This is a genomic window from uncultured Clostridium sp. (genome assembly GCF_910588715.1).
Classification (GTDB): Bacteria; Bacillota; Clostridia; order Clostridiales; family Clostridiaceae; genus Clostridium.
In genome coordinates, this window is the sequence record NZ_CAJURG010000001.1 from 828,761 (window position 1) to 878,073 (window position 49,313).

A 49,313-nucleotide genomic window follows, 5' to 3' on the forward strand; every position below is an offset into this window, starting at 1 on the left:
TTAATGAGCCTATTACTGAATAGCTTGTTCCTGCTCCACTTCTTACATTTAGTGCTCCATTTACCTTTACTGTCCCACTTTTTATAGTACTACCTGAATTTGATCCTCCAGCATTTGTCCCAGAATTTGAACTTCCCCCAGTACCATTATTTAGAACAATATTATTTTGTAAATAATCCATTATTCCATTAACAATACCTTCGGCAACCTTATCTTGATAACTACTTGAACTTAATTTATTAGCTTCAGTTGGATTTGATATAAATCCACATTCAACTAAGCTTGAAGGCATATTCGACGTTCTAATTACTGCATAATTAGCACTCTTAACACCTCTATTACTTGCATTGGTTGATGCTATTAAATCATTTTGGATTTCACTAGCAAGCTCTTTTCCATCTTGTCTTGTCGGATGATAGTAAGTTTCTATTCCATTTCCACTAGAATTTGTTGCAGAGTTTTGATGTATAGAAACAAACACATCAGAACCCCAGTTGTTTGACATTACAGTTCTTTCAGTTAATGATAGATATGTATCATCATATCTACTCATCTTAACTTGTACACCCTTTGACTTCAATTTAGCTTCTATTTTTTTAGATACTTGTAGGTTTATCTCATCTTCAAGTACTCCATTTTGTACTGCTCCATTATCATATCCACCATGTCCTGGATCTATAAATACTTTATAATAATCTCTATTAACTTTTTTATTTACACTTCTTGAATAAGCAGCTGTGGATACTTTATTTTCCATGATACATACTTCTAAAATATATACCGTATCGTCTATTTCTTGAGATATAAATGTACTTCCAGTAGCTTTTCCTACTAATCTTCCATTAATCACTTCTGCTACATTTTTATTATAAATAGTCAAGCCTTCATTCATTGGTAAGTTTATAGCTTCACCAACAGTTAAAACTAAACCATCTTCCATTATAACTTCTTCATCTTTATATTTTTCTAATAATTTAATTAAATCTCTTTCTGATACGCTATAAAATTCTTCAGCTTCTGATATTTTAGAAGGAATCACTAACATTCCCGACAGTACCAACAGACTTAATATTTTTAACTTATTAATAAAAATCACCTTTCTTTCTCTTAATCTATAAAATAGATTTCAACTTTAAGTTTTTAAAAAGACTTTACTTAAGCTATAAATATAATTACTTTAAATTAAAAATAATAAACTTATTATTTAATTTAAAATAATCGTTCTATATTACATTATACATAATTTTACTGCAAAACAAACCAAAATTTTACGAAAATTTTGGGATAATATGTATTTATTTTAAATAAAACACTTTATTTTATATCTTTTATTACCTTTACTAATCCATTTTTTAACCCTATTACTGTTTTATTATTTTTAATATATCCATTTATAATATCAATTGCTTCTTTTGATATTACCTCTCCTGCACAAATTAATGGTATTCCAGGTGGATAAGGAATTATTGCTTCTTTTGAAATTTTAGATTCACTTTCATATATATTTACATACTCAAATTCCATATTAAATGCTTCATATAGCTCCAACACTTTTTTAGGAATTAATCCACAATAATTTTGATAGTCTGTATCAACTAATAATTCTAAGTTTAAGCTTTTCAATGAATTATATATTTTTTCAAAATCCTTTTCTAAATTAAAAGGAGACAAAATTAAAACTACACCACCTGAAAAACTCATTTCACACTGTATATTTAAGCTTCTTAAATAATTTAATAATTTATGTCCACTATATCCTTTTTTTAATATTAATATGTATCTACTTAAATCTAGGTCATAACCCCTTGGCAAATCTTCTTTACTTAAAACTCTTACTTTATTTAAATTATTAATTTTTATACTCCATTTAATAGCTAAATCAATTAACTTATCATAGTCCTCTTTTCCATAATTCTCTAAATAATATCTAGCATAATCTAATGATGACATTATTAAATATGATGGTGATGTAGTCATAAATGCTTTTAAATAAAAATCAACATTAGTATCATTATTAATTAAGAGATATGAACCTTGAGTTAAACTTGGCAAAGTTTTATGCGCACTTAAAACTATATAATCTGCATATTTAACTATAGATTTAGGTAATTTTTCTGTTATTCCATAATGGGCTCCATGAGCTCCATCTATAATTATTTTTAATCCTCTATCTTTTAAATCTTTTAAAGTTTCAACTATATCATATCCAATTCCAAAATAATTTGGATAAGTTAATATTATTCCTTTTGCATTTTTACATTTATTTATTGCTTTATATATTTCCTTTTCTGTTGGTGGTAAAAATAACCCTTTATCTTCATAAACCACAGGTTCTATATATTTAACTTTTAGCTTTCTTAAAATAATTCCATTATAAACTGATTTATGACAATTTCTCTCTACCAAAATTTCATCATCCTCATTGAAGGCATCAAAAATAGAAGCTAAGTTTCCAGCAGTACTACCATTAACAACAAAATATGCTTTTCTAACATCATAGGTTTTTGCTAATAATTCTTGTGCTTCTTTTATTATGCCTTCTGGAGCATGAAGGTTGTCTAGAGGGTCTACTTCTGTAATATCTAAAAACCCCATATTATTTACAAATTCTCTTCCAACATCGTCTCTTAAAAATCCAATACCACTTTTATTTCCTGGCATTGAAAGTATTAAGTTGTTTTCTTTTTTATACTTTAAAACTTCATCTAATAACGGTACTTTTTTACTCATTTATTCCTCTTCTTAAAAAATTGATTTAATTATTTATTGTTTATTACTTGAACTACCATATTTTTTAATACCTTATTAGCAGTATTAATAATATAATCTAAAGGTATTTTATCTAAGTTTTCAGTTTCATCAATATATAACATTCCATCTCCAAACATAGTGTCATATGTGGCTATTCCCATTGCTAATCTTACACTTTGCTCATTTGAAAATAATCTTTTTAATTTAAAGCTCTTTATTAAATCTTTAATATCACTCTCTTTTAATACATTTTTATATTCATCAATATTTTTTATAAGTTCTTTTACTATTTGTATAGACTTTTCTAAATTTTCCGGTGCAGTACTATAAATAATTTTATAAACCTTTATATGTTCCTCGTTTGAAATCCTTGTTAATACATCATATACCAAAGAATTTTTTGTCCTTAATGTATCAAATAAAATAGAGTTTACTCCTTCTCCAAAATACTGATTAAAAATTCTTAATGCTTTTACTTCCCATTGATTTAAATTATCTATAGGGAATATAATTTGAACCTTAGAACTATTAATATCTAATTTACTATTTATAAATATTCCACCCTCAATTTCACCATTTATCTCTTCTTTTTCAGGTAGCTTTTCACTTCTCCAATCTATAAAGCTTTCTTCCACCATATTTTTTACTTCTTCAAAGTCTAAATTCGAAATTATAGTAATAGTTGCATTATTAGCACAATAATAATCATTAAAAAAGTTTATCGCATCATCTATTGTCATATTATTTAATGATTCTTCAGTACCTATGATAGGATATTTAATTCTCCTATTTTCCATACAATTATAATAGAGCTTATCTTCTGTATATTGTTCGATATCCTCATCCCATTCTTTAAGTTCTTGTTTTATAACTTCCATTTCTTCTTTAAAAACTTCTTCAGTAAAAACTGGATTTAAAAGAATATCTGAAAACAAATCTAACCCCTGTTTTAAATCTTCACTTAGTAAACTTCCATAAAATACAACATAAGGATAATTAGTCATAGCATTTTGAAAAGCAAATATGTTGCTTAACTCTGTATTTATTTCTTTTTCAGATTTAGTTTCTGTTCCTTTATAAACCATATGTTCAGTTATATGAGCAACTCCTAATTGCTTTCCATCACGAATTGCTCCTGCATCTAATGAAATACATATTGAATTTAATTCATTACTTGTCTTTTTATAAATAAGCTTTAATCCATTATCAAAAATAAAATCTTTCATTAAATTATCACCTCTTATAGTTAATATCTAAAAAATTATTAATATACTTAAAAGTTTAACTACTTTTTCTTCATATATTCTTATTTTTACAATTTATCCTTCTTAACATAAAAAACAATAATAATATTTTTAATTATTTTACTTAATACGTTTTACTGATATACAAAAAAACAACAAGAACTAAGATATTATCTTGTTCTTGCTATTTTAATATATTTATTCAGCTTTAAGTGCTATTGCGCATTCAATTCTCTTCTTTTGCATTTTACATCCTATTTCATAAGGAATATTCATATCTCCATTAAATGCAAAGTTATTTGATTGACATCCCCCACTACAGTAAAATCTTGCCCAACATTCTCTACACTTTGGTTTGTTGTATATGTGAGCTTTCTTAAACTTTTTACCTAATTCAGCATCATAAGTATCATCATAAATACTTCCTAGCTTAAATTCTTCCTTACCTACGAATTGATGACATGGGTAAACCTCTCCTTGTGGAGTTATTGCAACATATTCAAAACCTGCACCACATCCTGAAATTCTCTTATAAACACATGGTCCACCATTTAAGTCAATATTAAAATGATAGAAGTTGAATTCATCTCCATCTTTCTTTCTTCTAACCATTTCATCATATAACTTATCATAGTTTTCAAATATTTCTGGTAAGTGTTCTTCTTTAAGTTCTAAGAAATGTCCCTTTTCTAAAACTACCGGCTCAATTGAAATTTCTCTAAATCCTTCATTTACCATTGCCTTAACATCTTCAAAGAAATCAGTATTAGCTCCTGTAAATGTTCCTCTTACATAATAATGTTTAGATTTATCTCTCTTTTCAATCATTCTCTTAATATTTGGAAGTATATCATCATAAGAACCACTTCCATCTACTTTAATTCTTACATTGTCATTAACTTCTTTTCTACCATCTAAAGAAAGAATTATATTTCCCATTTCTTTATCCATAAAATCCATCATTTCTTCTGTTAAAAGAGTAGCATTAGTAGTCATAGTAAATCTAATGTTTTTCTTCCAAGCCTTTTCATTTTCTCTAGCGTAGGCAATTATTTCTTTAACCTTGTCCATAATCATTGTTGGTTCTCCACCAAATAGGTCAATTTCAATATTTCTTCTTGGACCACTTCTTTTAACAACATAATCTATTGCTTTTTTAGCAGTTTCAACAGACATTACTCCCTTATGCCCATTATATTCTCCTTCGTCTGCAAAACAATATTTACATCTTAAGTTACATCCATGAATTATATTCAAACATACTGCCTTAATATAATCTCTATCATCCATTGAAGAATGTGCTATATCTTCGTATTGATCTCTTGAATATAAAATATCTTCATCAATAAGCTCTAACAACTCTTCATAAGCTTCTTTTATAGTTTCCTCACCATATTTAGCTCCAAATTCTTTTATAAGCTCTTCTTTATCTCTTAGTTCATTGTCATCTACTAAATCATAAACTAATTCATCTACAATATGTACAGCTCCTGTATTAACGTCTAAAACAAAGAAATTATCTCCTTGTTTAAATTTGTGTATTAAAGCCATTTTTACTTTCCTCCTAAAATTATTTTTCCATATATCTTGAAACATATCTTATTTATTCCTAATGTCAATTTGATAAGTTAACTTCTACTAATATATAAAGTTAAGCAGCAACTTTTTTTAAGTTACTGCTTGTCTTTAATTAGTTTTCACACTCTAAGTTAGCAACTGTGCAAGAAGTTTTGCAAGCTGATTGGCATGAGTTTGCACATTCCTTACATCCTGGCTTACATAAGCTGTTTTTGATGTTTGTTTTGTTAATAGTTTTTATGTGTTTCATGTCGAATCCTCCCTATTTCAAATGTAACATTGGTAATTATAGCATAGTTTGTCATGGTAATAAAGTATTTATTTACTAACAATTTATGCTGAATATTTCCAATAAAATATATATTAAAAATATATTTCTATTATTACTTATAATTAGAATTTCTTAAAAAAATTCAGCATTACATCTTTTAGTAAATGCTGAATATATTTTAAAATTCTATAAGGAAGTTTCTCTTTTTATTTCTTTTATCATATCATTTTCTGAAACTGTTTTATCATCATATGGATTATAAATATTATTTAAATGTACTGTGTAATATACATTCTTACTCTTTTTTTCTTTTTTATTATTTGTATCTCCTTCAGTAAAATTCTTAGCTTTTTTATTCATATTATTTTTAAAACAAACTCCGGCTACAACACCTGCTACTGCCGATACTACACCAAATATTAATTTTTTATTATTTTTCATACTCATATTCTCCACCTCACTATTATAAAAAATTATATTAACATTAATTACTTTAGTCAATTTAAAAAATCAATTATTCTTTTATATTAACAAGAATTTATAAACTAAAGCCACCTATAATTATTACCATTATTTTCAAAAATAATACATTTATTATTTTAATTATAAAAAGAGCATTTAAAGTAAATTATTTTAAACTTTAAACACTCTTTTATATTATTATCTATTCACTAACTCCACTTTTTTCTAAACTTTCTGTAAAACCATGAGTCAATTTATTTATTGGTTTTTTAAGGAATAAAGAAATAAGTATAAATATTGCTCCATATATTAAAAGAACTACTATATCCTTAGTTAATACATTTTGAACAACTCCACCAATTGCTTCTCTTGCAAAAGAAATAGCATAAGTAAATGGTAAAAACGGATTAATCACTTGGAAAAACTTTGGTGTTAATTGAATAGGGAACGTTCCTCCTGAACCACCAATTTGTATTACTAATAACACAATTCCTAAAACCTTACCTATGTTTCCAAAAACAGAGCATAGTGAGTATAAAATTAATGTGAATATAACACTTGTAAATATACTACCTAATACAAATAATAATGGATTTACACAATATATTTTTAATATATATAAATCTCCTAAGGCTACTATTATAGCTTGAATTATTGCTATACTCATAAATAATAACATTTTACCAAAGTATTGAGATATAGCAGAATATTCTCCCTTAGCTTCAACTCTTAACATAGAAGCTAATAATAATAATCCTACCCATAATGATAATACTGTATAAAATGGTGTCATTCCTGTACCATAGTTACCCATTGGGAATAACTTATTTTCAACTATATTTACTGGATCAGATAAAAAGTCACTTCTTGTTTGTACATCTGTTTTTAATAAATCAACTATTTCTTGTAAGTCCTCACTATTATTAATGCCTCCAACTTTGCTAACTAATTCATTAATCATATTTTCAGCTTCTGGAAGCTTTTCTTTAACAAATTCAATTCCATCGATACCTTTATCTGCACCAGCATAAACAGTATTTAATAATTCTGAAACTTGTGGAAGCTTTTCTCCTGCTGAACTTAATACAGATGCTGCATTATCAGCTGTATTATATGCTTCATCAAATATGCTATTTATCTTTGATACTATATTTGCATCAAAATTATCATATAAATTTCCTGATATAGTGCTAATATCATTTGAGAAAGTTAAAACATTGTTTAATAAATTTAAATCTGGTTTTTGACCATTTGCTAGATTATCTTTTACTGTATTTAAAGCAGTTATAGCTGAACTAACCTTATCATTTATAGCTTGTAAGTTAGCAATTGTATCATCAAACTTTCCAGGATTAAATTTATTCATAGTTTGAAGGATTCCTATTAATGAATCTGCACTTTTATTTATACTATTTAACTTATTAAGTAAACTATCAATCATTTCAGGAGCATTTTCTGCACCAGCATTTATTACATTTATTAATGCACCTGTATATTTAGAAATATCTATTGATATTTCATTTAATATTTTAATATCATTTTTAATTACAGGTGATATATTATTTAAACTTGTCTTTGAAGAAGATAAAAATTCTTTAACATCACCACTTAAAGTTTGTGCGTTTTCAATAGTTTCCTTTATCTTAGGAATATCTTCTTGCACTTCACTTACTAATGTTTTTAATTGTTCTGCACCACTTCCTGCTAAATCAACTGTTTCATTAATATTTCCAAAACGTCCTTGAAGTTCTACTAATGAATTATAAATTGTACCAATCTTAGGTATTTGGTTTTCAAGTTCTATTCCAATTTCCTTTCCTAAACCAAATATTGATTCACTTACAGTGGAAACTACAGCTTTACTTACATTTTCTTGAATTGCACTTGCTCCCTTATCTGTAAGCTTAGGAGCTATAGCATTAATCTTTTCATTTACTGTATAAATAATATTTCCTTTTTGAATATCTTCAGTAACAATGGATGTTAGGTTTTTAGAGAAATCTTCAGGAATAGTAATCATTGCATAATACTTTCCTTCTTCAACCATTTGTGTTGCTTCCTCTTCACTAACAAACTGCCACCCCATTTGATGATTGTCCTTTAATTCTTCTACAACATCATTTCCTAAATTAATTTCTTTGTCATTAAGTGTTGTTCCTAAATCTTTATTTACAACTCCAATTTTTATTCCACTTGTTGCTGATTGCGCATATGGATCCCATGATGCCTTTATATTAAACCAAGCATATAAAGATGGTAAAATACACAATGCCATAATAACAATAATTGCTCCATAATTTTTAAAGATATTCTTTAAATCTCTTTTAAAAATTTCAAATGCACCTTTCATATTCTTTTTCTCCTTTGATTTTTAATTCATAATAAAATCTATTTTAACACTTCGGTACTGAAATTCAAGTTTTAGTTTCCTGCTATTTTTTTGAACTTTTATTTATAAATAATTATTTTTCTCTAAATTTAAACGTTTTTCCTTATATAAATAAAAATTATTAATATTTTTTATTTAATTATTTATAATTTTAAGTTTAATCTTTTATTCTTGTTTTTTACCTTTTTCAAATTAATATACTTTTAATTTAAATAATAATTAAATCTTTTTTATTTGTTTATAAGAAACTTAAATTTATACAAAATTCTATACTAAAATTATTTTTAGTGTATACTAATATAGATATAAAAAATACCAAGGAGAAAAAATAAAAATGTCATTTAATGAACTTAATTTAAATCCAAATATAATAGAAGGTTTAAAGCTTCAAGGAATTACTTACCCTACAGAAATTCAAAGTCTAACTATAAAAGAAGCATTAGAAAACTTAGATATTATTGCTGAAGCACATACTGGTAGTGGAAAAACTTTATCTTACATATGCCCTATTATTCAAAAAATAAATATTGAAAAAAAAGAAATGCAAGCCATTATTCTTGCTCCAACTCATGAATTAGTTATGCAAATAGATGCACAAATTAAACTGCTTGCAAAAAATTCAAATATGAATGTAACTTCACTTACTATAATGGGTGAATCTAATATTGAAAAACAAATCAAAAAACTTAAAGAAATAAAGCCTCATATAATAGTAGGTTCAGCTGGAAGAGTTCTTGATTTAATTAAAAAGAAAAAAATAACTGCTCATACTATAAAAACTATAGTTATAGACGAAGCTGATAGTTTACTTGCTAAAAATAAATCTATAATAATAAAAAATATAATTAAAGCTACAATGAGAGATAGACAACTTATGTTTTTCTCTGCAAGCATGAATGATTCAGCATTAGAAATTTCTAAATCATTAGTTAAAGAAGTTCACATAGTAAAATCAGAAGCTAAATCTGTTTTAAATCCAAACATTTCTCATATGTATATTACTTGTGAATTTAGAGATAGATTTGAAACTTTAAGAAAATTATTAGCTGCTGAATCTCCACAAAGAGCCATTATATTTATTAATAATAGTACAGAACTTCAAAATATTAATGAAAAATTAGATTACCATAAAGTTAAATCTACAGCCATATTTGGTAATGCATCAAAAGAGCAAAGACAAAGATCAATAGAAGCTTTTAGAAGTGGTAAATTTAATGTATTAGTTTCTTCTGATGTATCGGCTAGGGGGTTAGACATTCCTGAAGTAACTCATATTATAAGCATGGATTTCCCTGAAAATCCTGATGAATATTTACATAGAGCTGGAAGAACAGCTCGTGGAAATCTATTTGGATGTTCAATTTGCATAGGTACAAGACGTGATTTAGATGCTATAAAATCCTATCAAAAAGCTTTTAAAATAAAATTTAAAGAAATGAAATTATATGGTGGAAACTTAATTCCTATGAATAATAAATAAAATATAAATACCTTTAATTTTTATACATTCAATTAAGTAAGTATAAAAGTTAAAGGTATTATTCTTATTTCCCTATATTATCTTTACTTGATTTTAAATTCTCTATAGCTTTGCTAGAATCATCATTATTTGTAACTTCTTTAGAAACTTCACCATTAATTTCAGCTATACCCTCTTCAGCTTCATCTAATGTCTGTTTTACATCTTTAAATTTACTCATTAAAGTATCATATCCACCACATAAAATTAACTCTACTATTAATGAATTTAAGAATGATATATAAACATACTCTACAGTTATAGCAGCTTTTCCAACTATAATTTGAACAATAACAAGATGAATAACTGCTAAGATAAAAGTATACAATTTTGTAGGTATTTTATTAATAAGTGGAAAATTTTTAGTTGTAAATACTATTAATTCTACAGCAGCTAATGTTCCTATAAATGATGAAAGAAAATTTTCAGTTATAAAGTTAGTTATCTCCATATAACTTCTCTCCTACTACAAATATTCCTATTATCAATAAATGCAATTATGTTGAGAAGTGACACTTTTATTTATAAAACTATTTAAAAATTACCATTTAAAATCATTATATGTTGTATTTTCTGGAATACCTGACACAGTTTCATTTCTATCTAACTTATCAATTTTTATCATATCTTCTTCTGATAACTCAAAATTAAATATATCGATATTATCAGCTATTCTTCCATAATGTGATGACTTGGGTATTGGAATAATTCCCTTTTGTATATGCCATCTTAAAGCTATTTGAGCAATAGTTTTATTATATTTTTCAGCTAAATCAATCATAAGTGGCACTTCTAATAGCTGACCTTTCATAATTGGACTCCATCCTATAACTTGTATTTTATAATTATTACAATAATTTACTATTTCCTTTTGAGAAAAACATGGATGGACTTCTATTTGATTAACCATAGGCATTATTTTAGCTGTCTTTCTTAATTCTTCTAGATGACCTATTTTAAAATTACATACTCCAATAGCTCTAACTTTTCCTAACTCATAAAGACTTTCAAAGGCTCTCCAAGTTTCTTTATTAAGTTTTGTTGGCCAATGTATCAATAATAAATCTAAATAATCAATATCTAATTTTTTCATAGATTTTTCAAAGGAATCTATAGCTTTATCATATCCATGACTATCATTCCAGACCTTTGTAGCTAAAAATATATTTTCCCTTTTAATTTTACTTTCTTTAATTGCCTTTCCTATCCACTCTTCATTCCCATAAAAAGATGCTGTATCTATAAATCTATACCCTACCTTTAGTGCATATTTAATAGTATCTATAGTTTCATTTTCATCTTTTAATTTATAGGTTCCAAACCCAATCTTTGGTATATCAATACCATTTAATAAACTCTTATAGCTATTCATAAAACCTTTCTCCATTTAACTAATATTTAAGATATTATTTTTAATAATCTATTACCACTATAATATTTATTAATTAAAAGATTATTTAATGCTTTTTATTCAAATCCCTAATATTCTTATTAGTTAAATTATAAATTCTAATTTAGTTAATTGACTTTTCTCATTTAATACAATAAATAATAAAATTATTTTAAATATAAATCATATCTTCAAAATAAATATAATTTATATCATCTATATATTCTTTTATATCAAAGATAAAGCTATTTTCTAAAAATAATTTTTTTACAAATTCTCTAGCTTTATATTCCTCATTATAAGCTTCTAATTCTCTAGTTTTCTTAGAACTTGGTAAATTTTTTTCTATAGTATTTTCTATTATTTTTTTACTAGGATATATAGATGTTACAAAATTTATAAATCTTTTTTTATCAGGTGCAATTTTATTTAAATAGCAATCTATTCTATAACACTCATTAATTTTCTTATAAAATTTAATTATTTTATATATGCTAATAAGCCACTTATTTTCTTCAAACCTAGAAGTTTCCCTAAACTCTTTAATTATTATTTCTTTTCTTTCATCATCTAAATTATTATTTTGAAAATCTTTTATTTGCTTATCCCACCATCTAATAATAAACTCTTTTTCTAATAAAATATCCTTACCTTCACATTTTGATATTAAACTTTCTTTGGTATAAATTACAGCATAATATTTTTCATTTAAAAGCTTATAATAACTTATTTCTCTTTCATAGGAACTAATAATTAACTCCTCATACTTTTTATAATTTTCCTTATACTTATATATATTAATATCCCATATAAATCCTATAGAATTAAGTTTACTTATAAATTCTTCATTTAATATATTCCTTTTATAAAGAGTCCTTTGAAGACTAATCCAACTATATAACCTTAAATATTCATCGTTCTTTGGTACATTTAAATGACCATTAATTTCTTTAAACTTTAGTAAACTTTCAAAAGATTCCTCCCAATTATAAGTTATTTTTCTTTCAATATTTTTTAACTCTAAAATAACCTCTTCATGCTCTTCATAAAGACAAAGACGAATATCCTCATCCTGTAACCCTATTTGTCTTCTATAAACATTATTAAAAAGCTTTGCTTCTTCTAAATTTTTTCTAAAGTTAACAAGCTCTAAATTATCTATATTATCTACAAAATCAAATACTATTGGGTTTTCATCTACTGAATCTGTTGTAAGACAGCGTCCTAATTGCTGATAATATATACTTGGAGATTTAGTATTTCTAAGCATAACTATTCCTGTTATATTTCTAATGTGTATTCCTTCATTTAATTTACTTATAGCAAAAAGTAACTTTAATTCATTATCATTATTTTCACTTTCAAATTTAGCTAAATTTTCTTTACTCCTTTTATTAATTGAAGTTATTACAAAAGACTTTATATTAAATTTATTATCTAATGCACTATTAAACCACTTATTAACTTCATCTTTCATTTTTATTAAATGCTTATTATTTTCACAAAAAATTATGAACTTTAACTTTTTACTCTTTGGCAAGTGCTTTTTTATTATATTTTCAATCTTACTTTCTCTTTCCCACTTGCCTTTATATACATTAAGCTCCTCTATATACTTTCTTTTATCTTCTAAAGATATATTTAAACTTTTCATCAGTCTAAGCTTTTTCTCAATTTCTTTATCTAAATCATACATTGCAGAAACATAAATAGGCATAGGTAGAATTTTTCTAACTATTGCTTCAGAAAGACTTATTGGAGTAGTTGAACTACCATAAAACAATTCATTAATCATATCCCTATTATTATCTAAAAATCTAATTGGAGTTGCAGAAAGACCTATGATTTTAGAATTATTGTTTTTATTTAATACATATTTAACAGCTTTTCCCCAATTTAAAGCTCCAGCCCTATGCATCTCATCTAAAATAATTAAATCTATATTTAATTCTTCTAACTTTCCTTTTGAATATAAAGCAAAAAATTTACTATAAGTATAAAACTTACAATTAGTTATACTCCAAGGAGCTAATTTTTTTAATCCATCTAATATTTCATTAGTAGGTGCTAAAACAATAGATTTTTTATATCTATAATCAAATAAAATTTGAAGTATAATAAAACTTTTTCCTGTTCCTGTTGCATTAGGTACTGCTACTCTATTTTTATTTTCCAAAACTGCTTTAACTTCTTTATATGTGTACCTATTATGTGGTCTTAAATCTGGTAATAATATTCCATCACTACTCTTTTCCTTATAGTTATTTATAAGTTCCTCTATAAATTCAAAGTCTTCTAAAGACATACTTGTTTTATTAAACATATTTACATTTTCTACATATCCATTTAAAGAAATTATCATAAAATATTTGCAATTATACTTTTTACTACTTTGATTTTCAAACTTTAATAGCTCTGTAATAATATCTGCATTACCTAAAGGCCTTATAGTATTTTTGGCCTGTATTATCCAGACAGATTTATTAGGATTATTTTCCCTAGATAATATTATGTCTGCACCACCATCATGGGAACCCCCACTTATAGTTGCTATATACCCATTTCCTTCAAATAAAAATCCTAAATATTCCTCAAAAACCTTTCCCTTTATAAGCTTTTCTATAGAATTAAGCTCTTTCTTTATAAAATGAACATTTTTTTCATATGTTAATTTCTTTAATAAATTTAATATATCTTTTCTATTCTCCATTTATATATCTTGCTCCCACTTTTTTAGCACATATAAATTATAATTTTTAATTACTTGAATTTATATATCATCATCTTCTAACTCATAAACCCTTACATAATCTATCTTAAATTCTGCATTTTCAAAATTGGTAGATTCATCTGGATTTCCTGGCCAAATTCCTCCAACTGCTAAATTAAATTGAATATAAAATGTTTGATTAAAAGGTGCTGGATATTCTATTTTCCCCTCACCTTCTTGCTTTGTATACCATTTATTTACTTTATGATATAAATTTCCATCTATATAATAACGTATTTCATCAGGCTCCCATTCAATCGAAAATATGTGATAATCATCTGCAAATGTACCCTTATCTAAAGTGTAACTTCCTTGTTGCTGCTTATGTGGATTTCCATAATGTATTGATCCATATGCCTTTTCCGGTTCATGACCTAATATCTCCATAATATCTATTTCTCCACACCTAGGCCAAGAGCCATACAAACTTTCACTTGTTGGCATCATCCAAAAAGCAGGCCATAATCCCTGCCCCTTTGGAACCTTTACCCTAGCTTCAAATTTTCCATATTTATAGTCTCGTTTATTTTGCGTTGTTACCTTTCCTGATGTATATCTAATTCCACTCTCTGTTTCTTCTTTAATAGCTTTTATTACAAGAGTACCATCCTTTACATAAATATTATTTGTAGAGTCTGTATACTCTTGTAATTCATTATTTACCCATCCTGGCTCATGTGTTTCATAATTCCAGCTTTCTAAATTTAATGAATCACCCTCAAAATTATCCTCCCAAACCAATTTCCAATTTTTTTTGCTTTTTCTTTCAGCATATCCCTTTCCAAGCATAATTACACTAATTGTTGTTGTAGCCAATAAAGTTCCCACTATAAAATTTAAAAGTTTTTTATTCATTCTTTTCTCCTACTTATATTAATACATTAAAGTTTATTATTGAATAATTTATATTTTAATATATATTCCTATATTTTTCCTCATGTAAATTTCAATTCTTAATATTTATTTAAACATTATTGTTTCTCAAAAAGACGTCTTAAATTAATATTTAAGACGTCTTTTATATTATAAAAGTTTCACTGAACACTTTTTTATTTTCCCTTTTCTATTAGTTCTTCTATCATTTTCTTTGGTCTAAAACCAATCATTTTATTCAAAAATTGACCATTCTTTAACAATACTAATGTAGGTATTGATTGTATTTGATAATAGCTTGCTAAAAATCTTGAATCATCAATGTTAACCTTAATGATTCTTACATCTTTATTTTCTTTATTTATTTCTTCTAATATTGGTGTAAGCATCTTACATGGTCCACACCAATCTGCATAAAAATCAATCAATACTAATCCATCATTTATCTCATTAACAAATTCTGATTCTTTAATAACCTTCATAGTAGTTCTCTCCTAATTATTAATTTCTAAAACAATTCTTAAGAATTACTTTTCTTTCTTTACTAAAATTATATTCATTTAACTATTTATTGTTTCTAGTTAAATTAACTAAATGTGACTTTATCACATATAATATATGTTTTTAATAAATTAAGGCTTTAAGTTAAAAATATATTTATTAACTTAAAGCCTTAATTATTTCTATATTTAAAATATTTCTATCCTACTTTAGATACTTCCTTATCAATACTCTTTCTACTTCTTATAGATGCTACAGGACTAACATTCTTAGTAAAAGCTGTATTTAAAATTTCATCCGTTACGCTTCTGTATTCCTTTGTGCTCTTACTTTTTGGATCATACATAGAAACTGGTAGTCCACTTGTTTGACTTTTTACTATTACGCTGCTTTGATGAATTTCTGTTTCAAATACTCTATATGAATAAGATTCTTTTATCTCTTTTCTAAAATTTTCACTAAGCTTTGTTCTTGAATCCACTCTTGTTAATAATATACCTTCAACCTTTAATTTTTTATTAAATGTCTTTTGAGTTAACTTTATTGTTCTTGATAAATTTTTAAGACCTTGCATATTAAATAAAGATGGCTCCATTGGTATAATTACACTATCACTTGCAACTAATGCATTAATAGTAGTTATAGATTGCGTTGGTGGGCAATCTATTAATATAAAGTCATAATCATCTTTTAAATTTTCTTCTTCTATTAATCTATTTAATATTCTCTTACAATTTCTCATTTTTATTAAAGCTAAGTCAGCATTGCTAACTTCAGAATTATTAGGAATAATATCTAAGCCATCTAACGTTGAGCATTTTTTTATTGATTTTCTTAAAGATTTTTTTCCTCTAAGACAATTAATTAATGACTCATTATCTGGCTTAAACCCTACACTAGTTGTTAAATTTGCTTGATAATCATTATCTATTATCAAAACCCTATAACCTGAATTAACTAACTCCGCTGCTATATTTACTACTGTTGTAGTTTTAGCACATCCACCCTTGTGATTACAAACACTAATAACTTTCATAAATTTTCTCCCCTAACCCTTAAATAATTAAGTTTTGTTTTTTTATTTTTTATCATAGTTTCTCAATCTATAACATTTATAAAAACTTATTAATTTATGTTATACTTTATTTTATCACTTTTGTAATAATTTTACAATTATATATTAAAAAAGTATTGTTAATTCTAACTTTAAACAATAATTTTTTATTAATGTTTATTATACTTTTAATTTATTCTTTAATTATATTTTCTTAAATTATGTTATTGAGTTCATAAAGTATTAAATCTTAAAATTTATTATAACTAATAATTTTTTTCATTGATTTATTATTTATTAGTATAAAACCAAGCATAGTTGCTAATATTAGCTTAATAATATCAACTAAAATAAAGGGAAGAACACTTACTAAAAAAGAATTATAAAAGGTTGTTCCTGTTACTAATGAAAATTGAAAAATACCTATTAAATAATTAGGAATTGAAGATAATATAATTCCTAAAAAAATTAAAGCTTTATTATTTATTTTTTCACAAATTAAACCTATAATAAAACTCATAATTGGAAATGATAAAATGAATCCACCTGTTGCTCCTAATATTTTTCCAACCCCTCCTGAAAATCCCGAAAATACTGGTAATCCGATTGTTCCCATTAATAAATAAACTAATATAGATACAAATCCCCTTTTACTTCCTAAAATAATTCCTGCTAAGCAAACTGCAAAAGTTTGTAAAGTAAATGGTACTCCTCCAGGCATTGGTATTGTAATTTGTGAAAGTATTGCTGTTATTGTTGCAAATATACCACAATATACAATATTTAAAGTTTTACTTCTCATAATTTTCTCTCCTATATTATTGTTTTGATTTACAAATATTTTATAACACAAGCTTTATTCAGTCAATTTTTTATTTTTTCCTGTATTGTAATCAAATTTGACTTATGTAAAAATAAATATTATATATTAATATTAAAAATTTAACTAAAGAAGAGGTGCTAATAATGAAAAATTTAAAAATTTATTTTACATCTGATCTTCATGGATATGTCTATCCAACAGATTATATAGAAAGAAATGAAAAAAATATTGGTTTACTTAATATAATCAATCAATTTAATAAAGATGGAAATACATTAATAATTGACGGAGGAGATACTATTCAAGGTTCAGCCTTTACAAATTATTTAAGTAATTCTAAGTTTTCAATCCACCCAATATCAACTATTATAAATGCTGGAGGATATGATTTTATTACTCTTGGTAATCATGATTTTAATTATGGCAAAGAATATTTAAAAAAGTATTTAAATAACTTAAATGCTATTTGTCTTTGTGCTAATGTTATAGATAAAACTAATGAATTACCAATAATACCTTATAAAATAAAAACAATGGAAAATGGATTAAAGGTTGGATTAATTGGATTTACTACTGATTTTATTAATAGATGGGAACGTCCTGAAAATATAAAGAATATTGATATTAATGATACTTTTGAATCTGTAAAAAAATATTATGAGACTGTAAAAAATAATTGCGATATACTTATAGGTATTTATCATGGTGGATTTGAATATGACTTAGAATCTCATAAACAATTAAGCTCTACAAAAGAAAATATAGCATATAAAATTTGCAAAGAATTTGACTTCGATGTACTTCTTACTGGTCACCAACATTTACCTATTTCTAATAAAGAAATTCATGGAACACATGTAGCTCAAACTCCTCAAAATGGTAAAAGCTTTTTAGAATTAAATCTTACTATAGATGATGATAAATCAATTAAAATTAATTCATCATTAAAAAATATAGAATTAAATCCTAATAAAGAAATGTATAATAAATTTTTACCACTTGAAAATAAAGTTCAAGAATGGTTAGATACACCTGTTGGTATTTTAGATACAGCATTAGAGCCTACAACTCATTTAGATATGGCTTTAAAAGGTTCAAATTTAGCTAATTTTATAAATCAAATTCAATTAGAATGTAGTAATGCGGATATATCATGTACAGCTTTTGCAAATATAATAAAAGGATTTAGCAAAAATGTTACTGTAAGAGATATTTTATCTACCTATCCATATCCAAATACCTTAGTTGTTCTTGAAGTTAATAGAAAAATATTAAAATTAGGTTTAGAAAGAGCTGCTAGTTACTTTGAAAATATTGATGGCAATATAACAATATCTGAAAGATTTTTAAAACCTAAAGTTGAACATTATAATTATGATTATTTTTCAAATATTAATTATACTTTTGATTTAAATGAAAATGTTGGAAATAGAGTTACTTCTATTAAATATAAAGGCGAAGAATTATCTGATAATAAAACCTTAAGCTTAGTTATGAATAACTATAGAGCAAGTGGAGCTGGTGGTTATGAATGTTATGAGAACTGCATGGTTCTTAATGAAATTTTGATTGAAATGCCAGAAATAATTATTAACTACTTTAAAAACAACCCAAATGTAATTGTAGATACATCTAGATACTATGAGATTTTAAAATAGCAAAAAAACAAACTGATTAAACTCAGTTTGTTTTTTTATTTTTATCTTATTTCCTTTAAATCCTTATACATTTCTATCATTTCTTCAACTAATGATTTTATAGTTTCAGCAGCCATCATTTGATCTTCTGCATGCATAACAATTAAAGAAAACTCTACTTTTTCTCCTGATGCTTCCTTTTGTATTAAATCAGCATGTGCATGGTGTCCCTTAATAAGAAACTGTGATGCTTCATCTAATTTTAATTTTCCTTCTTCATAGTTTCCATTTCTTACATCCCTTAATGCTTCAATAGCTAAAGATTTAGCCATTCCAACATTACTTATTATTTCAAATGCTATCAATTCTAATCCATTCATATTTATTACCTCTAATTCATTAAATTGCGTTTATTTCTAAGTCATTAGTTTCTTCTTCGTTTTTTAATTCTGCTTTACTTGCAGCCATTACAAACGGTGCATATATAAATACACTAACTGCTAAACAAACTAATCCTACTATTAATGCTCCAATATTCCCCCCAGTACCTAAAAACGGTGCTAAAGGTCCTGGTGTTGTCCAAGGCACTCCATATGCTATAGGTGGAATTATCTTGAAAACTACTATAGCTAAATATCCAATCATTATATTTACTATTGGAGTTAAAATAAATGGTATCATGTATATTGGATTTAACACTATAGGCAATCCAAATATAACCATCTCATTTATATTAAATAAACCTGGCGCAAATGAAAGCTTTGCTATACTTTTTTGTTCCTTTGCTTTACTGAATATAAATATTGCAATTATTAATCCAAGTGTTGCTCCTGATCCACCATATGCTCCAAAAGCATCATATAATCCATTAAATGTTACTGGATAAGGTGCTCCCCATGAAGTACCATTTGCCACAGCATGTAATATATTTGCATTTGATGCCTCTGCAAACATTGTATCACGAACAGCTGCAATAGTATTTGGACCATGAATTCCCATAACCCAAAGACTTTGAGATATTAATGTTAAAGTTAATACTGAACCAACATTTTGTCCTAATTTTGTTAATGGAGTTTGAATTACATTATAAACTAATTCATGTAATCCACCTGGTGCAACTTTTTTAATAAAGAAGTTTAGTATAGAAAATGAAACAGTAATTATTATTATTGGTAATAATAACTTAAATGTTCTAGCTACTGCTGGTGGAACTTGATCTGGCATTTTTATCTCTAATCTCTTAGATTTTGATAATATTGCCATAAATTCTCCAACTAATAAACCTACGATTATAGCTACAAATAATCCTTGTGCTCCCATAAATCTTATACTTAAATGATTTACACCATCTATATTCACATAGTCTGAGTAAATTATAAAGTAAACTGATATTGCTGTTAATCCAGATAATAAATCATCTGATTTAAGATGTTTTGCCAAATTTCTAGCAATTAAAAATACAATCATTATTGCTAAAATATCCGCTGAACCTTTTAATACAGGAGTAAATATAGCTTGACATTCACCTATGTTAGGAAAAATTTTATCTAACATCAATAATTTACAAACAAACCCATCAGGTGATAATAAAACAAAATTAAGTAAAACCATTAAAGACCCAGCCATAGTTAATGGGAATGTTAATATAAACGAATCTCTTACTGCACAAATATGTCTTTGTGAGTTTAACTTACTAGCTAGTGGAACTAATAACCTTTCTATTTGAGACTGAAATTTCTCCATAAAACTCATAAATTTCTTACCCCATGTTTTCTACTTTATTTTAGTTAAAGTGCTTTTTAATATTGTTTTTCCATCCATTATTCCATATGATCTCATATCTATTACTTCTACTGGAATTCTTCCATTAGCTAATTTTTCTACTACTGGTTTTTGGAAACGTACTTGTGGCCCTAAAAGAACAATATCTACCTCATCAATTCTAGTTGAACATTCAGATACTGGTAAAGCTTCTATAAAAACCTCTTCACCCATTTCCTTTGCTGCATTATTCATTTTGTTAACTAATAAACTTGTTGACATCCCCGCTGAACAAACTAATAATATTTTTTTCATTTTAATCTCTCCCTTTATAATCAATTTTTATTTTATACTTTTTAAAATTTATAAATTTTCACCATTACTACTTATTACATCTTTATACCAATAGAAACTTTTTTTCTTAAATCTTCTTAAATCCTTTTCATCATTTTCATCTCTATCTATATATACAAAACCATATCTCTTTTGATATCCATTAAGCCAACTTAATAAATCGGTAAATGACCAAGTACAATATCCTATAAGCTCAACACCATCTGTTATTGCTTCTTTACATGCTACTATGTGCTCTTTTAAATATTTAATTCTATAATCATCATTTACTGTATTATCTTCTAATTTATCAAATTCACCAAGTCCATTTTCTGTTATTAATATAGGTAATCCATATCTGCTAGTTAATCTTCTTAAACCAGTTCTAAGTCCAGTTGCATCTATGTTCCAGTCCCAATTAGTTGTTTCTAAACTTGGATTTTTTACATTTTTATAAACTCCTGGTATTCCACTTTCCTTTGTAGTTCCTTTTTTACCAGTAGTGTTCATTCCTTCTGAAGCTCCAACACCATCTAATGGATTCATTGCAACAGTTGATGTTTGATAGTAGTTAATTCCTATAAAATCTGGTTTTGCTCTGCTTAATAATTCAAGGTCACCATCTTCTATAAGTGGAGCTATTCCTAATTTTTCATAATATTTTAATGCAAATGTAGGATATACTCCCTTACAATAAACATCAAGCCACCAATTACAGTTTAAATCTTCAGAATTTTCTGCTGCTAAAATATCTTGTGGATTACAACTATAAGAATAGTTAGGTGAAAAAGCAAAGCTTGGACCAATCATTCCATTTGAAACATATTTTCTAAAAGACTCAATAACTTTTGCATTTGCCAAATTTGCAATATGGTTTGCTTGTAACATTCTTTTATGATCTTTAACACCTGGTGGATGCAATGCTGTTAAATATCCTAATGTTAAAAATACATTTTGTTCATTTAACGATACCCAATACTTAACCTTTTTACCAAATCTCTTAAATAAAGTTACACAGTAATTATTGAAATCATTTATTATTTCTCTTGATTCCCATCCACCATATAATTCTTGTAAGTGTTGTGGTAAATCCCAGTGATATAATGTAACTATTGGAGTTATATTATTTTCAATTAATTCATCAATTAAATTTTCATAAAACTTAAGTCCTTCTTCATTTACCTTTCCTCTACCATTAGGAAATATACGAGTCCATGCAATTGAAAATCTATATGCCTTTAATCCCATTTCTGCCATCAAAGCAACATCTTCTTTATATCTGTTATAATGATCTACAGCAACATCTCCATTAGTATTTTTATAAGTTGTCCCTTCTTTTTTAGTGTATATATCCCAAACACTTTTTCCTTTTCCATCTTGATCCCACGCACCTTCTACTTGATAAGCTGCTGATGCTGACCCCCATAAAAAGTCATTTCGGAATTTGTCTAATTTTTCATATATCATTTTTTCATCTCCCCTTCCTGTTATATCCATAGTATAACCTATCCTTTTTCTTAAAGGAATGGTTTACATAACTAAAAAAACATGTTTCTTTTTTTTAAATTTAGTACAAAAATGTAACAAGATGTTTTATTTTATATAATTAGTTTAATTAAACTAAATACTCATTATATAACTTCTTTCCTACCCTTTCTATCATATAAAGCACAGGAATTTGTGTAGTTATATCACTATAATTTGCTTTTATCTGCTGAACATAATACGGTAAATTTAAATTAGACATTCTTGCTATAGTACAATTTTCAATATTAGTTATACTAGCTATTGTACATCCTTCTTCCTTAAATCTATTAATATTTTCAATTGTCGCCTGTGTTTCTCCAGAAACAGATAATGCTATCACTAAGCAATTATCATTACATTTAAAGTTCTTTGGAAAAAATGGATCATCAATATGAACTGTAAATTTTCCAATTGCAGAAAAATATCTTGCTGCATATTTGCATAATACACCAGATGAACCTATACCAAGAAAAATAATCGTACTAGCATCTTTAACTAGATCACATAACTTTTCAAGTCTTTTATCTAAATCGCTACTTTCAATATTCTTTAAGAAATTTATTATCTCAGAAGTATCATCACTTATCTTTTTTATATTATTTTCTTCTATATACATTTTGAATTTTAACTTAAATTCCGAAAACCCCTCACAGTTTAACTTTTTACAAAATCTAAAAATAGTTGTTGTAGATACATGTGCTTCATCTGCTAGTTCCCTTATTCTCATATATATAACCTTTTTACTATTTGTCATTATATATTCATATAAGCTTAGCTCTAAACTATTTAAACTTTGTATAATCTCATAGCTAAACATATTTATTCACCTCGATTTATACATAGATATATATTCATTTCCTAAATGTTTACATTAATTATTGCACCTAAAATATTAGCATCATTATTATACTTACATCTATCAATTTCAGTGGTAATAAAGTCAGCCTTTAAATATTCAATACATTTTTCCTTATAACACTTTTTAACCTTATCAATAAACCAATCTTCCTCTGAGATTCCTCCCCCTATACAAATAACTTCAGGATTATAAAAAACTGTTATTGCAATTAATTCTACAACCATATTATTTATCCATTGGTTTACTGACTCTTCTGCAACTTTATTTCCATTTAAAAACTTATTACATACTTCATGTCCATAAGAAACTTTTTCTTCTTCATTTACTTTACTATTATAAATTTCTATTAATCCTAACATAGAAGCATAATCACCAATCTTATCTATTTGATTAGTCTTATAGTTTATAAAAGGTATATTATGGAACTCACCTGCAAAACAGTCCTTTCCATATATAACTCCATTTTCATTACATAAACATCCACCAGTTCCTGTACCTATGATTAAAAATGCTGAAGATTTTTTACCTTGTGCATTTCCAATTTTAAACTCACATAATCCTGCTGATTTAGCATCATTTATAGACTTAACCTTTTTGTTAGTTCTTTTTTCTATCTCATAATTTATATTAGTATTATACATAACTACAACATTAGGAGCTGCTAATGATTTAACATCTGAACTTTCATTAATAAGACCAGGTGCACTTACTCCTATAGCATCGAATTCTATATTATGTTTTATATTTGAACATATATAATCATAAAATTCATCTTTTGTTTCAAATTTAATAGTTTTAACCTTCCACTTTTCTTTTATGTTATAGTTATCATCAACTAAAGCATATTTAATAAAAGTTCCTCCAATATCAATTCCTAAATTATAATTTTCCATAAAAACACTCTCCCTCTCACTATAAACACGTGTTTACAACTTTCAAAATATTAGTTACTTATATATAAGTAACTAATTCTTTAAATATTCACAACTTTTTCTTGATACCAATGTAGTAGGCACATTATAAGCTTTAAAAATATTTATATTATCTTCAATAGAATCAATAATTGAATTTGTTGCTAATTCAGCCATTTTAATTAATTCCATTTGCATAGTACTTAATGGTGTTTCTAAATACTTACTTTCTTCTATATTATCAAAACCTATTATAGAAATATCTTCTGGCACTTTTAAACCATTCTCTTTAATTGCTCTTATTGCACCAATTGCTATTTTATCATTAGCAGCAAATATGGCTGTTGGTCTATCCTCCATTGAAAGTATTTTTTTTGCTGAATCATATCCACCTTCTTCAATAAACTCTGAAAAAACAATAAATTCATCTCTAATTTCAATATTTGAATCTTGTAATGATTTTTTATATCCTTCTAATCTTTGAATAGAAGAAAATTTCTTTATATCTCCTGTTATATGAGCAATTTTTGAATGATTTAAACTTATTAAATAATTAGTTGCATTATATGCACCAGAATAATTATCAGAATTAACAATTATACATTTATTATCCTTGTTGTATAAACTTGTATCTTGATCTACTAATACAACCTTGTAACCACCTTGAATTATTCTTTTTATTTCTAAATCATCATTATTCTCACCTATGAATATTCCCCCAGAAATTGTTTTATTATAAAAACATTCTTTAATCTCTTCATATCTTGACTCATCATGTATTATATGAACTAAAACTTTATACCCCTTTTGACTAGCAGCTTCTATAACAGAACTAGTAAATTCTAAATAATAAGGACTTTTTGTAATTCTATTTTTAATTCCACCACTTCTCTTTACTATATCAATAATAAAAAGACCTATAATTCTATTTTTATACCCTGCAAGCGTTCTAGCTGATGCATGAGGAACATAGTTATACTCCTTTATTACTTTTAATACCTTTTGTCTAGTATCTTCTGGAACATTACTATAATTATTTATAACTCTAGATACTGTGCTTCTAGAAACACCTGCAATCTTAGCTATATCATTGCTATTCATAAAAAATTCTCCTCTTTATTAAACACGTGTTTATGGATTAATTATACACCTAATGAAAAGGTTTTACAAATATTTTTAAAAAAATAATAAAGCTCAAGAAAATTAACTCTTGAGCCTTAAATCCCTATCCCACCCTCATTTATAAGTCAGCATATGGTTGTAACTTTAATTCTTTACTTTACTCTTGTAACAATACTGAACTCAACTTTAATTACATGCACTGGTTCCGTAATGCTATAATGCGCTAATTTACACCTCAGTTAGCAGAGCTTATGCTCGCCCTTATAAATTACCATCTAAATATTTAATTATTCAACCAAATCTATCGTCCAATTTAAACTTTGAAGCTTAGTATCTATAAGTCTATATTCTTTAGATAACTTATCCACTTCTTCTTGTTTTTCTGATACATTTACAGTACTCAAAATTTTTATTTCTTTGTTAGAATATCTATCTATTTTTTCAGATGCTGTATCTATAAAACTTCTTAAAACAGATAATTTTAAGCCTAAAGCATCTCTTTTTGCAATTATATCTGTAATGCTTTCACCTTCAATATAAGTTAAACTATTAGTTTTATTTATTGCTTTTATAAGTTTTTCAAGCTCAATAATATTTCCATCTAATTCTTTTAATAAAACTACTGGATCTTCTGCTGGAACATCACCTTCTTGAACCTTTGCATTTCTAATAAGTCTTTCTTTAAGTGATGCAATTCTCTTTTGTACATCAGCTCTTAAATTTAATGCTTCTGCCAATTTCATAAGTTGTATCATCTCCAAATATTCATAAATTATCAATAGTAAACAAATACTTACTAATTAAGTTCAAATTTTCTTTAATTAATAATTTAATACTACAAATTTAATATAAATTTATTATCTATATTATGCTATTATTATTAATTATCGTCAAGTGTTATTCATTTTCTAATCTAAAAACTAATAGATACTTAACTATTAAATTAAAATATTTTAAACTTATAATACAATTAAGTTATTTTGCTTCTTTTATTAACACAATTTTATTCTTAGTACAAAATATACTTAATAGGAAAAATACTAAAACTAATAATATCATACAACCTACAAATGGTACTATGCTCATAATTCCCTCATTAGCTTGAAGTTTTTCAATTATTATATAAAACCATCTTATTGGCAATACATTTCCTACCTTTTGCATTTCTTTACTCATCATATCAAAAGTCCAATATGCTCCACTTAACATAAATACTGGTAAAGTAAATGTAGTCATTACTAAAGTAAATATAACTTTATTTTTAATTATTGATGAAAGAAATAATCCTAATGAAATTGCCATTAACACTAAAATAAACATTAATATTAATACAATAAAATCATTTTTAAATCCAAAATTAAAATTTGTTAATTTACAAATAATATAATATTCTATAGCTGGTATACAAGAGGTTAAAAAATATACTATTAGTTGTCCACCAAAATATTCTCTTTCATTTATCTTGCTAAGTAATATTCTATCTTTAGTATTTTGTCTTTCATCTTCTAATATAAATCCACAACTTAATGCTGCTGTAACAAATATAACATATAAAACCATTCCTACTGATACATAAGGATTTTTACTATCATTAATTTTATTTATAAAATTATACTTAGGTTTAGAAGAATTAAAAGTATCTAAAACTTTACTTATTCCTTCTTTATCAATATCTACATTATTACATATCATTGCTAATGATGATACTTCTCCTTCTAAATATGATGTTACTATAGCTGATGCTTCTTCAGCCTTAATTGATTTTACTTTTACTTTATTTTCTTTTCCGCTTATAATATCATCTGTAAAATTTTCATCTATGATTACTACAACCGAACATTCTTCAAAAATTAAATTGCTAATATAATCCTCTTCATTATCTACAAAACTTATCTTAGCTCCATTTAAATTTTGTAATCCTTCTTCTATTGCCTTTCCAAGCTCACCTTTATCTTTATTATAAATTCCAATATTTAAGGTTTCCATTACCTCTCCTGCATAGGAAAAGAAAAATGTTAAGATTGCAGGTAAAACAAATGTTACAAATAAAAAACTCTTTCTCTTCATTAATATTTTTAATGTATTTTTAATCACTTTAAACATCTACCGTTTCACCTCTTTTTTTAATTATAATTACGTAAGAAATTAATACTAAAATTGATAAAACAATTGGAATAATTATTGCAACTAGGTATAAATTAGACTTTAATCCACATATCATTGTGCTAGTAGCTGTATTAATCCAATAAATAGGACTAATATACATAATCTTATTAATTACAGGTATTGAAGTAATCATTACCCTTGTTGAGTAACATCCTCCTAAAGCACAAATTATAAATGTTGCACCATTTAACAATCCACTAGCTGCTGTATCTGTTTTACTAACTATACCTACAATTGCTCCAAGCATTGATGAAAATAATCCAAAAACAACAAATAATAATATAAATTTAAAAGTATTTTCACCCCAATTAACTTTTAATACTAAACTAGTATAAATATAAACTAATAATATTTGTAATAAACTAATTATTGTTCCTAAAATCACTTTAGAAAGTATCATAATTTTTTCATTAGACTTTGACATTTTTATTCTGTTAATTGTGTTAAGTTGCTTTTCTTTATATACTAACTCTCCAATAACTGATGATACATTTAATATTATTAATGCAAGTTCTGCAAAGGTATAATATTCTGATGCAGTTACAGTCTTTTTCCCATTAACATCTTCACTTACTACATATTCATCATAAGAATTTTGAACTAAACTTTTAAATGCTTTAGGATTTAGTTCTCCAATAGCTTCATATGCCCCATATTTATTTAACAATGATTCTAACATACTTTTGAAAACTTTAGCTTTCATGTTATCACCATTTTTTGATGTGTATATATCAAAATTACTTTCATATAATGATACATAAGCAATTGCCTTTTTTTCATCTATGCTTTCTTTAACCGTTTCTAAATTTTCTACTTTTTTAAATTCGATATTTATCTCTTTTTTAATTTCGTCTTTAAACATTAAAAAACCATCTTTATATTTTGAACTATCTTCTACTGAGTAATAAACTATAGAATCCTTATCACTCTCTTTAAATATTTCTATTTGTGAACCCATTAAGTTATCTAAACTCAAGCTTAAAATAGTCATTAATACTATTGGAAAAAGGAAAAGCATTATTACATTTCCTTTTGATCTAAAAAACATTTTTAGCTCTTTTTTTAGCATTACAAAAAGCATATTTTTCGCCCCCTAATCTCTAAGTTTCTTACCTGTTAATGCTAAGAACACATTTTCTAATGTTGGTTCAGAATTTTCAATATTAATAATCTCTCCATCTAAACTTAATGCAGTTTCTATTATTTTAGTAAGCAAATTAGAATTTTTAATAGTTGATATTTTATACTGATTCTCACTAAAGACTACTTTTTCTATCCCTGTTATTTCTAATAATTTTTCTTCAAAATTATCTATCTTCTCTTTAACAGTTATATTAAAAATTCTCTTATCACCAATTAAATTTTTTAGCTCTTCACTTGTTCCTTCTGCAATTACATTTCCCTTATCAATTATTGCAATCCTATCACATATATCATCTACTTCTTGCATGTAATGTGAAGTATAAATTACTGTAGCTCCCTCATCTCTTAACTTTAAAACTGATTTTAAAATATGATTTCTTGATTGTGGGTCTATTCCAACTGTTGGTTCATCCATAATAATAAGCTTTGGTGAATGAGCTATAGCACAAGCAATATTTAATCTCCTTTTCATACCACCTGAAAATTCTGATGCCCTTTTCTTTCTTACGTCAGTTAACCCAACAAACTCTAAAACTTTATCAACTCTTCCTTTTAAATCCCTACCCTTAAATCCATATAATGAACAAAAGAATTCAATATTTTCTTCTGCTGTTAAGTCCCAATAAAGTGCAAAATCTTGAGGAACTATTCCTATATTTTCTTTAAACCTTCTTGTTTTAGTTTCTTTTTCTTCATAAATTATTTCTCCAGAAGTCCTTTTTATAAGTCCGCATATCATTCCTATAAGTGTACTTTTTCCTGCTCCATTTGGCCCTAATATTCCAAAAATTTCACCTTTATTTATTTCTAAATCAATATCATTTACAGCTATCATATCACCATATTCTTTAGATATTTTTTTTATTTCAAGCATTTTCATAAACCTTACCTCCATTACTACTTACATTTTATATTATACAAAAAAAGGTAATACCCTCCTACTGAAGAATATCACCTTTTTATATTACATTTGTCATATTTATAAATTTCCCTTTAGATAATTAACTGCAATAGCAGTTCTATGTTCTAAATTTGTTTTATCTAATATTATAGTTATATAATTTCTAATTGTACCTTCTGAAATAAATAACTTTTTGCTTATTTCTTTATTGCTAAGCCCCTCGCTTATTGCAATTATTATATCTTTTTCTCTTTCTGTAAATTCATATTTATTAAACTGTGGTTGATTACTTTTTCCTTGAAATTTATTTAATACATTTTCATTCATTACAATAGTATTGTTATAAACAGAAGTAATACTTTGAGCTATTTGTTCTGGTGTACTATTTTTTAGAATATATCCCTTAGCTCCATATTCTATTGCTTCATTAATATAATCCTCTTCATCAAAAGTAGTTAAAATTAAACACTTAGTATTTGATTTACTTACTATTTTGTTTACTGCTTCAACTCCAGACACTTTAGGCATTCTTATATCTAAAAGAGCTACATCTACATTTTCCTTAGTGCAAATATTTATAGCTTCTTCTCCATCTTCAGCAACTCCTACAATTTCAATATCAGCTTTTAATGGAAGCAATAGTTTTAAACTTTCCCTTATTAAACTATCATCATCACAAATCAATACTTTAATGCTCATTTTATCTCCTTTTATTTATAACCATATTTATTACAAATCCATTATCATTATAATATTCAACTCTACCGTTTATTTCTTCTAGCCTCTCTTCTATTCCACTTAACCCAAGCCCCTTAGCTAACCTTTCTACACCGTTTCCATTATCTCTTACTTCAACTCTATAAAACATGTTAAACACTAATATTGATACATTAATTTTTGTTGCATTAGAATATTTAGCCGCATTAGTTAAAGCTTCCTTTATATTTTCTTCTATAACCTTAAATTCAATTGATCTAATAGCAGATGTATCTCCTTCACATAAAAATATCGTTTCTATTCCAGTAACATATTGAAATTTTAATATAAGTTCTCTTATTGTTTCAATTCCAATAATAGATTGACTTGGTTTAACTTGTCTTAAAAATTCTCTAATTTCTTCCATGCCTTCTCTTAAGTTACTCATTGCTGTATCTAAATATTTTTTAGCTACTTCATCATTATTTCCTATCATTTCCTTAGTAACTTCTAGTTGCATCACAGAACCAGTTATTCTATGTCCTAAATGATCATGAAGCTTTTGCGCTATAAAATTACGTTCTTTTAATATTGTTATACTATTATTTTTGTCTAAATATTTTTCTAACTCATCAATCTTTTTTTCCATAACTATTTTATTTATATTACTAACTTTATTTAACCTTTTATACTTTTCTTCCTCATTTAATTTATCTTTTATTTCATATAAATATAAGTTGGTAATTATTATAGTTAAACTTATAATCATTAATTCTCTAATATCAACATAAGTAAAACTTGTAATATATAATATAAAAATTGATATTAGCATATTTATATATGATATAATCCTTCCTTCAAATAAATCAAACAATAATATTGTTAAAATTAAAACTGTATATGTATATCCTAAAAACATACTAAAAATAATTAATATAATTTCTATAGATGTTATTACTTTATAATTTGTTTTAGTTATATTTTTAATCAACTGAATACAATCTATTAGAAGTATAAATAATATTGCATAAGTAATATATTCAATACTCTTCCAGGCTACTCCTGTTAATATAATAATTCCAATAGATATAAAAATTAAATTAATAGCTAATGACTTTTTCATATCAAATTCCTCTTTTTAATAATTATATTAACTTAAAAATCTCCCATATGAAAGTAATCTTAACCCTCATATAGGAGACTTTTTTAATATTAAAATAATAAGTTAACTTAATAAACTTCTAAAAATAATGCTCTTTATACTTTCTTTATAGTAATTTGTACACGCAAAAACAAATATTGATAATGCAAGTACAAATTGACCTATATAATATGTAGCAAGACACATATAATTTGTTCCTGGAATATTTCCAAATTTATTTAACATAAGCATAAAATCTGATATAAAAAATAAAATACTCCCTATTACAATTGCTAAATTTGTAATATTTCTATCTCTTAATAGGTTTGAAATTGCCTTTCCAACCATAAATGAAATTATAATTGCATAAACACAACATATCCCTTTCATTAAACCATTTCCAAAATCTAAAAAGCTTGTAAATAATATTACAGATAATGAAAATACAGAAATAATACCTCCACATATTAAATCTTTGGTATTTATTTTTTTAAGAATACAATAAGCTACAAAATAAAATATATGCCCAACTGCAAATATTGCTGTACCAAGATAAAAATTAATTACAAGCAATATGTCTCCTAACATAGCAAATATCAATGCAATAAATAAACCCATTGGAAATCTTAAACTTACTTCATTTTTAATACAATAATTAAGATTTATACCCCCTGTGCCAACAAATAAAATACTAGCAATTGACTTAGCAAATAATCCACCACCAAACATATACCAAACATCAAAAATCAGTATAAGCATCAGCATAATAGCATTTACCATAAGAAATGATTTTTTCATATTTTCCCCACACCCCTATATTAAATTATTGTCCCTCTCGGAAAATAATTTACCATTAATCCCTTAAATAGTCAATAATACTAGTTATTAAATTTAAAATCTATTTTGTTATAATATTTTTCTTCATAAATAGAAGTAAAATAAATAAATTTATATTTAAATATAAATTTAAATCCCCTTATAATTTTTGTTTTTTACTTTAAATTAAATAATATAAAATTCAAAAAGACTAGTGCCTTATGCACTAGTCTATAAATTTTCATAAATTATTCCTTCTCTAAGTCCTATAGCACTTATAATAAATTTTTCAGAATTAAAATATTTAAGAATTAATAAAATGGCTCCAAGAGGAGAGGCAAATATTTCAGATCTCTTTTTTGATAATCCCTTAAGATTATCTCTTTTATCAATTGGCAGTTTTAAGAGCTTATCATATATTTTAGAAATCTCATCTTTTGTAATACTATAATTATGAAGTAATTCCTTTGGATAATCCTCATCACCTTTAGATACTCTTCCTATATGCTTTGCAATTCCACCAATTCCAACTACATTTAAATTATTATTTCTCCTTAACCATTTTATTTCTTCTAACTTTTCATAAATAAATTTACTAAGTTCAATTTCCATTTCCCTATTTTCAAGATTATTAAACATTTTAGTAAGAGGAATGCTTCCAAGTGGTAAACTTATTGTGTTTTTAAATTCTCCATTTTCCATAAGTGTAATTTCCATGCTAGAGCCACCTAAATCCAACAAAATAGCATTTTTTTCTTTCATTGTATTTTTAACAGCTAAATATCCATACTTAGCCTCTTCTAATCCAGATAAAATATTTACCTTTAATCCTAGCTCTAATTTAATTTTTTTACACACATCATTTTTATTTACAGCTCTTCTTACAGCTTCTGTTGCAACAACATATATATTTAAAACTTCGTATCTCTTACATATATCTTTAAAATCTTTTAATACATTTAGCAATATATTTAAACCTTTATCAACTAAATAATCCTCTTCCGTTAAATAACTTCCTAGTCTCATTGTCATTTTTGCTTCATTTAACATTTCAAATGTTGAGTTATTTTTTATTTTATAAATTATTAATCTTATAGAATTAGAACCAATATCTATTATTGCTTTTCTTCCCACAAAAATTCCCCCAATTACAATTTTAAATCTTTTCAATAATAACTTTTACTTTTTCTAAATTTAATCGTGCCTTAAACCAATTTTCTATATTTACTATATAATTATTTAAATCATCTTTATCGGTATATATTAAAAGTAATTCTACTTTTCCCTCTTCTTTGTTTTCACTATTGATATAACCAGTATAAATTTGTTTTATATCTGGATATATTGAACTTATTTCTTTATATATAGCTTCATTATCAATAGTATTATTAGAAGAATTACTTGTTGTATTGTTTGTCTTTGTAGGAACAGTATTTTGATTATCTTTTAAACTTGAAATATACTTTTCTAAATTATTTAAATCCATCCCTTCTTGCTTTATTATTAGTTTTTTATCTTTAAGTCCATACTCTTCTAAGCTTTCATTTAATGATTTTATTTTATCATTACTTATAGCATCACCTATAGTAACTAAAGTTATTGTGTTATCATTATAATTTATATCTTTACTTAATATGTATTGATTAGGTAATTTATCACTTATAAATTTATTTAAATCTGTTTCATAAATAGTTTTTCTTATCATCCAAACTGCCGAAATAATACTAGGTATCATAACTATTATTGATGAAATAATTATTATATGTCTTACCTTTCTTTGTCTTTCATAATCAACACTACTTTTATTAGGAATCTTTAATGCTTTAGTAACAATAAATGTTGCAATTGCAATAAAAAATCCATTTATAAAAAATAAATATCCAGCTCCAAGAAAAATACTTGCTTGACTTGTTGCTATACCATATCCTGCTGTGCATAATGGTGGCATAAGTGCTGTTGCTATTGCAACACCTGGAATTACATTACTTGATTTTTTACGTGTTAATCCTACCATTCCAGCAATTCCACCAACAAGTGCAATTATAACATCCCAAATAGTTGGACTCGTTCTTGCCAAAATTTCACTTCCTGCAGTAGTTATTGGTGTTATAGTAAAATATACTGTTGATGTAACCACACTTATAATAATTGAAATAATTAACACTCTAATAGATTTTCTAATAAGATTTGAATCAACAGTTGCAACACCATATCCTATACCAATTATAGAACCCATTAAAGGTGAAATTAACATAGCCCCTATAATTACTGCTACAGAATTCATATTTAAACCTATTGAAGCTATTATTATCGCACACATTAATATAATAAAATTAGAGCCATACATATTAACTCCTTCTAATATATTTTCATGTATTTCTTCATTAGTTGCTTGATTTCTTGTAAATTGATATTTAAATGTATCTAAATTAATTTTCATAAAAAAAATTCTCCTATACTATAGATTCCTTTTTAATTTAGTATCTACAGTATAGAAGAATATTATTATTTTTTATTATATTTAATTAAAATCTATTTCTTTAAACTTCCCTTTAATCCGTTAGAAATTGAATATTCTAAAACTAATGTAACTAATGCTAATATTGCTAATATTGGATTAGGAACTCCCCCTGTACGTTGAAAAGAAAAAAAGTCTGATAAAAACAGTAACCATGATATAGCTGTAATAGTATGTAATACAGTTCTTGGTATACTTTTGCTCATAAAATTAATAAATGGCCCCTTAGGTTTTATTTCATTTTCTTCCTTAATAATACTTTTATGCTTTATATTGCTAGATTTTTTATTTCCTACTTTGTTCTTACGTTTCTTATTCTTTGCCATCATAATTCCTCATTTCTCAGTTTATACTTTAACAATTTAATTATATAATCTTTATGAATATTTTAAAAGTACAAGTTATTCCAACCTAATTCTTCAAGGGTTAAAATCATAACAAATTACATATAAAAAAAGCTAAGAACTTAGGTATAAAATCTAAATCCTTAGGCTTTTTAAAATCTATAACTACAAAACATATTAGCTTTATTAACTACTATATAAATGTTATTTAAAACTTTTTTATTGTTTTATAATTTTTTATTTTGAATTTTTAATTATGCTCTTATATCCTGTATAGGTTACATAAAAATAACCACCATATACTACTACAAGTATTGCTAAAGTTAATAATGATGTTGGAAGTATGTTAGTATTTCCATAAAGGCTTATAAATTTATTTACAACATTTATTCCAACTATTGAACTTAATATTGCAAGACCAAGTGGCATTATAAAGTAAATTACAGTTTGAGCAAATATAGTTTTATTTATCATTTTTTCTGTTGCACCAATCTTCTTTAATGCTTTATATCTATCATTACTATCACTAGCCTCTGATAATTGTTGCAGAGCAAGAATTGCCGCACTTGCAATTAAGAATATTATTCCTAAATATAATCCAATATAAAGTATAGTTGTACTTAATCCCTTACTTTCATTATATACATCTTGTTTTGTATAAATTATCATTGGTAAGTCTCTAAGCTCTTTATTGTTTTCTGGATTTTTAAATGAACTTCTTACATCCTCTTCTATAAGCTTATCATTTGAATTTTTATAATTAACATCCATATATGCTTCAGTTAAATATATATCTCCATCAAAATCATCATTTACAATAAGAGTTAAAACATTAGCTGCCATTGAAGAATTCCAAATTGCATCATTTAAATATTCAGTATTTGCTACCTTATATTCTTTTCCATTTAAATCAACTGTTCCTTTAAGTTTTATCATATTTTTTACAGAATCTTTTGCAGATTTAAAATCAGAAAGAAGCATTACTTCATCACTATTTATAGTAAATGTACTTTTTCCTTGCAATTTTCTTATATTATTAAAGTCTGATAACTTAATAATGTCTATATATTCCCATCTTTGTTTTCCATTATCTAATTCTTTCTTAAATTCACCTACTGCATAATTTTTAAGTATAGAATTTGCGTCTGGTCCTTGCATTCTATATACATTAAAGAAAATAGCATCATTATCTTTAACATCATACTTAGCTAAATCTAAAATTTGCTCAATACTAGTATACTCTTCCTCCTCTGCTGTAAATAGCTTAACTGATAAGTCAAAAGGAGCTACAACACCAGCCTCTAATGCACTTTTAAAACTAAGACCTGTTGATAAAAGAACTATAGTTATAAATAACATAAGAGAAATAACTGCCATTGAAACAAAATTTGTATTTACTTTACTACTAATTTGTCTAGTTATAAATATATTTAACTTTTTAAAATATATATTCTTATTTCTTTGAACCATAGCTATTATAAATCCTGATACCCCAAAGAAAAATCCTACTGTTCCTAAAATTCCAAATACTATAGACAGCTTAAATTCAATGCTTTCAATGTCTAATCCAACCTTAGTAACAAGACAATATGCACCTATTAATATTGCCATTGAAACAATAAATATTATTGAAGATACTATAGGATTTTTAATTTTTACTTCCTCATTTTTACGTCCTGCTGTTAATAAATCTATTAATTTATATTTTGATACTACAGTTGTATTAAATATCATTAACATTCCAAATATAATTGCAAAATAAAGAATTGTTTTGCCTATTGCACCAAAAGATATTATAAACTTAAATTCAGTCATGTCTACTTCAAAAAGTTTAGCTGTAAATAATGATAAACCTTGTGAAAGAAGCATTCCAAGTAAAAGTCCTGCAACTAAAGATAAACTTCCAACTATTAAAGTTTCACTTAACAATATTTTTGAGATTTTACTCTTCTTCATTCCAAGTGTCATATAAATTCCAAGTTCTTTTTTTCTTTTCTTTATCAAGAAATTATTTGCATATAAAATTAACCCACCTAGAATAAATGATACAAAAACTGAAACATAAGATATTAATGTTGTTACAACTGTCATATATTCAGCTTGACTCTTGCTCATGTCTAGTACTGCCTTTTGAGCATCTATTGAATTAAAGCTATAAAATATACAAACAGCAAAAGCTATAGTTAAAAAGTATATTGTATAATCCTTAAAACTCTTTTTTACATTATTTATTGCTATTTTAGAATACATTCTCCACATCTCCTCCAAGCAATGTTACTACTTCAATTATTCTATTAAAAAATTCTTTTCTTGAATCCTTTCCTCTTACTAATTCATTAAATACTTTTCCATCTTTAATAAATAAGATTCTATGGGCATAACTTGCAGTAAAAGCATCATGTGTAACCATTAAAATTGTTGCTTCTAAATCTTTATTTAACTTTTCAAAGGAATCTAAAAGTAATCTTGAAGATTTAGAGTCTAATGCACCTGTAGGCTCATCAGCTAAAATAAGTGATGGGTTTGTTACAATAGCTCTTGCTGATGCAACTCTTTGCTTTTGTCCACCAGACATTTGATATGGATATTTATTTAAAATTTCTAAAATTCCTAAATTCTTTGCAACATTTTTAATTTTTCCTTCTACTTCTTTAGGCTTTACTCCTTGGATTGTTAGTGCTAAAGCTATATTTTCATAAGCAGTTAATGTATCTAAAAGATTAAAATCTTGAAATATAAATCCTAATTCATCTTTTCTAAAGTTCTCTAATTGCCCTGATTTCATTTTAGTTATATCTTTATCGTTTATTATAATATTACCTGTAGTTACATTATCTATTGTAGAAATACAATTAAGCAAAGTTGTTTTACCACTTCCTGATGGTCCCATTATTCCAACAAACTCTCCCTTATCTACTCTAAAACTAATATTATCTATAGCTTTTGTTATATTGTCTTTGTTTCCATAATATTTTTCTATTTTTTCAACCTTTAATATATTTTTCAACTTTATTACCTCCATAACTTTTTATTAAATATTTTTTTAAATAGCTATTTATTTCTTAGGTATTTTTAATAATTGCTCTCTTCATTATTTATTTTAGCTAAATATTTTAAAATTACATATTGAATTACATTTCAGCAATCTTACAAAATTGTAATGATAAACTATAGTTCAATATCCCTCTATTGAACTATAGTTTAATAATTAATTTTATAAAATTTTAATCAAAAAAATCATGCGATTTTTTTAAATCACATGATCCATTTTAACTTATATAGTTTAAAACTATTTTATTAAAAACCCATTTTCAATAAAATAATTTAAATAACGTTGCTTTTGTAAATTTATAATTTCTGCTGAATTTACAAATTTAATAAAATCTTTTTCACTTACCCACTTATAAGACATAGTTTCTCCTTCTTGGAGCTTTATAGATGTTTTATTGCAATCTACACTACATAAAAATGTATAAAAAATACACTTACTTTCATCATAAATAAATCTATCAAGTTCTTTAAAGTTTTCTGAAATAATTCCTGTCTCTTCAAACAATTCTCTCTTTATACATTCTATCTTATTTTCTCCCTTAAGAGCTGCCCCTCCTGCTGTAGCTTCATAATATCCACCATAGTTTGATTTAGAAAAGTCACGCCTCATAAGCAAGTAATCACCATCTTTATGTTTAACAAGAACTTCACAGGACATATGATATAAACCTTCTGGAAATACCTCTCCACGAATCAAATCTATATTAGCAAGTGTTCCATCTATAAAATATCCATCCCAAACTTCCATAAAAAATTCCTTCTATAAAATTTTGATATATTTAAGAATTGCATAAAATTTCAATTTGAGTTATATATTCACCTCCATCTGATATTGCAAATTCATTTAGTCCACTTTCAAAGGCATATCCAGATAATATTAAATTATTCTCCCTAGCAAATGTAACTATTTTTTCATAAACAAGTGGTATTTTACTCCAATGCCCTATAGAAAATCCACGAATATACTTTCCACTTGGTTTAATAAATAATTCTTTTTTACTTTTATCAACTTTAGTAAATATTCCATCATATTCATTAAAGTTTTTAGAATTTATTTTTTCGATTGAAATATAACTTCCACAACTTCTCTTATAACTATTAAATTCACAAGAAGATTTTAAATGCTCCATAATTATTTTTGAATTATTTACTAAACCAAAGCTATCATCTAAGCTTAAAGGTAATTTTGTCATAAGTAAATATTCATCATTTAAAGTTACTACCTCAATTTTCCCATCATATATTTCATCACATAAATCAAGCATGTTAGACTTTTCTTTTAATATTTCCTTCAATTTCTTTAACCTAGTTATTGTTTTATCTATTTCATTTACTTTTTCCCTTGCTATATTTCTAAAATCATTTTTATTAGGACTATTTATATATCTTTGTAGTTCCTCTATAGACATTCCAATTTCTCTTAAAGATAAAATATTTTCAAGTTCCATACTTTGCTCATAAGTATAATATCTATATCCATTTTCACCCTTAAACTTAGGTGAAAAAATACCAACACTATCATAATAATGTAAAGTTCTTTTATTTATACTGTGAATTTTTGCAAATTCACCTGCTGTAAAAAAAGCTAAATTATTTTTCATATTTTTAAAATTCTCCAATTGACATTACAGTTACTGTATACTTTAAACTAATTTTACCACAGGAAATTAAAGTTAAAAAGGAGAATAAAATGAAAAACGAAAGTATTTATACAAAGCCTATTACACTAAATACAATTATAACAATTGTTATACCAACTATAATTATGACACTTATTCAAGCATCATATTCTATGATAGATGGTATGTTTATTTCAAATATTTTAGGTGATTTAGCCTTATCTGCATTAACTCTTATTTCACCCTATTTAAATTTCTTTATTGCGATTGGTGCATTATTTGCATCTGGTGGTAGTGCTGTAGTAATGAAAAAAATGGGTGAAAATAAAAAATCTGAAGCAAGAAGAGATTTTACTACACTAACAATAATTGCTGGAGTAATTGGATTGATACTTAGTTTAATATTTTTTATATTCACTAAGCCTCTTGTTTCAATATTTAATATTGAAGGTATTATTTTTAGTCGTTGTATGGAATATTTATCTTCCTATAGCTTTTTTATAATCCCTCAAATACTATTTGCAATTTTACAAATATTCACTATTGGTTCAGGTAATCCTAAACTTGCTATGATAACTTCATTAATTGGTGGAGCAACAAACATATTTCTTGATTTTATATTAATAAAGGCTCTTAATCTTGGAATGACTGGGGCTGCAATTGCTAGTGGAGTTGGAATGCTTTTACCGTGTATTATATTAATTTTAAACTTTATGAAAAAAAGAGGAGATTTATATTTTTCAACATTTAAATTTGATATAAAAGTTATTTTAAAAACCTTTAGTAATGGAGTATCTGAGTTTGCTTCAAACCTTGCTAGTGGAATTGTAATAATGTTATTTAATTCTAGAATGTTAGCTATTGCAGGACCTGATGGAGTTGCAGCTAGTACTATAACCTTTTATGTTTTTGGATTTATGAGTGCATTATATATGGGGTATATGTTAGGTGTGTCACCATTACTTAGTTATTTTTATGGTTCAAAGGAGAGCTTTAAACTTAGAAAAATTAAAAATATAAGCATTACATCTATAGGAATTATTTCAATAGTAACAACAATACTTGCAATTTTAAGTTCTAATATATTAGTTGGTGCTTTTACTAAAACTGATTCTATTTCTTATACTATAGCCTCAAATGGAAATAAATTATTTTCTATTGCATTGTTGCTAGTTGGATTTAATACATTTTCAAGTATGCTTTTTACAGCTTTATCAAATGGAAAAATTTCAGCTATAATTTCATTTTCAAGAAGCTTTGTATTTTTATCGATAGCAATTATTGTGTTACCATCAATTTTAGGCATAAATGGACTTTGGTTATCTGTTCCATTATCAGAGCTTTTAGCTTTTATTATTTCAATATTTTATATAAAAAAATTCAAACACAAATATAATTATTAAAAACACTTAATAATTAGTTTGCACTAAAACCACATAGAGTTAAAAAAATCTGAATATTACTTTAAATAATAAAATAAAAAATATTTCATACCAATTTTCCTATTAATTTATAAATACCGTATATCTAATAATTGATATACGGTATTTAAATTGCAATATTCTTTTTGACTATAACCAGAGTTTTTTATAAAATTATATTCCTATATTTAAATTTAAATATTGCTCTTAATGGAAATAAATAATTCAACTTAAAATATATTAAACTTTCCCTTTGGAAATACTATACTTACCTTAGTGCCTATCTTTTCTTTTGAAGTTAAGCTTATTCCAATACCAAGCTTATCACAAAGCTTCTTACATAAGTATAAACCTATTCCCGTTGACTTTCCAAAATTACGTCCATTTTCCCCAGTAAATCCTTTTTCAAATACCCTATCAATATCTTTTTCATTTATTCCTACACCATTATCTTTAATAGTTAAAACAATATTATTTTCATTTACTTTTGATGATATTGAAACTTCTCCTTTATTAGGTATAGAAAATTTTATTGCATTTATTATAATTTGATTTATAATAAATTCTATCCATTTTGCATCACTAAAAATATTACCTTCTATTTTATTAATATTTAACTTAATATTTCTATTTATAAAGTCTCTACTATTATTTTTAACAGCCTTCATTACAACATCTCTTAGAGAAAATTCTCTAATTATATAATCTTTACTTACATCACTACTTCTAGCATAATATAAAACTTGTTCAATAAAGCCTTCTACCCTCTTCATTTCATAATTAATTCGCGAACTTAAATTACTATCATCATTTTCTAAAATAAGCTTTGCTGATGCAATTGGGGTTTTTATTTCATGCACCCAAGTTTCTATATATTCTTTATACTCTGCTTGTTCATCTTTATAATACTTAACATTTTCGTGCATAGATTTATTACATTCTTTTAAAACATCACTAATAATTCTTTCTTCTTGAGACCTAGGCCCATTTATAACCTCTGGTAATAAATATTTTTTATCTAATCCTTCTAAAGTGCTAGTTAAATTTTTAAAATATCTATTATACTTAATAAACTCTAAAAACATATATATTAATAATGGAGAAAACCATATTAAAAACAATACAAATATTGCATTCATTGATACTTCTACTATATTCATCAATATACTTATTAATAAAAATGTAATTAAGTTAACCATAAGAAATAACATTCTTTCTTTTATAAAAGTTACTATACTCATTGAATTATATACCCTAATCCCCTTCTAGTTTCAATTATATTTTTAAGCCCAATTTCCTCAAGCTTCTTTCTAATCCTCGTAACATTTACCGATAACGTATTATCATCTATAAACATTTCACAATCCCAAAGATAATTCATAAGTTTTTCTCTAGAAACTATCTTTCCCTTATTTTTTATCAAGTAAGATAAAATTTTTAATTCATTTTTTGTTATCTCAACGGTCTCATTATTATAACTTACTGTTCCATTTGATAAATTAACCTTCATATCATTATACTCTAATACATCTGTTGTTTTTAAACTTCTATTTATTCTCTTTAAAATTGATTCAATCCTTGCAAGTAAAATTTGAGTATTATAAGGTTTAGTTACAAAATCATCAGCACCTAAATTCATGCTCATAAGCTCATCTATGTCGCTATCTCTACTAGTTACAACTATTATCGGAACTTCTGAAAATTTTCTAACCTCTCTACAAATATAATAACCATCAAATATAGGTAAATTTATATCTAATAATATTAAATCTGCATTGCTCTTTTTTATATTTTCTATAATATTTTCAAAACTATCTGGTGCTTCTATTTCATATCCATACCTAGATAAAAAAATATTTAATTCATCTCTAATTGTTTTTTCATCTTCTACTATAAATATTTTGCTCATTTTATTCTCCTCTCATATTTTTTCACAATAAATTTTTCTAAAAATAAAAAGCCTTGTTAATATTTTTATCTATTAATCAAAGCTTCATTATTTATTATAATATATTTTTATATAATTTTTAAATTAAATGAAATTTTTCTTCATCATAACCTGCAAACATAACTAATCCAACTACTTTTATAACTTCAATTAATTTTTTCATTAATAATCAGCTCCCATTTCGTCTTTCGTTATGCTTTTATTATAATAAATATAAATTAAACTTCATATTTAAATACATTACATTTATTTTACATAATCGTAATAAATAAATTATTAATTTTCTTATAAATAATATTAAATTATTATCTATTAAATATAATAACTAAATTCATCAAATTTTGATATAATATTATGAAGAATATAAAAGGAGGGCGAATATGAATATAATTGTTTGTTTAGATGACAAAAATGGAATGATGTTTAATAAAAGAAGACAAAGTCAAGATAAAATTCTTAGAAACAACATAAAAGAACTTGTTAAAACTAATAACCTTTTTATGAACGAATATTCTTATAAATTATATAAAGATATTGATTCTGGAAATATAAAGGTTTGTGAAAACTTCTTAGATGAATGTTCAAAAGGTGATTTTTGTTTAATAGAAAACAAAGAAGTAAAAAGCTATTTAAACAATATAAATGAAATATTTGTTTATAAATGGAATAAACTTTATCCATCAGACTTCTATTTTGATATTAATTTAAATACTAGCTCATGGAAATTGATTAATACAGAAGAATTTGAAGGTTCATCTCATGAAAAAATAACAAAAGAAACTTATAGGAGAATTTAAAAATGAAAAATATACTTAAACTAAAAAATTCTATATTTACGACCTTAATGGTTTTACTATGTTTATTAGGATTTATTGGTTGTTCGTCAACTGATACTCCTTCTACAAATAATAATGGACAAGTAGTTGAAAACTCTAATTCAAATAATGTACCTTTAACTAATCAAACCGATAATACTAGTTCAAATAACATTAATATTTCTAATGTTAATGATATTCCAGCATACTCTGGTAATGATACTATAATATTAAATAATAATGTTCCTAACTTTTCTAAATCTGACTTAACTACTACCTCTTTTGAAAAATATAGCCCTTTAGATAGTTTAGGAAGATGTGGAGTTGCATATGCTAATGTTGGAAAAGATATAATGCCAACAGAAAAAAGAGAATCTATAAGCTCTGTTAAACCAAGTGGTTGGCAATCTATAAAATATGACATTGTTGAAGGAAAATATCTTTACAACAGATCTCACTTAATCGGTTATCAATTAACTGCTGAAAATGCAAATAATAGAAACTTAATTACTGGTACAAGATATTTTAACGCTACATTAATGTTACCATATGAAAATATGGTTGCCGACTATATAAAGGAAACAAATAACCATGTTTTATATAGAGTGACACCTGTATACGAAGGAAATAATCTTGTTGCAACTGGTGTTCAAATAGAAGCTAAATCTGTAGAAGATGATGGTGAAGGAATTGAATTTAATGTATTTATTTACAATGTTCAACCAGGAATTACTATAGATTATGCAACTGGTAATAGTGCAGTTAGCGGTGAAGAAGTAGTTAAAAATAACTCAACAAATACAACTGCTAATACTAAACCAAATAATAATAGTAGTACTTCAAATAATACAAATGACAATTCTTCTACTACAAAAACTATAATAAGAGGAAATTCAAAATCTAAAATTTATCATTGTCCTGGTCAAAAGGATTATGAAAATATGGTTGATTCTGAATATCTTGTTAACTTTAATAGTGAACAAGAAGCCATTGATGCAGGATATAGAAAAGCTTATAGATAAATTTTTTTAAAACTACAGTAAAATTTACTGTAGTTTTTTTATTTTATATAAATAAAAATATTGTTAGATACTCTAAAAATAGGTATAATAAACCAAAGAACAATTAACAAAAATTGGAGGCAACTTATTAATGTTTCAACTACTATTAGCAGTTATATATTTATCTTTTATTAGCCTTGGCTTACCAGATTCACTTCTTGGTTCGGCGTGGCCTACTATGTATTCAGAACTTAAAGTTCCAATTTCATTTGCTGGCATAATCTCTATGATTATTTCTATTGGAACAATTATTTCAAGCTTACAAAGTGATAGATTAACACGAAAGCTAGGAACTGGTAAGGTGACAGCAATAAGTGTTGCAATCACTGCTATTTCATTATTTGGTTTTTCTATTAGCAACTCCTTCTTATCACTTTGCATTTGGGCTATTCCTTATGGACTTGGTGCTGGAAGTGTGGATGCATCTTTAAATAATTATGTTGCCCTTAATTATAAAAGTAGACATATGAGTTGGCTTCATTGTATGTGGGGTGTTGGAGCAACATTAGGCCCTTATATTATGGGATATGCATTAAACCAAGGAATGGCTTGGAATAGTGGCTATCGTATTATTGCAATATTACAAATTATTATAACAGCAGTACTTATATTTAGTTTACCACTATGGAAAAAACGTTCTAATACTATAAGTGATAATGTAGATAATATTATATCAAAGCCACTTTCTTTTAAGGAAATAATAAAAATACCCGGTGCAAAAGAAGTGATGTTATGCTTTTTTTGCTATTGCGCATTAGAACAAACAACTGGTCTTTGGGCAAGTAGTTATTTAACATTATATAAAGGAATTTCTGCTGATACAGCTGCAAGTTTTGCTGGTATGTTTTTCATAGGAATCACTATTGGACGTGCGTTAAGTGGATTTATTACAATGAAACTTAATGATATGCAAATGATAAAAATGGGACAACTTATCATAGGATTAGGTATTATTACACTACTTCTTCCCCTTGGAAAATTTGTTTCACTAATAGGATTAATTTTAATTGGCTTAGGCTGTGCCCCTATTTATCCATGTATTATTCATTCTACTCCATCACATTTTGGAGCAGATAAATCACAAGCAATTATAGGTGTACAAATGGCAAGTGCATATGTTGGGACATGTATAATGCCTCCTATATTTGGTTTAATTGCAAACCATATTACAGTTTCTCTTTTTCCAATTTACTTACTTATAATATTGATATTTATGATTGTGATGTATGCATTATTAAATAAAAAAACTAATATCAAAAATTAATATTAATTACACATAGTTATTATATAAGAAAATATTTTTAAAATAGGATATTACGCTAATTATTTAGTGTAATATCCTATTTTATATAACCTTCTCCATTTTAAATAGCATTTATTATTAAAATAAGCTTTAATATCAATTTATTACTATATCAAATTTTTCTCCAACAACTTTATAATCATTGCTTAATCTTCCACTTTCTTTTGGATATTCTACTGCATATGGAACTACTGTTAATACGTTTGCATTTTGAGATATTTCTTTTTGATTTTTCATAACACCACGATTTTTTTCTTCATATGAACTGTAAAACTCAACATCATTTCCTAAATCATCATATCCTTTTAACATTATGTCATATACATTATTTTTATCTTTATTCTCTATTGAGTAATAAATTTTTTGTCCTATATCATTACTCGTATATTCATTAAAAGTTATTATTTGACCATTTTCTAAAACAAATGAATTGTTTAACATTATATTTTTGCTATTTGAAGCTAAAGTATCACCATTAGCTGTAAACTTAAATTCCCAAGGTCCCTTTATTTTAATTTCTTTTTCTTCATCGTACAAATATATTGAATCATATTTTATTTCTATCTCCAAATCTCCCTCATTTAACTCTTTATCTAATTTATACGCTAATACAGTTTCTTCTGTATATCTATCAATTTGCTTACTTGAACCACCTGCTCCACTAGATATCCTCTTTCCATTTATATAAACATTTCCACTTAGAGTCATGAATCTATCACTTTTTATGTCTTCATCTAACTTTGTCGTTGTTGATACTATAATTTCATCTCTATCTAAAATAACTTCATTTAACTGAACTGTTGCTCCATTTTTAGTTATTGAACTATTAATAACAGTTCTATAATCATTTAAATCATTATTAATATTTAAATAGTCCTTAACATCAAACATAACTAACTTAACGTTTGCACTTATTTCATTTGAAAAAATTGCTCCAAACATTGCAACCCCTAAAGATGCAACCAACAAACTTCTTTTAACCTTCTTTCTTCTTTTATTTTTTATCTCTTTATACCCCTCAATTGAAGCACTTTTAATAACATCATCTAATCTTGACGAAACTTTTATATCATTTATATCTATATTTTTCATATTCTATCCCTCCAAATACATTTTTAATTTTTTTAACGTTCTATTTAATCTACTTTTTACTGTTCCCAATGGTATATTAATTTCATCTGATATATCTTTTAGTGATTTATCATCTAAATATCTCATAACTATTAGCTCTCTTTCCTTTTCCGATAACTTATCTAAACTAGTTATAATATTATAATCTTCAAAACTGTTTTTATCATCTTCTATAATTAAATTGCTTTCAAAATCACGTATATCTACTAATGTAACCTTACTATTTTTCTTTATATAATCCTTACAAACGTTTATAGTTATTCTTGTCATCCAAGCATTAAAGTATTGAGGATTTTTTAAAGTCTTTAATGATTTTATAGCTTTTATAATTGCTTCATGAACACAATCTAAAGTGTCATTTTCATTTTGTAAGTACATAAATGATACTTTATACAAGTTTTCTTTAATTGGATCTAGCAACTTTATAAAGCTATCCATATCCCCATTAACTGCCCTTCTAAATAATAGTTCATCAACCATTAATAATTCTCCCTTCTGAACCGATTCATATAATAGACGATTTTTTCTTAAAAAAGGTTCCATAATATAAAAAAGACTAAATATTTATATTAAATATTTAGTCTTTTTTATATTTAAATCAATCTTTTTTTTAGCTTTTAATAAATTAAAATTAACTTTCTCTTATTTAAATATTTATAATTTAAATTTTTTAAAACTCATTTTACCAAGGTTAATTCTATAAATATATTTTAAATTATATTACATGTTTATAGAAAATTAAAGACTGATGACACTTTGTCAGCAGTCTGAATAAAAAGGTAGATAATAAATATCTACCTTTTTATTAATCTAAACTAATAGTATAATATCCTGAATCTCCATCTGGACATGCTTGCAATGTGTAAGTTCCACTAAATGCTGGTATTCTATCTAATCTTACTGTTTGTCCAGGAGCAATGGATTTAGTTTCTCCAACTTGAGCCCCGTTTGAATTTATTATTCTTACTTTTATTGTAGATGGATTTGAGTCATAATTTGTTACTTTAGGACTATCGGGGAAAATATTGTTAGATGATGTTACATTACACCAGTTTCCCTTTGATAAATATGCTGTACCCTTCCATTTTACTTTTGCTCCTTTTTCTATAGATTCAACAGAATTATTTAATGAATCATTGGAATTTGAAGCAAATGTTGTAACTGATGCCCCTAGTAATATTGTGCTTACAAGAACAGATGAAATTATAATTTTATTTTTTAATATCATAAATAATGTCCCCCTATATGTATACTGTTATTAAATTATCTAACAACTCAAATTATACATTTTTTTGCAATATAAGTAAATAATTTTTAACTCATCATAAAAATACTATAGTTATTTTTATTACCAATACATCCTATATAAATTTATCAACTTACTTAATAGTGTAGAATACACAAATAAACTGAATCTCCATCTGGACATGCTTGCAATGTGTAAGTTCCACTAAATGCTGGTAT

The 49,313-nt window shown here is 25.6% G+C and carries 46 protein-coding genes; 6 read left to right on the forward strand and 40 right to left on the reverse strand.

Annotation, left to right across the window (positions count from 1 at the left end; all coding sequences use genetic code 11):
- From QZ321_RS04115 to QZ321_RS04145, 7 genes are all read right to left on the reverse strand, one after another.
- The coding region (locus QZ321_RS04115) for an N-acetylmuramoyl-L-alanine amidase (protein WP_294196264.1) at positions 1-1,096 on the reverse strand (1,096 nt) is incomplete at its 3' end.
- 218 nt (positions 1,097-1,314) lie between these two features.
- Entirely contained in the window at positions 1,315-2,730 is a 1,416-nt protein-coding gene (locus tag QZ321_RS04120; RefSeq protein WP_291749856.1) for an aminotransferase class I/II-fold pyridoxal phosphate-dependent enzyme, read from the reverse strand.
- 29 nt (positions 2,731-2,759) lie between these two features.
- Entirely contained in the window at positions 2,760-3,977 is a 1,218-nt protein-coding gene (locus tag QZ321_RS04125) for a pitrilysin family protein (protein ID WP_291749853.1), read from the reverse strand.
- A 216-nt stretch (positions 3,978-4,193) separates the two neighbouring features.
- Positions 4,194-5,546, reverse strand: coding sequence for a thioether cross-link-forming SCIFF peptide maturase (gene scfB, locus QZ321_RS04130; RefSeq protein ID WP_291749852.1), 1,353 nt, complete (start codon positions 5,544-5,546; stop codon positions 4,194-4,196).
- Positions 5,547-5,685: 139 nt separating this feature from the next.
- Positions 5,686-5,823, reverse strand: coding sequence for a six-cysteine ranthipeptide SCIFF (gene scfA, locus QZ321_RS04135; RefSeq protein ID WP_003371542.1), 138 nt, complete (start codon positions 5,821-5,823; stop codon positions 5,686-5,688).
- A 207-nt stretch (positions 5,824-6,030) separates the two neighbouring features.
- Positions 6,031-6,285, reverse strand: coding sequence for a hypothetical protein (locus QZ321_RS04140; RefSeq protein ID WP_291749850.1), 255 nt, complete (start codon positions 6,283-6,285; stop codon positions 6,031-6,033).
- 223 nt (positions 6,286-6,508) lie between these two features.
- On the reverse strand, positions 6,509-8,656 hold the full coding sequence (locus tag QZ321_RS04145; protein WP_291749849.1) for a YhgE/Pip domain-containing protein: 2,148 nt from the start codon (positions 8,654-8,656) through the stop codon (positions 6,509-6,511).
- A 373-nt stretch (positions 8,657-9,029) separates the two neighbouring features.
- Between QZ321_RS04145 and QZ321_RS04150 the strand changes: the two genes are divergently transcribed.
- A complete protein-coding gene (locus QZ321_RS04150; RefSeq protein ID WP_291749848.1) occupies positions 9,030-10,175 on the forward strand; it encodes a DEAD/DEAH box helicase in 1,146 nt (381 codons plus the stop codon).
- A gap of 64 nt (positions 10,176-10,239) precedes the next feature.
- Here the strand turns inward: QZ321_RS04150 and QZ321_RS04155 are convergent, their stop codons facing one another.
- The 7 genes from QZ321_RS04155 to QZ321_RS04185 all read right to left on the reverse strand — a co-directional run bounded on the left by QZ321_RS04155 (position 10,240) and on the right by QZ321_RS04185 (position 17,604).
- Entirely contained in the window at positions 10,240-10,665 is a 426-nt protein-coding gene (locus QZ321_RS04155) for a hypothetical protein (RefSeq protein ID WP_291743777.1), read from the reverse strand.
- Between the two features lie 90 nt (positions 10,666-10,755).
- Positions 10,756-11,586 (reverse strand): aldo/keto reductase, encoded by an 831-nt coding sequence (locus tag QZ321_RS04160; RefSeq protein ID WP_291749845.1) that lies wholly within the window; start codon positions 11,584-11,586, stop codon positions 10,756-10,758.
- 190 nt (positions 11,587-11,776) lie between these two features.
- Complete coding sequence (locus QZ321_RS04165) at positions 11,777-14,314, reverse strand: Helicase associated domain protein (RefSeq protein ID WP_291749843.1); 2,538 nt, start codon at positions 14,312-14,314, stop codon at positions 11,777-11,779.
- Between the two features lie 60 nt (positions 14,315-14,374).
- Positions 14,375-15,229 (reverse strand): glycoside hydrolase family 16 protein, encoded by an 855-nt coding sequence (locus QZ321_RS04170; protein ID WP_291744253.1) that lies wholly within the window; start codon positions 15,227-15,229, stop codon positions 14,375-14,377.
- A gap of 194 nt (positions 15,230-15,423) precedes the next feature.
- Positions 15,424-15,729 carry a thioredoxin gene (gene trxA, locus QZ321_RS04175; protein WP_291744252.1) on the reverse strand — a complete coding sequence of 102 codons (306 nt, stop codon included), beginning with the start codon at positions 15,727-15,729 and terminating at the stop codon, positions 15,424-15,426.
- Positions 15,730-15,947: 218 nt separating this feature from the next.
- On the reverse strand, positions 15,948-16,784 hold the full coding sequence (locus tag QZ321_RS04180; protein ID WP_291744250.1) for a ParA family protein: 837 nt from the start codon (positions 16,782-16,784) through the stop codon (positions 15,948-15,950).
- A gap of 268 nt (positions 16,785-17,052) precedes the next feature.
- Complete coding sequence (locus tag QZ321_RS04185) at positions 17,053-17,604, reverse strand: biotin transporter BioY (RefSeq protein ID WP_291749839.1); 552 nt, start codon at positions 17,602-17,604, stop codon at positions 17,053-17,055.
- Between the two features lie 164 nt (positions 17,605-17,768).
- Between QZ321_RS04185 and QZ321_RS04190 the strand changes: the two genes are divergently transcribed.
- Positions 17,769-19,283, forward strand: a complete 1,515-nt coding sequence (locus QZ321_RS04190) for a bifunctional UDP-sugar hydrolase/5'-nucleotidase (protein WP_291749836.1) — start codon at positions 17,769-17,771, stop codon at positions 19,281-19,283.
- A gap of 41 nt (positions 19,284-19,324) precedes the next feature.
- Here QZ321_RS04190 and QZ321_RS04195 read toward each other — a convergent pair whose 3' ends face one another.
- From QZ321_RS04195 to QZ321_RS04295, 21 genes are all read right to left on the reverse strand, one after another.
- Positions 19,325-19,642 (reverse strand): PTS lactose/cellobiose transporter subunit IIA, encoded by a 318-nt coding sequence (locus tag QZ321_RS04195; RefSeq protein WP_291749833.1) that lies wholly within the window; start codon positions 19,640-19,642, stop codon positions 19,325-19,327.
- A gap of 19 nt (positions 19,643-19,661) precedes the next feature.
- Positions 19,662-21,014, reverse strand: a complete 1,353-nt coding sequence (locus tag QZ321_RS04200; protein ID WP_291749829.1) for a PTS transporter subunit EIIC — start codon at positions 21,012-21,014, stop codon at positions 19,662-19,664.
- Positions 21,015-21,035: 21 nt separating this feature from the next.
- Positions 21,036-21,338 (reverse strand): PTS sugar transporter subunit IIB, encoded by a 303-nt coding sequence (locus QZ321_RS04205; RefSeq protein WP_291749826.1) that lies wholly within the window; start codon positions 21,336-21,338, stop codon positions 21,036-21,038.
- Positions 21,339-21,386: 48 nt separating this feature from the next.
- A complete protein-coding gene (locus tag QZ321_RS04210) occupies positions 21,387-22,823 on the reverse strand; it encodes a glycoside hydrolase family 1 protein (protein WP_291749823.1) in 1,437 nt (478 codons plus the stop codon).
- A 148-nt stretch (positions 22,824-22,971) separates the two neighbouring features.
- Positions 22,972-23,700: a MurR/RpiR family transcriptional regulator gene (locus QZ321_RS04215; protein ID WP_291749820.1), complete on the reverse strand. Its 729-nt coding sequence runs from the start codon at positions 23,698-23,700 to the stop codon at positions 22,972-22,974.
- 41 nt (positions 23,701-23,741) lie between these two features.
- On the reverse strand, positions 23,742-24,635 hold the full coding sequence (locus tag QZ321_RS04220) for an ROK family protein (protein ID WP_294196275.1): 894 nt from the start codon (positions 24,633-24,635) through the stop codon (positions 23,742-23,744).
- Between the two features lie 72 nt (positions 24,636-24,707).
- Positions 24,708-25,754, reverse strand: coding sequence for a LacI family DNA-binding transcriptional regulator (locus tag QZ321_RS04225; protein ID WP_291749965.1), 1,047 nt, complete (start codon positions 25,752-25,754; stop codon positions 24,708-24,710).
- Between the two features lie 308 nt (positions 25,755-26,062).
- Entirely contained in the window at positions 26,063-26,518 is a 456-nt protein-coding gene (locus QZ321_RS04230; protein ID WP_291749962.1) for a DIP1984 family protein, read from the reverse strand.
- Between the two features lie 232 nt (positions 26,519-26,750).
- Entirely contained in the window at positions 26,751-27,878 is a 1,128-nt protein-coding gene (locus QZ321_RS04235) for an ABC transporter permease (RefSeq protein ID WP_291749959.1), read from the reverse strand.
- Positions 27,871-29,022: an ABC transporter permease gene (locus QZ321_RS04240; protein WP_291749955.1), complete on the reverse strand. Its 1,152-nt coding sequence runs from the start codon at positions 29,020-29,022 to the stop codon at positions 27,871-27,873. Before QZ321_RS04240 ends, QZ321_RS04235 begins: the two co-directional genes overlap by 8 nt.
- Before the next feature lie 12 nt (positions 29,023-29,034).
- A complete protein-coding gene (locus tag QZ321_RS04245; RefSeq protein WP_291740840.1) occupies positions 29,035-29,964 on the reverse strand; it encodes an ABC transporter ATP-binding protein in 930 nt (309 codons plus the stop codon).
- Between the two features lie 99 nt (positions 29,965-30,063).
- Positions 30,064-30,684 carry a response regulator transcription factor gene (locus QZ321_RS04250; RefSeq protein WP_291749952.1) on the reverse strand — a complete coding sequence of 207 codons (621 nt, stop codon included), beginning with the start codon at positions 30,682-30,684 and terminating at the stop codon, positions 30,064-30,066.
- A gap of 1 nt (position 30,685) precedes the next feature.
- Complete coding sequence (locus QZ321_RS04255; protein WP_291749949.1) at positions 30,686-31,804, reverse strand: histidine kinase; 1,119 nt, start codon at positions 31,802-31,804, stop codon at positions 30,686-30,688.
- A 102-nt stretch (positions 31,805-31,906) separates the two neighbouring features.
- A complete protein-coding gene (locus QZ321_RS04260) occupies positions 31,907-32,620 on the reverse strand; it encodes a lysoplasmalogenase (RefSeq protein WP_291749946.1) in 714 nt (237 codons plus the stop codon).
- A 249-nt stretch (positions 32,621-32,869) separates the two neighbouring features.
- The gene (locus QZ321_RS04265) at positions 32,870-33,772 is read right to left on the reverse strand and encodes a Ppx/GppA family phosphatase (protein WP_291749943.1); all 903 of its coding nucleotides are present in this window, start codon (positions 33,770-33,772) and stop codon (positions 32,870-32,872) included.
- 22 nt (positions 33,773-33,794) lie between these two features.
- The gene (locus QZ321_RS04270) at positions 33,795-35,078 is read right to left on the reverse strand and encodes a DUF389 domain-containing protein (RefSeq protein WP_291749939.1); all 1,284 of its coding nucleotides are present in this window, start codon (positions 35,076-35,078) and stop codon (positions 33,795-33,797) included.
- 92 nt (positions 35,079-35,170) lie between these two features.
- Positions 35,171-35,482 (reverse strand): hypothetical protein, encoded by a 312-nt coding sequence (locus QZ321_RS04275; RefSeq protein ID WP_291749936.1) that lies wholly within the window; start codon positions 35,480-35,482, stop codon positions 35,171-35,173.
- Positions 35,483-35,737: 255 nt separating this feature from the next.
- A complete protein-coding gene (locus QZ321_RS04280) occupies positions 35,738-37,750 on the reverse strand; it encodes an ABC transporter permease (protein WP_291749933.1) in 2,013 nt (670 codons plus the stop codon).
- Complete coding sequence (locus tag QZ321_RS04285) at positions 37,740-38,507, reverse strand: ABC transporter ATP-binding protein (RefSeq protein ID WP_291749931.1); 768 nt, start codon at positions 38,505-38,507, stop codon at positions 37,740-37,742. Before QZ321_RS04285 ends, QZ321_RS04280 begins: the two co-directional genes overlap by 11 nt.
- Positions 38,508-38,789: 282 nt before the next feature.
- Positions 38,790-39,299 (reverse strand): NUDIX domain-containing protein, encoded by a 510-nt coding sequence (locus QZ321_RS04290; RefSeq protein ID WP_291742478.1) that lies wholly within the window; start codon positions 39,297-39,299, stop codon positions 38,790-38,792.
- 31 nt (positions 39,300-39,330) lie between these two features.
- On the reverse strand, positions 39,331-40,152 hold the full coding sequence (locus QZ321_RS04295) for a MerR family transcriptional regulator (RefSeq protein ID WP_291749929.1): 822 nt from the start codon (positions 40,150-40,152) through the stop codon (positions 39,331-39,333).
- 89 nt (positions 40,153-40,241) lie between these two features.
- On the opposite strand from QZ321_RS04295, the gene QZ321_RS04300 reads away from it, so the two are divergent.
- On the forward strand, positions 40,242-41,573 hold the full coding sequence (locus tag QZ321_RS04300; protein ID WP_291749927.1) for an MATE family efflux transporter: 1,332 nt from the start codon (positions 40,242-40,244) through the stop codon (positions 41,571-41,573).
- A gap of 248 nt (positions 41,574-41,821) precedes the next feature.
- Here QZ321_RS04300 and QZ321_RS04305 read toward each other — a convergent pair whose 3' ends face one another.
- Together QZ321_RS04305 and QZ321_RS04310 are read right to left on the reverse strand one after the other, a co-directional pair.
- The gene (locus tag QZ321_RS04305; RefSeq protein WP_291742470.1) at positions 41,822-42,832 is read right to left on the reverse strand and encodes a sensor histidine kinase; all 1,011 of its coding nucleotides are present in this window, start codon (positions 42,830-42,832) and stop codon (positions 41,822-41,824) included.
- Positions 42,829-43,500, reverse strand: a complete 672-nt coding sequence (locus tag QZ321_RS04310) for a response regulator transcription factor (protein ID WP_291742467.1) — start codon at positions 43,498-43,500, stop codon at positions 42,829-42,831. Before QZ321_RS04310 ends, QZ321_RS04305 begins: the two co-directional genes overlap by 4 nt.
- Before the next feature lie 419 nt (positions 43,501-43,919).
- Here QZ321_RS04310 and QZ321_RS04315 point away from each other — a divergent pair, with 419 nt between their 5' ends.
- The 3 genes from QZ321_RS04315 (at position 43,920) to QZ321_RS04325 (ending at position 46,679) form a co-directional block, all read left to right on the forward strand.
- Positions 43,920-44,336: a ribonuclease Z gene (locus QZ321_RS04315; protein WP_291749925.1), complete on the forward strand. Its 417-nt coding sequence runs from the start codon at positions 43,920-43,922 to the stop codon at positions 44,334-44,336.
- A gap of 2 nt (positions 44,337-44,338) precedes the next feature.
- Positions 44,339-45,376, forward strand: a complete 1,038-nt coding sequence (locus QZ321_RS04320; RefSeq protein ID WP_291749923.1) for a DNA/RNA non-specific endonuclease — start codon at positions 44,339-44,341, stop codon at positions 45,374-45,376.
- A 130-nt stretch (positions 45,377-45,506) separates the two neighbouring features.
- Complete coding sequence (locus tag QZ321_RS04325) at positions 45,507-46,679, forward strand: MFS transporter (RefSeq protein ID WP_294196286.1); 1,173 nt, start codon at positions 45,507-45,509, stop codon at positions 46,677-46,679.
- Positions 46,680-46,814: 135 nt separating this feature from the next.
- Here QZ321_RS04325 and QZ321_RS04330 read toward each other — a convergent pair whose 3' ends face one another.
- The 3 genes from QZ321_RS04330 to QZ321_RS04340 form a co-directional block, all read right to left on the reverse strand.
- Positions 46,815-47,810 carry a DUF4179 domain-containing protein gene (locus QZ321_RS04330; protein ID WP_291749919.1) on the reverse strand — a complete coding sequence of 332 codons (996 nt, stop codon included), beginning with the start codon at positions 47,808-47,810 and terminating at the stop codon, positions 46,815-46,817.
- 3 nt (positions 47,811-47,813) lie between these two features.
- A complete protein-coding gene (locus tag QZ321_RS04335) occupies positions 47,814-48,329 on the reverse strand; it encodes a sigma-70 family RNA polymerase sigma factor (protein WP_291749917.1) in 516 nt (171 codons plus the stop codon).
- A gap of 325 nt (positions 48,330-48,654) precedes the next feature.
- The gene (locus QZ321_RS04340) at positions 48,655-49,077 is read right to left on the reverse strand and encodes a hypothetical protein (RefSeq protein ID WP_294196289.1); all 423 of its coding nucleotides are present in this window, start codon (positions 49,075-49,077) and stop codon (positions 48,655-48,657) included.
- Between the last annotated feature and the right edge of the window lie 236 nt (positions 49,078-49,313).

Coding starts and splice junctions, on each gene's coding strand:
- QZ321_RS04120 (WP_291749856.1), bottom strand. CDS start 2,730: ATGAGTAAAAAAGTACCGTTATTAGATGAAGTTTTAAAGTATAAAAAA.
- QZ321_RS04125 (WP_291749853.1), bottom strand. CDS start 3,977: ATGAAAGATTTTATTTTTGATAATGGATTAAAGCTTATTTATAAAAAG.
- scfB (WP_291749852.1), bottom strand. CDS start 5,546: ATGGCTTTAATACACAAATTTAAACAAGGAGATAATTTCTTTGTTTTA.
- scfA (WP_003371542.1), bottom strand. CDS start 5,823: ATGAAACACATAAAAACTATTAACAAAACAAACATCAAAAACAGCTTA.
- QZ321_RS04140 (WP_291749850.1), bottom strand. CDS start 6,285: ATGAAAAATAATAAAAAATTAATATTTGGTGTAGTATCGGCAGTAGCA.
- QZ321_RS04145 (WP_291749849.1), bottom strand. CDS start 8,656: ATGAAAGGTGCATTTGAAATTTTTAAAAGAGATTTAAAGAATATCTTT.
- QZ321_RS04150 (WP_291749848.1), top strand. CDS start 9,030: ATGTCATTTAATGAACTTAATTTAAATCCAAATATAATAGAAGGTTTA.
- QZ321_RS04155 (WP_291743777.1), bottom strand. CDS start 10,665: ATGGAGATAACTAACTTTATAACTGAAAATTTTCTTTCATCATTTATA.
- QZ321_RS04160 (WP_291749845.1), bottom strand. CDS start 11,586: ATGAATAGCTATAAGAGTTTATTAAATGGTATTGATATACCAAAGATT.
- QZ321_RS04165 (WP_291749843.1), bottom strand. CDS start 14,314: ATGGAGAATAGAAAAGATATATTAAATTTATTAAAGAAATTAACATAT.
- QZ321_RS04170 (WP_291744253.1), bottom strand. CDS start 15,229: ATGAATAAAAAACTTTTAAATTTTATAGTGGGAACTTTATTGGCTACA.
- trxA (WP_291744252.1), bottom strand. CDS start 15,729: ATGAAGGTTATTAAAGAATCAGAATTTGTTAATGAGATAAATGATGGA.
- QZ321_RS04180 (WP_291744250.1), bottom strand. CDS start 16,784: ATGAAAGTTATTAGTGTTTGTAATCACAAGGGTGGATGTGCTAAAACT.
- QZ321_RS04185 (WP_291749839.1), bottom strand. CDS start 17,604: ATGAGAAGTAAAACTTTAAATATTGTATATTGTGGTATATTTGCAACA.
- QZ321_RS04190 (WP_291749836.1), top strand. CDS start 17,769: ATGAAAAATTTAAAAATTTATTTTACATCTGATCTTCATGGATATGTC.
- QZ321_RS04195 (WP_291749833.1), bottom strand. CDS start 19,642: ATGAATGGATTAGAATTGATAGCATTTGAAATAATAAGTAATGTTGGA.
- QZ321_RS04200 (WP_291749829.1), bottom strand. CDS start 21,014: ATGAGTTTTATGGAGAAATTTCAGTCTCAAATAGAAAGGTTATTAGTT.
- QZ321_RS04205 (WP_291749826.1), bottom strand. CDS start 21,338: ATGAAAAAAATATTATTAGTTTGTTCAGCGGGGATGTCAACAAGTTTA.
- QZ321_RS04210 (WP_291749823.1), bottom strand. CDS start 22,823: ATGATATATGAAAAATTAGACAAATTCCGAAATGACTTTTTATGGGGG.
- QZ321_RS04215 (WP_291749820.1), bottom strand. CDS start 23,700: ATGTTTAGCTATGAGATTATACAAAGTTTAAATAGTTTAGAGCTAAGC.
- QZ321_RS04220 (WP_294196275.1), bottom strand. CDS start 24,635: ATGGAAAATTATAATTTAGGAATTGATATTGGAGGAACTTTTATTAAA.
- QZ321_RS04225 (WP_291749965.1), bottom strand. CDS start 25,754: ATGAATAGCAATGATATAGCTAAGATTGCAGGTGTTTCTAGAAGCACA.
- QZ321_RS04230 (WP_291749962.1), bottom strand. CDS start 26,518: ATGAAATTGGCAGAAGCATTAAATTTAAGAGCTGATGTACAAAAGAGA.
- QZ321_RS04235 (WP_291749959.1), bottom strand. CDS start 27,878: ATGTTTAAAGTGATTAAAAATACATTAAAAATATTAATGAAGAGAAAG.
- QZ321_RS04240 (WP_291749955.1), bottom strand. CDS start 29,022: ATGCTTTTTGTAATGCTAAAAAAAGAGCTAAAAATGTTTTTTAGATCA.
- QZ321_RS04245 (WP_291740840.1), bottom strand. CDS start 29,964: ATGAAAATGCTTGAAATAAAAAAAATATCTAAAGAATATGGTGATATG.
- QZ321_RS04250 (WP_291749952.1), bottom strand. CDS start 30,684: ATGAGCATTAAAGTATTGATTTGTGATGATGATAGTTTAATAAGGGAA.
- QZ321_RS04255 (WP_291749949.1), bottom strand. CDS start 31,804: ATGAAAAAGTCATTAGCTATTAATTTAATTTTTATATCTATTGGAATT.
- QZ321_RS04260 (WP_291749946.1), bottom strand. CDS start 32,620: ATGAAAAAATCATTTCTTATGGTAAATGCTATTATGCTGATGCTTATA.
- QZ321_RS04270 (WP_291749939.1), bottom strand. CDS start 35,078: ATGAAAATTAATTTAGATACATTTAAATATCAATTTACAAGAAATCAA.
- QZ321_RS04275 (WP_291749936.1), bottom strand. CDS start 35,482: ATGGCAAAGAATAAGAAACGTAAGAACAAAGTAGGAAATAAAAAATCT.
- QZ321_RS04280 (WP_291749933.1), bottom strand. CDS start 37,750: ATGTATTCTAAAATAGCAATAAATAATGTAAAAAAGAGTTTTAAGGAT.
- QZ321_RS04290 (WP_291742478.1), bottom strand. CDS start 39,299: ATGGAAGTTTGGGATGGATATTTTATAGATGGAACACTTGCTAATATA.
- QZ321_RS04295 (WP_291749929.1), bottom strand. CDS start 40,152: ATGAAAAATAATTTAGCTTTTTTTACAGCAGGTGAATTTGCAAAAATT.
- QZ321_RS04300 (WP_291749927.1), top strand. CDS start 40,242: ATGAAAAACGAAAGTATTTATACAAAGCCTATTACACTAAATACAATT.
- QZ321_RS04305 (WP_291742470.1), bottom strand. CDS start 42,832: ATGAGTATAGTAACTTTTATAAAAGAAAGAATGTTATTTCTTATGGTT.
- QZ321_RS04310 (WP_291742467.1), bottom strand. CDS start 43,500: ATGAGCAAAATATTTATAGTAGAAGATGAAAAAACAATTAGAGATGAA.
- QZ321_RS04315 (WP_291749925.1), top strand. CDS start 43,920: ATGAATATAATTGTTTGTTTAGATGACAAAAATGGAATGATGTTTAAT.
- QZ321_RS04320 (WP_291749923.1), top strand. CDS start 44,339: ATGAAAAATATACTTAAACTAAAAAATTCTATATTTACGACCTTAATG.
- QZ321_RS04325 (WP_294196286.1), top strand. CDS start 45,507: ATGTTTCAACTACTATTAGCAGTTATATATTTATCTTTTATTAGCCTT.
- QZ321_RS04330 (WP_291749919.1), bottom strand. CDS start 47,810: ATGAAAAATATAGATATAAATGATATAAAAGTTTCGTCAAGATTAGAT.
- QZ321_RS04335 (WP_291749917.1), bottom strand. CDS start 48,329: ATGGTTGATGAACTATTATTTAGAAGGGCAGTTAATGGGGATATGGAT.
- QZ321_RS04340 (WP_294196289.1), bottom strand. CDS start 49,077: ATGATATTAAAAAATAAAATTATAATTTCATCTGTTCTTGTAAGCACA.